This window comes from Actinoplanes sp. NPDC026623 (assembly GCF_040638275.1).
In the GTDB taxonomy this organism is placed as follows: domain Bacteria; phylum Actinomycetota; class Actinomycetes; order Mycobacteriales; family Micromonosporaceae; genus Actinoplanes.
Window position 1 is genome coordinate 1 of record NZ_JBEZXZ010000068.1, and the last position, 40,694, is coordinate 40,694.

The 40,694-nt window shown below is 72.7% G+C and carries 33 protein-coding genes, 2 tRNA genes and 1 pseudogene; 22 read left to right on the top strand and 14 right to left on the bottom strand.

The features are described from left to right. The first annotated feature begins 135 nt into the window (after positions 1 to 135). The 8 genes from AB0F10_RS21020 to AB0F10_RS21055 all read left to right on the top strand — a co-directional run bounded on the left by AB0F10_RS21020 (position 136) and on the right by AB0F10_RS21055 (position 10,288). A complete protein-coding gene (locus AB0F10_RS21020) occupies positions 136 to 2,049 on the top strand; it encodes a cellulose binding domain-containing protein (protein WP_360627362.1) in 1,914 nt (637 codons plus the stop codon). Positions 2,050 to 2,285: 236 nt separating this feature from the next. Next, complete coding sequence (locus AB0F10_RS21025; protein ID WP_360627365.1) at positions 2,286 to 3,719, top strand: gamma-aminobutyraldehyde dehydrogenase; 1,434 nt, start codon at positions 2,286 to 2,288, stop codon at positions 3,717 to 3,719. Between the two features lie 38 nt (positions 3,720 to 3,757). Then, complete coding sequence (locus AB0F10_RS21030) at positions 3,758 to 4,891, top strand: ABC transporter ATP-binding protein (RefSeq protein ID WP_360627368.1); 1,134 nt, start codon at positions 3,758 to 3,760, stop codon at positions 4,889 to 4,891. Beyond that, positions 4,891 to 6,144, top strand: a complete 1,254-nt coding sequence (locus tag AB0F10_RS21035; protein WP_360627370.1) for a spermidine/putrescine ABC transporter substrate-binding protein — start codon at positions 4,891 to 4,893, stop codon at positions 6,142 to 6,144. The genes AB0F10_RS21030 and AB0F10_RS21035 overlap by 1 nt, the downstream gene beginning before the upstream one ends. Before the next feature lie 4 nt (positions 6,145 to 6,148). Beyond that, positions 6,149 to 7,012, top strand: a complete 864-nt coding sequence (locus tag AB0F10_RS21040; RefSeq protein WP_360627373.1) for an ABC transporter permease — start codon at positions 6,149 to 6,151, stop codon at positions 7,010 to 7,012. Then, entirely contained in the window at positions 7,009 to 7,845 is an 837-nt protein-coding gene (locus AB0F10_RS21045) for an ABC transporter permease (protein WP_360627376.1), read from the top strand. The genes AB0F10_RS21040 and AB0F10_RS21045 overlap by 4 nt, the downstream gene beginning before the upstream one ends. 2 nt (positions 7,846 to 7,847) lie before the next feature. Continuing rightward, entirely contained in the window at positions 7,848 to 9,239 is a 1,392-nt protein-coding gene (locus tag AB0F10_RS21050) for an FAD-dependent oxidoreductase (protein WP_360627379.1), read from the top strand. Between the two features lie 128 nt (positions 9,240 to 9,367). Further along, positions 9,368 to 10,288 (top strand): MHYT domain-containing protein, encoded by a 921-nt coding sequence (locus AB0F10_RS21055; RefSeq protein WP_360627382.1) that lies wholly within the window; start codon positions 9,368 to 9,370, stop codon positions 10,286 to 10,288. 9 nt (positions 10,289 to 10,297) lie between these two features. On the opposite strand, the gene AB0F10_RS21060 is transcribed toward AB0F10_RS21055, so the two are convergent. From AB0F10_RS21060 to AB0F10_RS21090, 7 genes and pseudogenes are all read right to left on the bottom strand, one after another. Then, the gene (locus AB0F10_RS21060) at positions 10,298 to 10,882 is read right to left on the bottom strand and encodes a TetR family transcriptional regulator (protein WP_360627385.1); all 585 of its coding nucleotides are present in this window, start codon (positions 10,880 to 10,882) and stop codon (positions 10,298 to 10,300) included. A 5-nt stretch (positions 10,883 to 10,887) separates the two neighbouring features. After that, positions 10,888 to 12,183, bottom strand: a pseudogene (locus AB0F10_RS21065) (methyltransferase); the annotation flags it as partial. Continuing rightward, positions 12,180 to 13,064 carry a hypothetical protein gene (locus AB0F10_RS21070; protein ID WP_360627388.1) on the bottom strand — a complete coding sequence of 295 codons (885 nt, stop codon included), beginning with the start codon at positions 13,062 to 13,064 and terminating at the stop codon, positions 12,180 to 12,182. The gene AB0F10_RS21070 and the pseudogene AB0F10_RS21065, both read right to left, overlap by 4 nt. Before the next feature lie 322 nt (positions 13,065 to 13,386). Then, positions 13,387 to 13,462 (bottom strand) — tRNA-His (locus AB0F10_RS21075). A 110-nt stretch (positions 13,463 to 13,572) separates the two neighbouring features. Next, positions 13,573 to 14,163: an oligoribonuclease gene (gene orn / locus AB0F10_RS21080; RefSeq protein ID WP_360627391.1), complete on the bottom strand. Its 591-nt coding sequence runs from the start codon at positions 14,161 to 14,163 to the stop codon at positions 13,573 to 13,575. A 357-nt stretch (positions 14,164 to 14,520) separates the two neighbouring features. After that, positions 14,521 to 18,360, bottom strand: coding sequence for a hypothetical protein (locus AB0F10_RS21085; RefSeq protein ID WP_360627394.1), 3,840 nt, complete (start codon positions 18,358 to 18,360; stop codon positions 14,521 to 14,523). Positions 18,361 to 18,503: 143 nt separating this feature from the next. Continuing rightward, positions 18,504 to 20,246: a copper resistance protein CopC gene (locus tag AB0F10_RS21090; protein ID WP_360627397.1), complete on the bottom strand. Its 1,743-nt coding sequence runs from the start codon at positions 20,244 to 20,246 to the stop codon at positions 18,504 to 18,506. A gap of 145 nt (positions 20,247 to 20,391) precedes the next feature. Between AB0F10_RS21090 and AB0F10_RS21095 the strand changes: the two genes are divergently transcribed. The 5 genes from AB0F10_RS21095 to AB0F10_RS21115 all read left to right on the top strand — a co-directional run bounded on the left by AB0F10_RS21095 (position 20,392) and on the right by AB0F10_RS21115 (position 25,403). Continuing rightward, on the top strand, positions 20,392 to 20,931 hold the full coding sequence (locus AB0F10_RS21095; protein WP_360627401.1) for a sigma-70 family RNA polymerase sigma factor: 540 nt from the start codon (positions 20,392 to 20,394) through the stop codon (positions 20,929 to 20,931). A 100-nt stretch (positions 20,932 to 21,031) separates the two neighbouring features. Further along, a complete protein-coding gene (locus AB0F10_RS21100) occupies positions 21,032 to 21,499 on the top strand; it encodes a MauE/DoxX family redox-associated membrane protein (RefSeq protein ID WP_360627404.1) in 468 nt (155 codons plus the stop codon). Beyond that, positions 21,496 to 22,227, top strand: a complete 732-nt coding sequence (locus AB0F10_RS21105) for a thioredoxin domain-containing protein (RefSeq protein WP_360627406.1) — start codon at positions 21,496 to 21,498, stop codon at positions 22,225 to 22,227. Before AB0F10_RS21100 ends, AB0F10_RS21105 begins: the two co-directional genes overlap by 4 nt. A gap of 977 nt (positions 22,228 to 23,204) precedes the next feature. Next, positions 23,205 to 23,675 (top strand): thioredoxin-dependent thiol peroxidase, encoded by a 471-nt coding sequence (gene bcp, locus AB0F10_RS21110; RefSeq protein WP_360627454.1) that lies wholly within the window; start codon positions 23,205 to 23,207, stop codon positions 23,673 to 23,675. A gap of 78 nt (positions 23,676 to 23,753) precedes the next feature. Further along, positions 23,754 to 25,403, top strand: a complete 1,650-nt coding sequence (locus AB0F10_RS21115; protein WP_360627409.1) for a methyl-accepting chemotaxis protein — start codon at positions 23,754 to 23,756, stop codon at positions 25,401 to 25,403. Between the two features lie 144 nt (positions 25,404 to 25,547). On the opposite strand, the gene AB0F10_RS21120 is transcribed toward AB0F10_RS21115, so the two are convergent. Next, positions 25,548 to 25,922, bottom strand: coding sequence for a nuclear transport factor 2 family protein (locus AB0F10_RS21120; protein ID WP_360627412.1), 375 nt, complete (start codon positions 25,920 to 25,922; stop codon positions 25,548 to 25,550). A gap of 171 nt (positions 25,923 to 26,093) precedes the next feature. On the opposite strand from AB0F10_RS21120, the gene AB0F10_RS21125 reads away from it, so the two are divergent. Continuing rightward, positions 26,094 to 26,177 (top strand) — tRNA-Leu (locus tag AB0F10_RS21125). A 72-nt stretch (positions 26,178 to 26,249) separates the two neighbouring features. Continuing rightward, positions 26,250 to 26,768, top strand: a complete 519-nt coding sequence (locus AB0F10_RS21130; RefSeq protein WP_360627415.1) for a GNAT family N-acetyltransferase — start codon at positions 26,250 to 26,252, stop codon at positions 26,766 to 26,768. 3 nt (positions 26,769 to 26,771) lie between these two features. On the opposite strand, the gene AB0F10_RS21135 is transcribed toward AB0F10_RS21130, so the two are convergent. Both AB0F10_RS21135 and AB0F10_RS21140 read right to left on the bottom strand, forming a co-directional pair. Further along, positions 26,772 to 27,683, bottom strand: a complete 912-nt coding sequence (locus AB0F10_RS21135; protein WP_360627418.1) for an expansin EXLX1 family cellulose-binding protein — start codon at positions 27,681 to 27,683, stop codon at positions 26,772 to 26,774. A 43-nt stretch (positions 27,684 to 27,726) separates the two neighbouring features. Further along, positions 27,727 to 28,530: an MOSC domain-containing protein gene (locus AB0F10_RS21140; RefSeq protein WP_360627421.1), complete on the bottom strand. Its 804-nt coding sequence runs from the start codon at positions 28,528 to 28,530 to the stop codon at positions 27,727 to 27,729. 149 nt (positions 28,531 to 28,679) lie between these two features. Here AB0F10_RS21140 and AB0F10_RS21145 point away from each other — a divergent pair, with 149 nt between their 5' ends. Genes AB0F10_RS21145 through hutH form a run of 6 tightly spaced genes read left to right on the top strand, consistent with a single transcriptional unit; the run spans position 28,680 to position 36,365 of the window. Next, positions 28,680 to 29,528, top strand: a complete 849-nt coding sequence (locus AB0F10_RS21145; protein ID WP_360627424.1) for a MurR/RpiR family transcriptional regulator — start codon at positions 28,680 to 28,682, stop codon at positions 29,526 to 29,528. 11 nt (positions 29,529 to 29,539) lie between these two features. After that, a complete protein-coding gene (gene hutU / locus AB0F10_RS21150) occupies positions 29,540 to 31,171 on the top strand; it encodes a urocanate hydratase (protein ID WP_360627427.1) in 1,632 nt (543 codons plus the stop codon). Beyond that, entirely contained in the window at positions 31,168 to 32,343 is a 1,176-nt protein-coding gene (locus AB0F10_RS21155) for an allantoate amidohydrolase (RefSeq protein WP_360627430.1), read from the top strand. Before hutU ends, AB0F10_RS21155 begins: the two co-directional genes overlap by 4 nt. Further along, positions 32,340 to 33,629, top strand: a complete 1,290-nt coding sequence (locus AB0F10_RS21160; protein WP_360627433.1) for a formimidoylglutamate deiminase — start codon at positions 32,340 to 32,342, stop codon at positions 33,627 to 33,629. The genes AB0F10_RS21155 and AB0F10_RS21160 overlap by 4 nt, the downstream gene beginning before the upstream one ends. Before the next feature lie 55 nt (positions 33,630 to 33,684). After that, positions 33,685 to 34,833: an imidazolonepropionase gene (gene hutI, locus AB0F10_RS21165; RefSeq protein WP_360627436.1), complete on the top strand. Its 1,149-nt coding sequence runs from the start codon at positions 33,685 to 33,687 to the stop codon at positions 34,831 to 34,833. After that, positions 34,830 to 36,365: a histidine ammonia-lyase gene (gene hutH / locus AB0F10_RS21170; protein WP_360627439.1), complete on the top strand. Its 1,536-nt coding sequence runs from the start codon at positions 34,830 to 34,832 to the stop codon at positions 36,363 to 36,365. Before hutI ends, hutH begins: the two co-directional genes overlap by 4 nt. A gap of 36 nt (positions 36,366 to 36,401) precedes the next feature. Here hutH and rdgB read toward each other — a convergent pair whose 3' ends face one another. The 4 genes from rdgB to AB0F10_RS21190 all read right to left on the bottom strand — a co-directional run bounded on the left by rdgB (position 36,402) and on the right by AB0F10_RS21190 (position 39,929). Then, positions 36,402 to 37,013, bottom strand: coding sequence for an RdgB/HAM1 family non-canonical purine NTP pyrophosphatase (gene rdgB, locus AB0F10_RS21175; RefSeq protein WP_360627442.1), 612 nt, complete (start codon positions 37,011 to 37,013; stop codon positions 36,402 to 36,404). Then, positions 37,010 to 37,738 carry a ribonuclease PH gene (gene rph / locus AB0F10_RS21180; protein ID WP_360627445.1) on the bottom strand — a complete coding sequence of 243 codons (729 nt, stop codon included), beginning with the start codon at positions 37,736 to 37,738 and terminating at the stop codon, positions 37,010 to 37,012. The genes rdgB and rph overlap by 4 nt, the downstream gene beginning before the upstream one ends. Before the next feature lie 25 nt (positions 37,739 to 37,763). Continuing rightward, positions 37,764 to 39,002 carry a glycosyltransferase gene (locus tag AB0F10_RS21185; RefSeq protein ID WP_360627457.1) on the bottom strand — a complete coding sequence of 413 codons (1,239 nt, stop codon included), beginning with the start codon at positions 39,000 to 39,002 and terminating at the stop codon, positions 37,764 to 37,766. A gap of 180 nt (positions 39,003 to 39,182) precedes the next feature. Next, entirely contained in the window at positions 39,183 to 39,929 is a 747-nt protein-coding gene (locus tag AB0F10_RS21190) for an MBL fold metallo-hydrolase (protein WP_360627448.1), read from the bottom strand. A 289-nt stretch (positions 39,930 to 40,218) separates the two neighbouring features. On the opposite strand from AB0F10_RS21190, the gene AB0F10_RS21195 reads away from it, so the two are divergent. Next, the coding region (locus AB0F10_RS21195) for a hypothetical protein (RefSeq protein ID WP_360627451.1) at positions 40,219 to 40,694 on the top strand (476 nt) is incomplete at its 3' end.

Below are 40,694 nucleotides of genomic sequence, written 5' to 3' on the forward strand. Positions count from 1 at the left end.
CGGCTGGCACTCCCTCCCCCGCCCCCCGGCCCCCCCCCCCCCCCGCCCGCCCGCCCCCGCCCGGCGGGCGGGGCGCCCGCCCCCCCCCCCCCCGACACCACCGTCGACGTCGACGTCCGGGCCGGCCTCGCCACCGTGCCGGACACCGCCATCGGCGTGAACCACGCCATCTGGGACGCCGAACTCGGCACCACCGCCGTCTCCGGCCTGCTCAAGGACGCCGGCGTCCAGATGCTGCGCTACCCGGGCGGCTCCTACGCCGACATCTACCACTGGCGCGACCACACCGCGCCCGGCGGCTACGTCGCGCCGGGCACCGACTTCGACACCTTCATGGCCGGGGCGAAGCGGACCGGCGCCCAGCCGATGATCATCGCCAACTACGGGACCGGCACCGCGCAGGAGGCCGCCGACTGGGTGCGATACGCCAACGTCACCAAGGGCTACGACGCCAACTACTGGACGATCGGCAACGAGAACTACGGCAACGGGCACTACGGCTCGGCCTGGGAGGCCGACGACCACGCGGACAAGAGCCCCAAGGAGTACGCGGCGAACGTGGTCGCGTACTCGGCGGCCATGAAGGCCGTCGACCCGGACATCAAGGTGGGCGCGGTACTCACCATGCCCGGCAACTGGCCCGACGGCATCGTCGGCGGCGGCGACACGGGCACCTGGAACGCCGAGGTGCTCGCCCGCGCCGGCGCGGCGATCGACTTCGTGGACGTCCACTGGTATCCCGGCGGCGGCACCGCCGCCGAGTCGCTGGCCAGGACCGAGCACATCGTGGACGCGGTCTACCTGCTGCGGCGGCAGATCAACCAGTACGCGGGGGCGAACGCCGGCCGCATCGGCATCAGCATGACCGAGAGCAACGTCGGCGTCGGCCAGAACACCCAGCCGGGCGCCCTGTTCCTCGCGGACGTGTACAGCGGCCTGCTGGAGCAGGGCGTCTTCACCGTGCAGTGGTGGAACGTCCACAACGGCATCGGCACCGTCTCGACCGTCGCCGGGCAGCGGGACTACGGCGACTTCGGCCTGCTGTCGAGCGGCGGCTGCACCTCCGACGGCTCGGTCTGCGAGCCGCCGATGAACACGCCGTTCGCGCCGTATCACGCCCTCTCGCTGATGGGCTCGTTCGCCCGCACGGGCGACCAACTGGTCCGCGCCGCGACGAGCAATCCGCTGGTCAGCGCGCACGCGTCGCGGAAGCCCAACGGTGACCTGGCCGTCCTTCTGGTCAACAAGGACCCCGACAACGCGCACACCGTCGGCCTCGGTTACCAGGGCTGGGCGCCGGCCGGCGCGGTTCCCACGGTGGCGACGTACACCAACGGCGCCACCGCGGTGCAGTCCGCGCCCGCCGGCACGGCCACCAGCCAGACGCTCCCGGCGTACTCGCTCACGCTGGTGACCCTGCACCCGGCCCGCACCGACGCGGCGGCGCCGCACGCCCCGGGCCGCCCGGCGGCCGGCGCGGTCACCGACCGGACCGCGACGATCTCCTGGCCCGCGGCGCCGGCCGGCGCCCGGCCGATCGCCAAGTACGAGCTCTACCGGCAAAACGGCGGCGTCAGCGAGCAACTCGGCGAGACGACCGGCACGTCGTTCACCGTGCGCAACCTGGAACCGGGACGCCGGTACACGGTGAACGTGCTGGCCCGCGACACCGCGGGCGGCATCTCGTGGTCGTCGCTCCCGCTGACGTTCACCACCACGAGCCCGGCCGCGGCGGGCTGCACGGTGCGGCTGGCGGACACCAACGACTGGGGCAACGGGTTCGTCGGGTCGATCGACATCACCAACAACTCGGCCGGCGCCGTCGGCGGCTGGACGCTCTCCTTCACCTGGCCGACCACGTGGCAGACCGTGTCCAGCGGGTGGAGCGCCACCTGGGAGCAGACCGGCACCAAGGTCCGGGTGACGAGCGACGGCGTGCTCGCCGCGGGCGGCGGCACCACCTCCATCGGGTTCGTCGGCGCCTACAGCGGGCCGAACGTGCTGCCGAGCACGTTCACCCTCAACGGCACCGTCTGCGCGACGGCCTGACCGCACCGGCGCCGCCGTCACCACCGTCGTCGGTGGCGGCGGCGCCACCGGTACGGAAACCGGGCGATCCCGGCCTCTCGACGTCGGAATACGTGGCTGATGCGAGTGCCCACGTCTGATTCCGTTTCATCTTTGCAAAATCCTTCGGATTCCCTTGTTTTTAGTCCTTTGACTATGTCAAGGTCCACCTCTTCGTGTGGGGGCTGTCACAGCCCCGAGGCGGGAGGCCCATCTCCGTGAGCACTGACCTACCGGTCCTCCGCAACTTCGTCGGCGGGTCCTATGTCGACCCGGCCGAGCCGACCTCGCGGGTGGTCGACCCGTGCTCCGGCGAGGCAAACGCCCGCGCCCCGGTCTCCGGCGCCGAGACCGTCGCCACCTCGATGGCCGCGGCCGAGGCCGGATTCGAGGCCTGGCGCGACACCACGCCGGCCGAGCGGCAGCGCGCCCTGCTGCGGATCGCCGACGCGGTCGAGGCCCGGGCCGACGAGATCATCGCCGCCGAATGCCGCAACACCGGCAAACCGGTCGAGCTCACGCGCAGCGAGGAGATGGCGCCGCTCCTCGACGAACTGCGCTTCTTCGCGGGTGCGGCGCGGGTGCTCGAGGGCAGGTCCGCCGGCGAGTACCTGCGCGATCACACCTCGTGGGTCCGGCGCGAGCCGATCGGCGTCTGCGCGCAGGTCACGCCCTGGAACTATCCGATGGTCATGGCGGTGTGGAAGTTCGCGCCCGCCATCGCGGCCGGGAACTCCGTGGTGCTCAAGCCCTCCGACACCACCCCGGTCAGCACGCTGCTGCTCGCCGAGATCGCCGCCGAGTTTCTGCCGCCGGGCGTGCTCAACGTCGTCTGCGGCGACCGGGACACCGGCCGTGCCCTGGTCGTGCACCCCACGCCGCAACTCGTGTCCATCACCGGCTCCACCCGGGCCGGGATGGAGGTCGCCGCCGCGGCCGCCGCCGACCTCAAGAAGGTGCACCTCGAACTCGGCGGGAAGGCACCCGTGGTGGTCTTCGACGACGTCGACGTCGAGTCTGCCGCGGTAGCCATCGCCGGCGCCGGATACTTCAACGCCGGGCAGGACTGCACCGCGGCCACCCGGGTCCTCGTGCACGGCCGGATCGCCGCCGACTTCACCGCGGCGCTGGCCACCGCGGCCCTCAAGACGCGGGTCGGCGGGCCCGCCGACCCGGACGCGTACTTCGGGCCGGTCAACAACGCCGCCCAGCTCGACCGGATCCGCGGCTTCCTGGACCGGGCCCCCGACCACGCCCGGATCGTCACCGGCGGCCGGCGGATCGGCGACCGCGGCTACTTCTTCGAGCCGACCGTCGTCGCCGGCCTGCACCAGCGGGACGAGATGATCCAGGACGAGGTCTTCGGCCCCGTCATCACCATCCAGGAGTTCACCGACGAGGACGCCGCCGTCCGGTGGGCCAACGACGTGCGTTTCGGTCTCAGCGCGAGCGTGTGGACGCGCGACCACGGCCGGGCCATGCGGGTCTCCCGCCGGCTGAACTTCGGCGCCGTGTGGATCAACACCCATCTGCCCTTCGTGTCCGAGATGCCGCACGGCGGCTTCGGCCACTCGGGGTACGGCAAGGACCTCTCGATGTACGGCTTCGAGGAATACACCCGGATCAAACACGTGATGAGCCATCTGGGCTGAGCCCGTCGCCCCCCTCCCAGCCCGCGAAGAGGTACGAAATGTCCATCGTGAACGAAGACCCCGGCGACGACTCCGCCCGGCCCGCGATCGAGCTTGCCGGCGTACACAAGGAATATCTGTCGCACGGCGACAGGGTGCAGGCCGTGCGCCGCCTGGACCTGGCCATCGCGCCGGGCGAGTTCTTCTCCCTGCTCGGCCCGTCCGGCTGCGGCAAGACCACCACGATGCGCATGATCGCCGGCTTCGAGGAGCCCACCGGCGGCACGGTGTTCCTGGACGGCAGGGACGTCACCCGGGTCACGCCGAACAAGCGCGACGTCAACATGGTCTTCCAGTCCTACGCCCTCTTCCCGCACCTGACCGCGTACCAGAATGTGGCCTTCGGGCTGGAGCGCAAGAAGGTCGAGAAGAGCGAGGTCCGCCGCCGGGTCGGCGAGATCATGGAGATCGTCTCGCTGACCGGCATGGAGAAGCGGGCGCCGCGGGAGATGTCCGGCGGGCAGCAGCAGCGGGTCGCCCTGGCCCGGGCGCTGGTCAACCGGCCACGGGCGCTGCTGCTCGACGAGCCGCTCGGCGCGCTCGACCTCAAGCTGCGCCAGCAGATGCAGGTCGAGCTCAAGCGCATCCAGCGCGAGGTGGGCATCACGTTCGTCTACGTGACGCACGACCAGGGCGAGGCGCTGACCATGTCCGACCGGATCGCGGTCATGGACGCCGGGCGCATCGACCAGCTCGGCTCGCCGCGGGAGATCTACGAGAAGCCGGCCACCCGGTTCGTGGCCGGCTTCATCGGCACCTCGAACCTGCTCGACGGCAGCATCGACAGCGTCGCGGACGGCGTGGCCGCGCTGACCTACGGCGAGGGCGAGCGGGTGCTGGTGCCGATGTCCGGCGCGATGAAGGCCGGCGACGACATCGAGGTGTCGGTCCGGCCGGAGAAGATCGGCCTGTGCCAGACAGCACCGACCGGCACGGGCGACAGCGTGCTCACCGGCATCGTGACCGAGGTCGTCTACCACGGCACCTCGACCAACTACACGGTGAAGACCTCCGCCGGCCCCGACCTCGTGGTCTTCGACCAGAACGCGTTCTCCGCCGAGGACCTGGCCGGTCCCGGCGACCGGGTGTTCCTCACCTGGAGCCCCCAGCACTCGTACCCGATCGGAGTCTGATGAGTCAGCCGTTCTCCCCCGACCCCGCCCTGATCCGCGGGATGACCCAGCGGCGGCTCGGCCGGCGTGACGCGCTGCGCGGCGCCGGCCTGACTGCCTTCGCGATGGCGCTGTCCGCCTGCGGTGTCAAGGGCACCGGCTCGAACACGCCGAGCGCCCCCGCGCCGGACGCCGTCGCGAAGTACTGGGCCGGCAAGACCAGCAACGGCAAGGTGGACTTCGCCAACTGGCCGCTGTACATGGACCCGAAGAAGCCCGAGCTCGCGAAGTTCACGGCGGCCACCGGCGTCAAGGTGAGCTACCAGGAGGTCATCCAGGAGATGGGCCCCTGGTTCGCCAAGGTCCAGCCGCAGCTCGCCGCCGGCCAGTCCATCGGCTACGACCTGATGGTCATCACCAACGGCATCCAGTTCAAGCAGTTCGTCGACTCGGGCTTCCTCGCCCCGCTGGACCACTCGAAGCTGCCGAACTACGTGGCCAACGCCGGCAAGGCGTACGCCAACGAGGCCTTCGACCCCGGCAACGTGCACACCATCCCGTGGACCTCCGGGATGACCGGCATCGCGTACGACCCGAAGAAGGTCAGCCGGCCGATCACGAAGCTCGCCGACCTCTGGGACCCCGCCTTCAAGGGCAAGGTCGGCATGTTCTCCGACACCCAGGAGCTGGGCAACTTCGGCATGATGGCGTCCGGCATCAACCCCGACACGTCGACGCCGGACGACTGGCGCAAGGCCGCAACCAAGCTCAAGGAGCAGAAGAGCGCGGGCATGGTCCGCAACTACTACGACCAGAGCTACGTCGACGCGCTCGGCAAGGGCGAGGTCTGGATCACCCAGGCCTGGTCCGGCGACATCTTCCAGAAGAACGTCTCCGACGGCACGAACTTCAAGTTCGTCATCCCGCAGGAGGGCGGCACCATCTGGACCGACAACTTCGCGATCCCCGTGACGGCGCAGAACCCGCTCGACGCGATCAAGCTGATGGACTTCTTCTACGAGGTCGAGAACGCGGCGACGCTGGCCGAGTACATCAACTACGTGTGCCCGGTGCCGGCCGCGCAGGAGCAGATCAAGAAGGACGCGGCGAAGCTCTCCGGCGACGACCGGGCCGCGATGGAGGCGGTCGCCGTCAGCCCGCTGGTCTTCCCCGCGCCGGAGGACTACGCGAAGCTGCACTACTACCGCGACTTCAAGACGGTCGCCGAGCAGCAGGAGTACCAGAGCATCTTCGAACCGATCGTGCTGGCCTGACGCCGTGTCCCGGACCCGGCGCGTGCTGGCGCCCTACCTGCTGATCCTGCCGGGCGGCCTGTGGCTGCTGCTCTTCTTCGTCATACCGATGGTGACGATGCTGTCGCTGTCGCTGCAGGAGGGCGACATCGTCTCCGGGTACGTCTTCACCGGCCACTGGCAGACCTATGTGGACGCGATCACGAACTACCGCACCCAGCTGGTGCGCTCGCTGGCCTACGGGGCGATCACCACCATCGTGCTGATCGTGCTGGCGTTCCCGGTCGCGTACTGGATCGCGTTCTACGGCGGGAGGCGCAAGCCGACCTATCTCTTCCTGCTGCTGCTGCCGTTCTTCGTCTCCTTCGTGCTGCGGACCATCTCCTGGCGGCAGATCCTCACCGACGAGGGCATGCTGCTCGGCCCGCTCAAGCAGGTCGGCGTCCTGCCCGCCGACTTCCACATCCTCGGTACGCCGGCAGCCGTGATCGGCGGCCTCGTGTACAACTTCCTGCCGTTCATGGTGCTGCCGGTCTACGTGGCGCTGGAGCGCATCGACCCGCGGGTCGTCGAGGCCGCCCGGGACCTGTACGCGGACCCGGCCACCACCTTCCGCAAGGTGATCTTCCCGCTGGCGCTGCCCGGCGTCTTCGCCGGCGTGCTGATGACCTTCGTGCCGGCCAGCTCCGACTACGTCAACTCGGCGGTGCTGGGCAGTTCGTCGACCACGATGATCGGGCAGGTCATCCAGTCGCAGTACCTGGTCAGCTCCAACTACCCGACCGCCTCCGCCCTGTCCTTCACCCTGATGGCGGTGCTGCTGGTCGGCGTCTTCGCCTATGCCAAGGCCCTGGGCACGGAGGATGTCATGAAGGTGGCGGCGCGATGACCCAGGTTGCCGACGAGACCGCCGCCGCGCCGGCCGCGCCCCGCAGGCCGCGGCTGACCGGCGGCCGGGCGCTGTACATATACACCTGGGTGATCATCGCGTGGCTGACGCTGCCGGTGCTCATCATGATTCTCTTCGGCTTCAACGACACCCAGGGCCGCTACAACCAGACCTGGGAGGGCTTCACGCTCAAGTGGTACGGCCAGGTCTTCGCCCTGGACGAGCTGACCAAGGCGCTGGTGATCTCCCTGGTGGTGGCGGTGCTGACCGCGGTGATCGCCGGCGCCCTCGGCACCGGCGTCGGCTACGCGCTCGGCCGCTACCGGTTCCGCGGCTCGGGCTCGGTCAACCTGATCATGTTCGCCACGATGTCCTCGCCGGAGCTCGTGATGGGCGCCTCGCTGCTGACCCTGTTCGTCTCGCTCGGCGTCGGGCTCGGCGTCACGACGATCACCATCGCGCACATCATGTTCTCGATCTCGTTCGTCGCCGTCGTGGTGCGGGCCCGGGTGCTGACGCTGGACCGCTCGATCGAGGAGGCCGCCGCCGACCTGGGCGCGAGCCCGTGGACGACCTTCTGGCGGATCACCTTCCCGATCATCCTGCCGGCCGTCGCCTCCGGCATGATGCTGGCCTTCGCCCTGTCGATCGACGACTTCGTGGTCTCCAACTTCACCGCGGGCACCGTCACCACGTTCCCGCTGTGGATCTGGGGCGCCACCCGGGTCGGCCTGCCGCCGCAGGTCAACGTCATGGGCACGCTGATCTTCATGAGTGGCGTGCTCATCGCGGTGGTGACCACCATCCGGTCGCGGCCGGGGAAGCGTTCCTGATCATGGCGAACCGCTCGCTGGCCGACGCGGTGCCCGAGCCGTACTGGCTGGGCCAGGCCGGCGCGCCGGACGCCGCGGAGCCCCTGCACGGCGTGGAATCCGCGGACCTGGCGGTGGTCGGCGCCGGCTACAGCGGGCTGTGGACGGCGCTGCTCGCCAAGGAACGCGACCCCGGGCGCGACGTGGTGATCGTGGAGGCGGGCACGGCCGGCTGGGCCGCCTCCGGGCGCAACGGCGGCTTCTGCGCGGCGAGCCTCACCCACGGACTCGACAACGGGCTGAGCCGGTTCCCCGGCGAGATGGACACCCTCGAACGGCTGGGGCGCGGCAACCTCGACGAGATCGAGGACACCATCCGGCGGTACGGGATCGAGTGCGACTTCGCCCGTACCGGGGAGTTGCTGGTCGCGACGGCCGAGTGGCAGCTGCGGGAGCTGACCGCCTATCACGGCGAGGCGGAGTCCCGCGGCCTGGACGTGCGGCTGCTGGACCGGGAACAGACCCGGGCGGAGATCGGCTCCCCCACCTACCTCGGCGGGGTCTGGGACCGCACCGGCTGCGCGATGATCGACCCGGCCCGGCTGGTCTGGGGCCTGCGCCGGGTGTGCCTCGAGCTCGGCGTGCGGATCTACGAGAACTCGCCGGTCGAGCGGATCACCACGGTGCCGGGCGGGCTGCGCCTGCACACCTGGCGGGGCATCGTCGACGCGGCGCACGTCGCGCTGGCCACCGGGGCGCACGGTGGGCTCCTGCGCCGGCTGCACCACTACGTCGTGCCGATCTACGACTACGCGCTCATGACCGAGCCGCTGACCGCCGGGCAACTGGCGGCGATCGGGTGGCGGCACCGGCAGGGCGTCGGCGACGGCGGCAACCAGTTCCACTACTACCGGCTCACCGCGGACAACCGGATCCTTTGGGGCGGATACGACGCCATCTACTACTCCGGCGGGCGGATCAGCCCGGAACGCGATCAGCGCGAGGCCACCTTCGCCGTGCTCGCCGACCACTTCGCGGAGACCTTTCCGCAGCTCGCGGACGTGCGTTTCACCCACAAATGGGGCGGCGTCATCGACACCTGCAGCCGGTTCAGCAGCTTTTTCGGTACGGCGTACCGCGGGCGGCTGGCGTATGCGGCCGGATACACGGGGCTCGGCGTCGGGGCCACCCGCTTCGGCGCGAACGTGATGCTGGACCTGCTCACGGACCGGCCGACCGCGCTGACCGCGCTGAAGATGGTGCGCCGCAAGCCGATCCCGTTCCCGCCCGAGCCGGTCCGCTCCGGCGTGATCGAGCTGACCCGCTGGTCGATCGCCCGGGCGGACCGCCACGAGGGCCGCCGCAACGTCTGGCTGCGCGCCCTCGACAAGGCGGGTCTCGGCTTCGACTCCTGATCGCAGGCGCACCCTAACAGCCGACGGGACACCCGCCCAACGGGCGCAAGCTGGCTCACATTCCCCTGCCGAAATCACCCGGACCAGGCACGATGCCTGTCGTAGGCCGATCAAGGAGGTAACCGGGGATGGCACAGATCCATCATTTCGAGCACGGCTGGATCACGCCGGCGGTGAGCTACACGCTGTCGGTGCTCGGGTCGCTGCTCGGGCTGATCTGCGCCTCGCGGGTGCGTACGGCGCACAGCGCCGGCTGGCGTACCTGGTGGCTGGCGCTCGCCGCGGTGGCGATCGGCGGCACCGGCATCTGGTCCATGCACTTCGTCGCGATGCTCGGCTTCAGCGTCAGCGGCATGCAGATCCGTTACGACGTGGGAGTGACCGCCCTGAGCGCGGTCCTCGCCATCGCGGCCGTCGGCGTCGGGCTGTTCATCGTCGCCCGCGGCACCAAGGCGGTCGGCGTCCGCTTCGTCGTCGGCGGCCTCTTCGCCGGCCTGGGCGTGGCCGCGATGCACTTCACCGGCATGTTCGCGATGCGCCTCGACGGCAAGATCGACTATCTGACCAGCCGGGTCGTGGCCGCGGTGATCATCGCCGTGGTGGCGGCGACGGTGGCGCTGTGGCTCGCCATGACCGTGCGGAAGCCGTCGGCCATCGCGGCGTCGGCGCTGGTCATGGGCATCGCGGTCAACGGCATGCACTTCACCGGCATGTCCGCCATGTCCGTGCGCCCGGACGCCGGCGCCGGAATCGGCATCGGCGCGGACGCGCCGTCCGGCACGAGCGCCGGCACCCTGCTCATCCCGATCGGCCTCGCGGTCCTCTTCGGCGTCATCGGCCTCGTGTACGCCCTGATGGCCGCCCCGACCGACGAGGACCGGGCGGCCGCGGCCTACCTGGCCTCGCGGCTGGAGCAGAACGGCACCGTCGCCGCCCCCGCCGCCCCGGTGTTCGGCCAGGCGCCCCAGGTGCCGGTCCAGCGGGCGAACGGCCAGCGCCTGCCGTCGGCCGGCGCGGCCTGGACCTTCCGCGACCGCGCCGACCAGTAGCGGCGTCGATCACCGCGCGACGCGCTTGAGGCGGGCCCTCAGGGCGCGTCGCGCGATCGGCCCCAGCTCGTCCATCACCTCGATCAGCACCGCCAGCTGGTCGATGGCCTCCACCGCCCGGGCGGCGCCCGCCTCGTCGACGCCCTCGTACAGCTCCAGCCCGATGAACGCCGCCGAGACGGCCCGGGACAGGCCGGGCACGTCGGCGATCTCCGCCACGGGCGACCCGGCCAGCAGCCGGTGCAGCACCTTCTCGATCTCCACGACCCACAACCGCAGCGCCGCCGCCGTGGTCTCGGCGATCCGCTCGCTGCGCTGACCGGCCGCGAGCAGCTGCGCCAGCACCGAGACGTTGCCCTGTCGCAGCTCCTCGGCGTGCAGCTCGCGCCCCACGGCGAGCAGCTCGCGCAGCGAGGTCACCGCGTCGAAGCGCTGGGCGTACGCGCCGACCCGGGCCGCCGTGGCCTCCCGGCAGGCGGCGGAGAGCAGCTCGTCCACCGAGCCGAAGTGGTAGAACACCAGGGCCTGGTTGGCGCCGGCCGCCGCCGCGATGGTGCGCGCCGAGACGCCGGTGATGCCCTGCTCCCGCAGCACGGTCAGGGTGCCGTCGATGAGCCGTTGCTTGGTGTCGGTCATCCCTCTCCTCGGCCGGTCGCCACCGGCCGCGCCAGGTGCGGCGGGGCGATCAGCGCGTCGGTGACAAGTTGTGCGAGCCGGTCGACGACGGGCAGTTGCAGAAACCACCCGGCGTACGCCCACCCGAGCGTGACATGTCCCATTCCGCGCGCCACCGCCGCCACCCCTTCCGCGGGCACGCCGTCGGGGCCCGCGTAACGGGCCCGCCACAGCGGCACCGGGCTCTCCCCCGCCGGGAGGATGCGCAGCCGCGAGCCCCGGCTGCGAAACAGCCCGGCGACCGCCGCGCACGGTCCACAGTCGTCGTCGAGCCACAGCCGCGCCGCCGGCCCCGACCCGTACGGCCGCAGCCTCGGCCACCAGTCCCGCACGTGCCGGCGGTAGGCCTCCCATTCGGCGCCATACCGGGTGCGCAGGTCGTGGCGTTCGTGCGGCGCCGCAACAGCCGCGGAGAAGACGACAGCGACGAGCGAACCCGCGGCCAGCGTCGCGCTGCGCGTCGCGGCCGCCAGCAGCAGCATCATCAGGGCGGCGCCGAGCTGCATCGGGTTGGCGAGATAGGCGTACGGCCCGGTGGTGACCAGCCGCCGCGGCGGGTCCCACGGGAACGGCGTGCCGCCGCCGTGCGTCACGAACTCCCGCACCGCCGCCAGCGCCGGCACGGCCAGCGCGACGCCGGCCTGGGCCAGCACGAACAGCCACCGGGAGGACAACCGGTCCCAGCCACCGTCGCCGAGCGTGAACGCCGCCGTCGGCAGCAGCCAGAAGACCAGCCCGGTGAAGACGGCGACCTGCAGCAGCGCCCGCGCCACCAGCCGCCGGCCGTCCGCCGTCCAGCGCCCGAGCAGCTGCGCCGGCAGCGCCACCACGGTCAGCCCGACCAGCTCGCAGACCAGCCAGCGCGGCCCGAGCCGGACGAGCGGATCCAGCGCGGGCATCGCCGCCGCGTCGATCCAGAGCAGCAGGCCCAGCGCCACCGGAAGCGGGACGACGCGGCGCAGCAGAACGGGCAGCGGTCCCCACAGCGCCGCCCACCCGAGCCACAGGTCGATCGGCATGCCTCGGTAGGAGCCGTCGACCGGGGCGAAGGCGTACCAGTCGGCGGCCGCGGCGACCTCGTGCAGCGCGGCGATCCCGGCCAGCGCGGCGAGGAACGCGAGGGACGCGCCCGCGTACCCCCGCCGATCGCGCTCCGCCCGGGCCGCCGCCAGCACCGCGAGCGCCGGCACGGCCAGGCAGAGGTAGCGGGCCGCCGTCACGGCAGCGCCAGCATGTCGAGCAGGTGCTCGCCGCCCGCGTGCATCAGCCGATCCTGGATCGGCCCGAAATACCACGACGGATCGAGCCGCCGCTGGTACCCCAGCACGACCGTCACCTCGGTCCGCCCGGCGCCGACGGCGTGCCAGCGCACCGAGGCGCCGCGCCACCGCAGCCAGCGGGCGGTGATCGAGTCGTCCGACAGCACGTCGAAGTCCACCTCGTCCGGCCCGGCGGCGCGCACCTCCGTGATGATCGCCCCGCCCGCGCCGTGCGAACTCCCGTCGTAACCGAACATCCATCGATCACCCGGCTCGAGCCCGTCGCCCATCACGTGCGTCGGCGCCGGCGCGCCCAGCAGCCGCAGCGGAAGCCGGCCGAGGGCGACCGGCCGCGGCCCCGCCGCCAGCCGGTCCCGCACCGCGGCCGGTTCGAGCGCCACCACCCGGCTGACCTCGACGGATTGATCCGGCTGGATCCGCAGGTCCTGGCTCGTCCCCTCGATCCCGCCGACCAGCAGCAACGGGAGCGGCAGGACGGCGAGCATCCGCGACCGCCGGGCGAGCCGGATCAGGGCCGCGGTGCCGTGCGCAACCGCGTAGACCAGCGGCGACGCGATCAGCACGCAGATGGCACCCTCGTGCAGCGCGACGGCGGCCAGCAGCAGCACGATGGTGGTCAACCGGAAGACCCGGCCGTGCGTGGTCTTTCCCGGTGTCAGGGCGAGGGCGGCAGCCAGGAGCGCCGGCAGCACCACGAAGAGCAGGGCGCTGTCGGCCCGGCCGCTCCGCACCGTGTAGCCGAAGACCGCCAACCCGAACGCGGCAATCAGGCATGCCAAGCCCCAGTTTGCTCTGGTCCGGCGCTGTTCCTGCGCTGCCATCCCTCACCCTCCCCCGTTTTGAGCGATCGCTCAATACTCGGGATAGTAACCACTCTTTGAGCGATCGCTCAAGTTTCGGTGGACCTGGATACGGGCTTCGGCGGACCAGGGCCGGCAGCGCGACGGTTCCGATCCGCATCCACGGGTTCCCCGGATCCTGCGGGTCGGCACCGACGGATATGCCAAGATCGATCGCCACACAATGGGGTCCGGTGCCGAATGCGGCCCTCCCCAGTCCGGTCGCCGGCTCCCAAGATCGGACACCTGAACGGCAAAGCGCCCGACCGCGTACGCGGTCAGGCGCTTTGACCTGGACTTGCTCTGGGGTGACCGACGGGACTTGAACCCGCGACCCCCGGGACCACAACCCGGTGCTCTACCAGCTGAGCTACGACCACCATGCCGCCTTGCCGCGGAAGCTCCCGTGGCGCGTGCCGGACAAGCATAGCGGCAACACCCGCCCGGCCGTCGACCGGGTTACCGCGCGGCGCGCTCCGGCATTTTCGCCCTACAGCTCGGCGGCGATGGCGCGGGCCTGGTCGACGTCCGGGCCGGGCAGCGGGACGAAAACGGTGCGGCGGTAATACTCCAGTTCGCGGATGCTCTCGCGGATGTCGGCGAGGGCACGGTGGGCGAGGCCCTTCTGCGGCTGGCCGAAGTACACGCGGGGATACCAGCGGCGGGCCAGCTCCTTGATCGACGAAACGTCGATCATGCGGTAGTGCAGGAAGTCGTCCAGCGCCGGCATGTCCCGGGCGATGAACCCCCGGTCGGTGGCGATCGAGTTGCCGCACAGCGGCGCGGTGCGCGGGTTCGGCACGAACTCCCGGACGTACGTCAGCACGGCGTCCTCGGCCTCGGCCATGGTGACCGTGGACCTGCGAACCTCGTCGGTGAGGCCCGACTTGGCGTGCATGTCGCGCACCACCTCGGGCATCGCGTCGAGGGCCGCGTCATCGGCGTGAATGACGAGGTCGATGCCCTCGCCGAGAATTTCGAGATCGGGTCCGGTCACCAGCGCGGCCACCTCGATCAGGGCATCCTTGCCCAGGTCGAGACCCGTCATCTCACAGTCAATCCACACCAGAAGATCCGCCACAGGGCCAGCCTACGCGTAGCGCGGATGGCGCGTCGCCGCGTCCGGGCCACCCACTCGGGGGGCGTAACACCCACACGGGGCCAGTTTCACCCTAGAAAGCCCGTATTCGACATATGGCTACCCAGTTCCCCCTAGCAGGGTTTAAACTGGTTTTAACGGACGAAACCCCCTTTCGGTTACTCCGTTCCCCCGGTAAAGGGCCCTCCACGTCGGCAGCGCGGAGGGCCCTTTCGGTTTGCCTCTCATTGGGCGGCTCGATTGCTTCCCGTGGGCGGCCGCGGCCGGTCCCCGCCGACCGTGAGCCGGCTGCCCACGGGACCGGCGGGCAGGCCGCGGCCGCCCCTGCTTCTCCGCCGGCTACTCCTCGGTGGGCTGCTGGCGCGGACCGCCCTTGCGGGGCGGACGGGTGAGCCTGATCGGCGGCTCCTGAGTCGCCGGATCGGGCGTGGGCAGGCCGGAGGCGGTGGTGTTCCGACGGCGCCGGCGGGCGGCGGAATCGCCGCCGAGCAGTTCGGCGACCTCCGCCTTGTAGTCCGCCAGGCGGTTCAGCGAGCCCGAGGCTCCGCGCTTCGCCGGCCGGTCGTCGTCCGCCTTGGCCTTCGCCGCCCGGGCGTTCCCCGCCTGGGCTGCGGGCTGCGCCGCCTGCTGCTCGGCCGCCGGGCGAAGGCCCGCGACGCGCTGCCCGGCGATGCGCTGCTCCGCCTTGGGCGCGGGGCGGGTGGCATCGGCGCTCGCACCGGTCGCGCCGGTCGCGGTCGCCGGGTGGGTCGGGAGGTCGCGCTGCCGTTCGGCCGCCGGGCCGGGCCGCGAGGCGGCCGGAGCCGAGGCGGCAGGGCTCGAGGAGCGGATCACGGCGGCGCCGTGGCCGGCCTGGGACGGCTCACGGTCCGGATCCGCCGGACGGGACGGGCCGGGCACCGAGGGCCGGGGCACGGGCGGGCTGGTCGGCGGCGTCGGGCTCGGCTCGGTCGGCGCCGGGCGGGTCGGCGTCGGCGCCGTATTCCGCGCACCGGCCGCGGCCGGCACAGCGGCCCTCGCAACTACCGAGGCCGAAGCCGAAACAGCGGCCTGCGGGGCAGCGGCGGCCCGCGAGGCAGCGGCGGCCCGCGGGACAGCGGCGGCCCGCGAGGCAGCGGCTGCCGGCGGGGCAGCGGCGGGCCTTGCGCCGGCCGGAGCCGAGACAGGCGCCTTGGCACCGGACGGCGGTGCGGCGGGCGCCTTGGCACCGGCCGGAGCCGGGGTCGCCGCCTGCCCGCCGGCCTTCGGCGCGTTGGTCGCGCTTCCGCCCGGCGTGACAGGCGCGCCACCCGCGGGAGTGCCGGACGCGCCGGCGGCCCGCGGAACAGACGCGCCACCCGCCGAAGTGCCAGACGCGCCGCCGGCCCGCTTGGCGGATACACCGCCCGCCGGTGTGGCAGGGCCGCCACCGGCCCCGGTGTCAGACGCGCCACCCGCCGGAGTGCCGGACGCGCTGGCGGCTCGCGTGGCGGACGCGCCAGCCGGGGTGGGCTTCGGCGTCGTTGCCGCCGGAACCTGCGGCGTGCGGGGGGCCGGTCCGGCCTGGTTGCCCGGCCCGGACGTCGATCGGGTTTCCGGCGCGGCCGGACCGGTCCGCGGCCGGGCGGTCACGGCGCCGGACGAACCGGACACCGCCGGTGCGACGTGGTGATGCGTGGTCTGGGTGCCCGGCACGCCCGACCGGTTCGGACCGGTCGACTGTGCCGGAGCCGACGGCGCGGCGGGGCTCGAGGCCTGCGCCGGCGGCCGCGCCGCCGAGGCGGGCCGGGCCGGGGGCGAGGTCTCGGGCGGCGTGGGTGCCGCCTCGCGGTTCGCCGGCTTGTCGTCGGCCGCGGGGTCCTTCGCCGGCGGCTTCGGCAGGCCGACGCGAACGGAGTCCGCGCGGGTCAGGCCCGTGGCCGCCCAGTCCGGCGTGGAGGAACCACCGAACAGGGCATTCCGCGGGGTCGCGGCGGCGGGCCGGGCGGCCTTCGCCGGCACGGTGGTTCCGGCACCGGCCGCGTCGCCGGAGACCGCGGGAACGCCGTCACCGCCGGACGATGCGGGGGCGGGGGCGGCCTTCGGCTTGGCGGCTACGACGGCCGCGAGCGCGGCGGCCGCACGGGCTGCCGCTTCCCCGGCGCCCGCCGCGCGGGCCGCCACCCCCTCGGCACCGGCCGGTGCCCCGGCGGCAGGCACCCGAGGCTTCTCCGGCGCAGCCTTGACCATGTCATTCGGCGCGACCGGCCCGGAATCCTTGGCCCCGATCGACCCAGCCTCGACGGCCTCCTTCGGCGCGCCCGGACCAGACTTGGCGGCCTCCTTGACCGCAGTCGACCCAGCCTCGACGGCCTCCCTCGGCGCGCCCGGACCAGACTTGGCGGCCTCCCTGGCTGCAATCGACCCAGCCTCAGCGGCCTCCCTCGGCGCGATCGGGCCAGACTTCCCGGTCTCCTTCGGCTCGACCGACTCAGCCTTCGCGGCCTCCTTCGGCGGGACCGGCGCAGCCTTCGCGGCCTCCTTCGGTGGGACCGGCGCAGACTTGGCGGCCTCCTTCGGCGGGACCGGCGCAGACTTGGCGGCCTCCTTCGGCGGGACCGGCGCAGACTTGGCGGCCTCCTTCGGCGGGACCGGCGCAGCCTTCGCGGCCTCCCGAGATGCGGCAGGCTCGGCGGCGTCGATCCGGGGCGTGGTCTGCTCGCCGGCCGGCGCATCGGTGCCGGAGACCGGCTGCAGGCGCGCGGCCACGGCCGCGATGACGTTCGGCTCCTCGGACTTCGCGGCCGCGGCGTCCGGCCCCGGGCGCCCCACCGTCGCGGCTCCCGCCACGAGATCCCGAGCAGCGGAGGCCGCCGGTCCGTCCTTGGCGGCGCCGTCCGGCGCCGGCGCATTCCCGGCGGTGCTCATCGCCGATGGACCGGCCGATGCCGGCTTGCGGGAGGCGTTGAGCGCCGCCTCCGCGCGGGCCTCGGTTTCCCGGGCGCGGACGGCCGCCGTCTCCGCCACCCACGCACCCACTGCGGACGCCTGGAAGATCGGCAGGTCGGTCGGCTGCGGCGCCGAGCGGCGCCGCCCCGGACGATCGGCCACCCGGCCGAACAGCGGGTCCGTCGGCGAGATCGGCAGCGACGGGTCGCTCATGGACTCCGGCGCGGCGTCGACCGCGATCAGGCCGAGCGGCTCTCCCGGCGCCGGCGGGACGAAGACGCCGGACGCCCCGGGCGCGGAAGCGACCGCCGGCGACCTGGACGGCACGCCGGTGGCGGGCCCGGACGTGGTCGCCGCCCCGGAGACCGGCACGGCCGGCATCGGGATGGCCGCGCCACGACCGGACCTCGGCGCCGACGGCTGCGAGAACGAGGGCGAGGAAGAGGAGGAGGTGGACGGCGGCCAGGACGGCGGCCGGGAGCGCGGCTGCGAATCGGCGAGGGTGCGCGGCCGGTGCGTGCCCGCGTGCCGGCCGCCGCCCGTGCGGCTCAGCGGCAGCGGCGCGCCGATCGCCTGCATCAGGTCGGGTACCTGGCTCGGCTCCACGATGTAGACCACCTCGCGGCGCCGGGACGGCCAGCCGAGGACGATCATGCCGACCATCACGAGCATGCTTCCCAGGATCAGCAGGGCCCAGGTCACCTGGTTCAGCCATGCCGGCAGGACCGCCGCCGTGCTCTCCAGGCGGACGCCGGGCTGGGCCGCGGTGTTCATCAGCACCAGGCTGTACTCGGTGTCGCGCAGGCCCGCCGGGTTCCAGTCCAGTGCGCCCTCGCCCGACCTCAGCCAGAAGCTCTGGCGGCCGGGAAGCTGTTCCGGGGCGACGGTGCCGGATCGCACCTTGCTGGTCACCGGCAGCGCGCCCGTGCCGAGGTCGATCGAGGTGACCGCGATCTGCGGGACGTCAGCCAGGTAGCGGCTCACGTCGGCCGCCGGGCCGATGCCGATGAACGCCGGGGCGCCACCGGATTCCGCGGTCAGGCGCAGCCGGGTGTCGTTGAGGCGGGCGAACGGCGCGTCGTTTTCGAGCAGGCCGTCGAAGTCGTCCACCACTACCGCATAGCCGGACGTGGCCACGCGCTGCATGTCGCCCGTGAAGGCGCCGTTCGGATCCCGGTGCTGCATGGCGGCCCAGAATGCGCCGCCCGCCAGCAGAGTCGGTAGTCCGACGGTCAGCAACAGCATGCCGAGGATCGTGCGGAACACCCGCATCTCGATCTCCCTCTTCTCGGTGGTACTGCGCAGACCATACAGACCGAAATAACACCAAAATGGATAAACGGTTACTTAGGCCCCGAGAGAGAACAATGGCCCGGTCTGCGTACGCAGACCGGGCCATTGGGAAGGCGCGCGAGTCAGGAGATTTTGACCGTCATCGTCAGCGTGGACTGGTCGATTTCGCTCGTACGCAGGGTGAACTTGAGCGTCCAGTCCCCCGCCGCCGGCAGCGCGACGTCCCCGATCGCGTGGAAGTCGGTGATCCGCAGCAGCGGCACCTCGATCGGCTCGATGCCCTTGGACGGCAGCGCCGCGGTCGCCGTCCACTCCACGACCGGCAGCGGCTTGTTGTCCAGCGTGTAGGCGTACAGGTGCAGGGAGTTGTTGCCAACGGTCGCCGGGAACACGTCCACCTGAAGCGACGCCGAATCGTTCGCGACCGTCTGCGAGATCGTCGTGGACGCGGCACCGCCGTCGGCCGCGGTGGCCGTACGCGGGGGCGCGATCTGCACCAGCGCGGCGGTCACGCCCAGCACGACCGCGGTGACGGCCAACTCGGCGATCACCACGCGGCGCAGCCTCCCGGGCCCGGACTCGGCGCGACGGTCGCGGACGAGCCTGCGCGAATAGGACGCCATCGCCATCACCACGGCGGCCAGCGCGATCTTCGCCAGGATGAGCCGGCCGTACGTGCTGCCGAAGAGGCCCTCGAACGAGGCGACCTCGATCAGCGCCTGCACCGAGCCGGCGATGAGCAGCGCGGCGACCGCGGTCGCCGCCCAGCGCGACCAGATCGGCAGGATCGCGCCCAGCTCGCGCTCGTCGGCCAGGCGCAGCAGGAATCCGGCGAGCATGACGAGGCCGCCCAGCCAGACCGCCATGGAGCCCAGGTGGATCGTGTCCACGACGACCGAGACACCGGCGACCGGGGACGCGGTCGGGTGGCCGGTGAGCGGCCAGGTGGCCAGCGCCGCCACCCCCAGCACGCCGAGCAGCGCCAGGTCGGCCTTCGACCCGCCGCCCTCGCCGCTGAGCAGCGGGCGCAACAGCAGGGCCGCCGCGACCACGACGCCGAGCCGGACGAGCATGACCGCGCCGAACGTGCTGCCGAGCACGTCGCGCAGGTCCGCGCCGGTGACGTCGAACAGCCCGGATCCGGTCGTGTAGGGCGCCTGCAGCCAGATGGCGAGCACCGTGCTGCCGAGCACCAGCCCGACGCCGCTCCAGACCAGCCGGGCCGGGCCGCTGCGCGAGAGCCGGTGCGGCCAGAGCAGGGCGAGCACCAGCACGGGGCCGATCAGGAGCACCAGGCCGGTGTACCCGAGGTATTTGCCGACCGGGATCAGGGCGCGGACGACCGGGTCGACCGATTCCGCGGCGCCGTTTTCGGTCGGCGGGGTGGAGGTCGCGCCGACCGAGTAGGTCAGGCTGCCGGCGACCGGGTGGCTGTCGGCCGAGACGACCCGGTAGCTGACCAGGTAGGTGCCGCGCCCGCCGCCGGTGCGCAGCGGGATCACGACTGTGTTTCCGTTCGCCTGCGGCTCGCCCTGGTCCGCTCGGCTGCCGTCGGGGGCCAGCACCTGGATCTTGCCGGAGATCAGCTGCACCGACTCGCTGAAGGTCAGCGTGACCTTGTTGGGCGCGTCCGGGACGATCGTGTCGCTCGCCGGGTCGCTGGCGACCAGGGCGGCGTGCGCGGACGCCGGCGCGGCGGGCCCGAGCAGGACACAGAACAGCCCCACCAGGAGCCCGAAGCCGGCGGCGAGCAACCGCCGGGCGCCGGGGCGGAACCGCGCCGGGGCCGGCCGGCGACGGCCGGCCGCGGGCCGGGCCGCGGACGGTCCGAGTCGGTCGATGGCCCCGGGCAGATCAACGTTCATGCGCGCAATGCTCCCCGATGGCTCGCCGGGCTCCGCAGCATAGTCGCACGCGGGGCGGAAAGTGAGGACTAGAGATTGTCGTCGACATGGTGACGATAGTTCCCAGAACCTCTGACAAATCTGGCCGGGCGTAGCATCTCCGGTTGTGACGGCGCCTGATCCACTCGACTCGCTCGCCCTGCGGGCCCGGGCCGGCGACGCGAGCGCGCAGGTCGCGTTCGTCCGCGGCACCCAGGCCGAGGTGTGGCGATTCACCGCCGCGCTGGTCGACCCCGGCGCCGCCGACGACCTCACCCAGGAGACCTACCTGCGCGCCTTCAAGGCGCTGCCCGCCTTCGAGGGGCGCTCGGCGGTGCGCACGTGGCTGCTCGGCATCGCCCGGCGCACCTGCGCCGACCACCTGCGTGCCGTCGTGCGCAGGCGCCGCCTCGACGCCCGGCTCGCCGAGCAGGCCTGGACCGAGGTCCCCCGGCAGAGTGACTCCGCGCATCGGCTCGGCGCCGCCGACCTGCTGAGCCGCCTCGGCGAGGAGCGCCGCACCGCGTTCGTGCTCACCCAGGTGCTCGGCATGTCATACGCGGAGGCCGCCGAGGTCGAGGAGGTTCCGGTGGGGACGATCCGTTCGCGGGTGGCCCGGGCCCGCGAGGAGCTCGTGACCGCGGTCGCCGCGGCACAGGCGAGCTGATCGGCACACACACAGCCGATACTCAGGCGCGCGACGGAACCCGACGGCGGCGGGCGCCGACTAAGGGGGCGTGAGCATGGAGACGAGGCAGTCTGCCCGGATGACGGCCGACTGGCGGTGGATCTCGACGGGAGTCCGCCTGGGCCTGGCCACGGTGTGGCTGGTCGCGGGGGCCCTGAAGATCCAGGACCTGGCCGGTTCCGGGCGCGCGGTGAACGCGTACGAGATCTTTCCGTATGAGGTCGCCAAGGTGATCGGTGCGGCCCAGCCGTTCCTGGAGATCGCCCTTGGCCTGCTGCTGCTGGCCGGTCTCGCGGTGCGGCTCAGCGCCGGCATCTCGGCCGTGCTGCTGCTGATCTTCATCGCGGGAATCGCCTGGGCCTGGGCCCGCGGCCTGCAGATCGACTGCGGCTGCTTCAGCGCGGGCGGGACACTGGGCGCGGGCCAGACCCCGAAGTACGCGCTCGACATCGCCCGCGACATCGGCTTCCTCGTGCTCGCCGGGTTCCTGCTGTGGCGGCCGCAGACCCGTTACTCGATCGACGGCGCCCTGATGGGAGAGAAGTGAGCGGGAAGAAGAATCTAGACCGGAGCAAGGCCAAGCGCGTCGTCCAGGAGCAGCTGGCCCGCGAACGCCGCCGGAGGGTCACGCTCTGGACCAGCCTCGGCGTCGTCGCCGTGCTGGTCATCGCCGGCCTGATCGGCTGGAGCGTCGCCGCCGGCCAGGAGAACGAGAAGACCGCCGGCCTCACGACGCCGAGCGTCGCGGTGGACGAGGGCACGGCGTTCGCTGTCGGCACCGGGCCGGTGAAGGTCGACATCTACGAGGACTTCATGTGCCCGGTCTGCGGGCGGTTCGAGGCCTCGGTGCAGACGACGATCGACCAGCTCGTCGCCGACAACAAGGTGACGGTGCAGTACCACCCGATCGCGATCCTGGACCACGCCTCGAGCACCGAGTATTCGACCCGGTCCGCCGGCGCCTCGGCCGCGGCCGCGCAGGGCGGCAAGTTCGCCGAGTACCACCGGGTGCTCTTCGCCAATCAGCCGCAGGAGGGCGGCCCGGGCCTCGACGACGCCAAGCTGATCGAGCTGGGCCGGTCGGTCGGCCTGACCGACTCCGCGTTCGCCGGCGCGGTCGACGACGGCACCTACCACGCCTGGGCCACCAAGGTCACCGGCACGGCGGCCTCGCGGGGCGTGAACAGCACGCCGACCGTACGGGTCGCCGGCACGGACCTGGAGCAGCGCACGCCGCAGGGGCTGATCGCCGCGGTGGAGGCGGCCGGCGCGTGAGGCGTGCCGCCCTGTTCGTCGCCGTGCTGGCCGGCGCGTTGCTCGTGCCGGCCGGCCCGGCTCAGGCTCACGGCGGGGACGCCCCCGACGCCACGGCGTACCGCACCCAGGTCAGCGGGATCGATCCCGCCGAGCCCGGGCTGACGGTCCGGGTCGTCGAGGCGGGCGCGCGGCTCGAACTCGTCAACCGGACCGGCCGGACCGTCGAGGTGCTCGGCTACGACGGCGAGCCCTACCTCGAGGTGCGGCCGGACGGCGCGTTCGAGAACGTCAACTCGCCGTCCACGTACCGCAATCGGACCCTCACCGGCGACACGCCGGTGCCGCCGGGTGCCTCGCCGGCCGCGGCCCCGCAGTGGCGCCGCGTCTCCACGGACCCGAGCGTGCGCTGGCACGACCAGCGCACCCGCTGGCTCGGGGAGGACCCGCCGCCGCAGGCGCGGGCCGACGGGTCGCACAGCCACAAGCTGCGCGACTGGGTGGTCCCGCTGCGCGAGGGTGTGCGCACGTTCCAGGTCAACGGGACTCTGACCTGGGAGCCGCCCCCGCCGGCCTGGCTGTGGTGGCTGGGTGCGCTCGCGCTCGCCGCAGGCGTTACGGCCCTCGGCCGGCGCCGCCCGCGCTGGATCGGCCCGGTCGCGGCCGCCGCCGGCACGATCACCCTCGGGTACGCGGCCGCGCGCACGAGCGTCGGCGTGAGCGGTCAGGCTCCGGCCTACGTGGCCGCGGTGCTCGCCGTCGTCGCGGGCGTGCTGACCTGGCTCGGCCGGGCGCCGTTCGTGCTCGCCCTGGCCGGCGCCGTGCTCACGGTCTTCGGCGGGCTGGCCGACGTGGGCGTCTTCGGCCAGGCGGTGGTCTCGTTTCCGGGTCCGTCCTGGCTCGCGCGGACGGCGGTGCTGATCGCCGTCGGCGCCGGGGTGGGCATGGCGGCGACGGGCGTGCTGCGGCTGCGGGCGGCACCGATATCTTCTTCAGTCATGACTGAGCGACTCACGCCGGGTGACCCGGCCCCCGAGTTCACCCTGCCCACCGACGCCGGCGACACCCTCTCGCTGAAGGATCTCCGCGGCCGCCGGGTCATCCTGTACGTCTACCCGGCCGCGATGACGCCGGGCTGCACGAAGCAGGCCTGCGACTTCCGCGACTCGCTCGGCTCCCTGCAGGCGGCCGGCTACGAGGTCGTCGGCATCTCGCCGGACACCCCGGCCAAGCTGGCGAAGTTCCGCGAACGCGACGCGATCACCTTCCCCCTGGTCAGCGACCAGGACAAGAGCGTGCTGACCGCGTACGGCGCGTTCGGCGAGAAGCAGTTGTACGGCAAGACGGTCACCGGGGTGATCCGCTCCACGTTCGTCATCGACCCCGACGGCGCGATCGAGCGGGCGCTCTACAACGTAAAGGCGACGGGTCACGTGGCCAAGCTGCGCCGGGATCTTGGTATCGACTGACTCGTGCCGCAAAATTCGCGGATCCTGAGGGGCGATGCCGATTAAAGCGGCAACCACCGTTCCGCTACGGAGACGCCGATGCCGAAGTTCAAGCTGCCCCGCCGCTCCCGCCAGGCGACACCCGCCGCCGAGACGGGCGCGCGCGGCGGCCTGCTGCGCAACCTGCGCGTGTCGCAGAAGTTGTTCGTGTCCTTCGGCGTGCTCAGCCTGCTGGTCGTGACCATCGGCGTGGCCGGTGGCATCGCGCTGAACGAGGTCAACAGCCGGCTCGAGGGCAACTACGCGAACCTGCAGTCCACCGCCCGGATCGGCCAGGTCCGCGCGGACGTACAGCAGGCCACCTCGCAGTCGATGAAGCTGATCCTGCGCTCGCCGCTCTCCGACGTCAGCAGCGTGCAGACGGCGATCAGGCGGCTGGACGCCAGCATCGACAGCAACTGGGCGGCGTACTCGAAGGACCCGTCGGCCGGCACCAAGGCCGACATGGCCGCGTTCGCCGCCGGCCTGGCCGAATACCGCAAGATCCGCGACGAGCAACTCGTGCCGGCGGCCAAGGACAACAGCCTGAGCGCCTACCTCGGGGTGCAGAACAACTACATCGACCCGCTCACCAACAAGATCACCGTGGCGCTGAACAACCTCGCCGGCATCGAGGACAAGGCCGCGCAGCAGCAGATGGCGGACGCACGCAGCAACGCCACGGCGGCGCGGCTGATCATCGTCGTGCTGATCGGCATCGCCCTGGCCTTCGCCGTGGTCATCGCCCTCGTGGTCAGCCGGGCCATCGCCGGCCCGCTCGGTGAGACCGTCAAGGTTCTGGAGGCGCTCGCCGAGGGCCGGCTGGACCAGCGCCTCAAGGTCAGGGGCCGCGACGAGGTCGGCCGCATGGCCGAGGCGCTTAACACGGCGCTCGACCGGCTCACCTCGGCGCTGCGTGACATCGGCGCGAACGTCACCACGCTCGCCTCCTCGTCCGAGGAGCTGACGGCGGTCGCCGGCCAGATGAACTCGTCCGCGAGCCGCTCGGCCAGCCGGGCGCAGGCGGTCTCCACCGCCTCCGGGGAGATCAGCAACAACATCGCCACGGTGTCCGCCGGCGCCGACGAGATCGGCACCTCGATCACCGAGATCGCGCGCAGCACGTCCAGCGCGGCCGACGTGGCCGGTCAGGCGGTGCGCATCTCCGGCGACGCGGGCGCGATCCTGCAGAAGCTGGGCGAGTCCTCCGCCGAGATCGTCTCCGTCATCAAGATCATCACCGGCATCGCGGAACAGACCAACCTGCTCGCCCTCAACGCGACCATCGAGGCCGCCCGCGCCGGCGACGCCGGCAAGGGCTTCGCGGTCGTCGCCGGTGAGGTCAAGGAGCTGGCACAGGAGACGGCCCGGGCGACCGAGGACATCCGGACCCGGGTCGGCGCGATCCAGACCGACTCGGCGGCGGCGGTCGCGGCGATCGCCGAGATCGGCGCGGTCATCGACAAGATCAACGCGACCCAGACCGCGATCGCGGCCGCGGTCGAGGAGCAGACGGCGACGACCAACGAGATGGGCCGCAACGTGGGCGAGGTCGCGGCCGGTTCCCGGGCGATCTCGTCGAACGTGGCCGAGGTCGCCGAGGCGGCGGAGGAGACGACGAACGCGGCCGCGAACACGGCCGAGGCCGCCGACGAACTGGCCCGCGTGGCCCACGAACTGCAACTGAGTCTGGCGATGTTCCGCTACTGATCCCTCCGGGGACCGCCGACCCACGGCGGCCGTCATGCGGCTCGATCCGCAAGGCGGCCGCCGTGCCGTATCCGCGGCGTCGCCGGCCCGCAGCCGGTCGGCGCAGGCGGCGGGCGGCGCAGGCGGCGGGCCCGCCGATCGTCGTCAGCGCCCCGCGGCCAGCTTCGCCTTCATCGCCTCGGCCAGGGCCAGGGCGCCGTTCAGCGGCCGGACCATCACCGTGAACTCGTCGATCGACCCGTCCTCGCCGCGATGCAGGAAGTCGCAGCCCTCGACCTGCCGCTCGCCGATCCTCGCCCGGAACACGAGCGCGTGATCCGCGGCGTCGGGCGCCCCGATCTCCCGCGTGTAGGTGAAGTCCTCGAAGACCTCGATCACCGCGCGCAGGACGACGGCCACGGCCGCGCGACCCTCGTACGGCGTGAAGGCGATCGGGCTGTGGAAGACGACCTTGTCGGCGAGGAGCGCGACGGCGGCGTCGATGTCGCGTGCTTCGACTGCGGCGCGGAACGGATGCACGGCCACTCCCTAGTACTCAACAAATTGAATAGGTGCGGATGACGCTAACCCCCGAGTCCGCGACTGTCCAGACACCAGCGCGGCCGCCGGACGCGGACGCGGCCGGGAAGGTCGATTACCGGACCACCGTCTAGACTCGTCTCCACACGATTCGCCGAGCAGGCGAATTAGGCGGAAGTGGCGTAATTGGCAGCCGCGCTGGGTTTAGGTCCCAGTACTCGAAAGGGTGTGCGGGTTCGAGTCCCGCCTTCCGCACCCCGTGGTGTCGCGCACCGTCCTTCGTGCCTGCCGCCGTCCCGAGGGGCAAAGGGCGCGAGGATTGCGGGCATGACGTTGTCGTTCGTGCTCGATCCGCCGCTGACCGCCACCCTGCGCGCCCGGATCGTCGACCTCTGGGCCGAGGTCACCAACGCGGGCGGCGCCGTCGGCTTCGTCGCGCCGGTCACCGTCGACGAGGTGCGGCCGGTCGCCGAGGCGGCCTTCGCCGGAGTCGGGTCCGGGCTCGACCGGCTGCTCGTCGGGCTGGACGGCGACCGCCCGGTGGCGCTGCTCTTCGTCACCGACAACAGGTTCGAGCTCAAGGCGCACTGGCGCGTCCTCAAGCGAGTCATGGTCGCGCCCGGCAGCCAGGGCCGCGGCCACGGCGTCGCGCTGATGCGGGAGGCCGCCGCGGTGGGCCGCAAGATGGGCCTGGACGGCCTGCAGGTGACGCTCCGGGACGGGCACGGCCTGGACGCCTTCTACCGCGGCCTCGGTTACCGGGAGGTGGGCCGGATTCCGGGCGCCCTGCGCGTGGCGCCGGGCGACCACCGCGACGAGGTCCTCATGTGGCTCGACCTGCGCTGAGTTTCAGCAGCGGGAGGCCTTCGGCTCGGCCGCGGCCAGCGCCACCTCCTCCGGCGCCGCGGCGGCCTCGGTCGATTCCGGCAGCGGCGCGGCCGGCGAGGAGGACGAGGCGCTGGGCGACGGCGAGGGCTTCGACGGCGCGGGCGAGGCCTTCTTCTTCTTCGGCACGACGGGCGGCACGGCGGAGGACGAGCCGGTGGCGAACCGTACGGAGGTCGTCTGCTTCTTCTGCGGCAGCAGCTTGATGTTCCTGGCGGTGATGGTCCTGCCGTAGATGTCGGTCATCCTGACCTGGAACGGGCCCCCGCCCGTCTGCCCGTCGATGATCCAGACGTTGTAGTCCTCGAGCGCGGCCTTCTTCCAGGCGCCGCCCGGGCCCTTGGCCTGCACCGACCTGATCGGGTTGGAGTGGTTGTCGATCGTCACGGCCCAGTAGTACTGCGAGGTGCCCTCGACGAAGGTGATGCTCAGCGGGCCCGGCGCCGGCGCGTTCGGCACCGCCCGGTAGGTGATCGGGATGATGCCGTCGATCTCCTTGCCGATCCTGTTGAACGCCGTGCGGCTCAGGTCGAGGTGGCCGACCGGGCATTCCGGGCAGGAGTCGAAGACCTTGACGCGGACCTTGCCCTTGGGCCCGGTCACGTCGAGGTAGGAGCCGCACGCCGTCGCGCCCGAGTACTCGGTCCGGCCGAGGGCGACGTACAGGTCGTCGGCGGGCGGCTCGGTCGAGCAGTTGCCCTGCGTGCCGGCCAGGTCGTAGAACGTCGCCTTGCCCTTGTGCTTGGCGCTGCTCGGCGGGGCCGCGCACGCGGAGCCGCTGTTCTGCAGCAGCATTGCCACGCCGAGGACTCCGGCGAGCAGCACGGCGCCGCCCGTGGCGAGCCAGCGGGGGGCGAGGAGGCGATGAGCGGTCACGCTGACGCATCCTTCGCGGCCGTGCCGCCCGCGGGCAACCCTCCTAAGGCAGAGCTAAGGAAGTCTCCCCCACCCGGATTACCCCGTCGTCGCCCGGAGCCAGGTCCGGGATCAGATTGACGCCGAAGCGCAGGCCGTCGGCGTACCGGCGGTGCCGGCCGAGTGCGCGCAGCGGCTGGCGCCCGATCTCGCCGGTCTCCTGATCGATTGTCGTCACCACGCAGCGCCTGCACGCGCTCGCGACGCGGAAGGTCACGTCGCCGACCCGCAGGCGGGCGCCGAGCCAGTCGTCCTCGGCCCAGGGCCGGGCTCCCGCGATGACGACGTTGGGCCGGAAGCGGGTCATCGGTACGGGTTCGTCGCCCTCCTCGAGCAGCCAGTCGTTGACCGCGTCGAGGGAGGCGGGGTTGGTGAGCAGCAGCGGGAAGCCGTCCGCGAGGCTGACCCGGTCGCTGGGCAGCGCGTCCGTCTCGATCGGCCGCACCGAGGTGTCGGCGAGCCAGGCCAGCCGGGCCGGGCGGCCCAGGAAGGCCGAGACGAACTCCGTGGCGGCCGTCGCGACGCGCGCCGACAGCGGCGGCTTCGAGCTGAAGACCCGGATTGTCTCCTTCGGGCCGTCGACCGGCTCGTCGACGCGGAAACCGTTCAGCTCCAGCCCGCCGGGGCGCGGCACCGGCTGCAGCCGGGTCAGCTCCGGAGCCATCCGCTGCGTGATGCCGACCCCGTCCGCGTCGATCATCATCCACCGGCGGTCGCCGGCGAGACCCCACGGCTCCACCCGAGCCTCGTCGTGGTCCAGGCGGTGACCACCCTTGACCGGGTACGTGTGCAGCGAGCTGATCCGCATCCGACCAGGGTAGGCGGCGCCCCGCGCACCTGCGGTCCGCCGTCCGGCCGGACGGCGGGGCCACCATCGCAGCGGGACAACCCTCAGGTTTCGCTGCAAATGCGGGCGGCCCACTAGGCAGTGAAAGTTTTTATGCATAGTCTGCAGTCGTGAATGAAGGAGCTGTCAGGACGGCCGAACGCGTGCTGGATCTATTCCAGGGCGCCCGGCTGACCCCGACACAGCGCCGCATCGCGCACAGCCTGGTCCAGCACGCCTCCTCCGCGGCGTTCCTCTCCGCGGCCGAGGTCGCGGAGCTGGCCGGGGTGAGCCAGCCGTCGGTCACCCGGTTCGCGATGGCGCTGGGCTACCCGGGATATCCCGCACTGCGCCGCAGGCTGCGCGCCCTGGTCGACGTGGACGCCGCGCCGGCCGACAACGGCGACAACGCCACCCAGCGGGCGCTGCGCGGGGAGACCCGGCACCTCGAGCAGATGGCCGACCAGCTGGGCAACCTCGACGCGGTGCACCGGGCCGCCGGGCTGCTGGCGGCCAGCCGCCCGCTGCCGGTGCTGGGCATGCGCGCCGCCGGCCCGCTCGCGGCGTATTTCGGCTACTTCGCCGCCAAGGTGTTCCCCGACGTCCGGGTCCTCGACGGCGGCGGCACGATGCTGCTCGACCGCCTGGACCAGGCCCGCGCGGCCGGCGCGACCGCGATGCTGGCAATCGTCCTGCCGCGCTATCCGCGAGAGACACTTGAGCTGATCCGCGAGGCCCGCCGCGCCGGCTTCGCCGTCGTGGCGCTCACCGACTCGGCCGTCAGCCCGGCCGCCGAGTACGCGGACGTCGTACTGCCCGCGCCGGTCGGAACCCAGCTGGTGTTCGACCTGCACACCGGGCCGATGGCCATGGCGATGGTGCTGTTGCAGGCGATGTGCGACGCCGCGCCGGAGCAGACCCAGGGCCGCCTGGAGGAGTTCGAGGCGACCGCCTCCCGCCGCCACATTTTCGAAGCGTGAAGGAGCATTCGATGTCGATCCGAGCGTCACGCGGCACCGCCCGTACCGCCAAGGGGTGGCCGCAGGAGGCCGCCAAGCGGATGCTGATGAACAACCTCGACCCCGACGTGGCCGAGCGCCCCGACGACCTGGTCGTCTACGGCGGCACCGGGCGCGCGGCCCGCGACTGGCCCTCGTTCCACGCGATCGTGCGTGAGCTGGACGTGCTCGCGGACGACGAGACGCTGCTGGTGCAGTCGGGCCGGCCGGTCGGCGTGTTCCGCACCCACGAGTGGGCGCCCCGGGTGCTGCTGGCGAACTCGAACCTGGTCGGCGACTGGGCCACCTGGCCGGAGTTCCGCCGCCTGGAGAAGCTCGGCCTGACCATGTACGGCCAGATGACCGCCGGCTCCTGGATCTACATCGGCACCCAGGGCATCCTTCAGGGCACCTACGAGACGTTCTCGGCCGTGGCGGCGAAGCGCTACGGGGGCGACCTGGCCGGGACGCTCACCCTGACCGCCGGCTGCGGCGGCATGGGCGGCGCCCAGCCGCTCGCGGTCACGATGAACGGTGGCGCCTGCCTGATCGTGGACGTGGACGAGTCGCGGCTGCGCCGCCGCGTCAAGGACCGCTACCTGGACACGGTGGCGGCGGACCTGGACGACGCCGTCGCGCAGGCCGAGGCCGCAAAGCGCGACCGCGTGGCGCGGAGCATCGGCGTGGTCGGCAACGCCGCCGAGATCTTCCCCGAGCTGCTGCGCCGGGGCGTGGCGATCGACATCGTCACCGACCAGACCAGCGCGCACGACCCGCTGAGCTACGTGCCGATCGGCGTCGACGTGGCCGACGCCGCCGACTACGCCGCGGCCAAGCCGGAGGAGTTCACCGACCGGGCCCGGGCAAGCATGGCGGCGCACGTCGAGGCCATGGTCGGCTTCCTGGACGGCGGCGCCGAGGTGTTCGACTACGGCAACTCGATCCGCGGCGAGGCCCAGCTCGGCGGCTACCAGCGGGCGTTCGACTTCCCCGGCTTCGTGCCGGCGTACATCCGGCCGCTGTTCGCCGAGGGCAAGGGCCCGTTCCGCTGGGCCGCGCTCTCCGGCGACCCGGCCGACATCGCCGCCACCGACCGCGCGGTGCTCGACCTGTTCCCCGAGAACGAGCCGCTGGCCCGGTGGATCCGGATGGCCGGCGAGCGGGTCGCTTTCCAGGGGCTGCCGGCGCGGATCTGCTGGCTCGGCTACGGCGAGCGCGACAAGGCCGGCGTGCGCTTCAACGACATGGTCGCCCGCGGCGAGGTCTCCGCGCCGCTGGTCATCGGCCGCGACCACCTCGACTCCGGCTCGGTCGCCTCGCCGTACCGCGAGACGGAGGCGATGCTGGACGGCTCGGACGCGATCGCCGACTGGCCGCTACTCAACGCCATGATCAACACCGCGAGCGGGGCCAGCTGGGTCTCGATTCACCACGGCGGCGGCGTCGGTATCGGCCGCTCGATCCACGCCGGCCAGGTCTGCGTCGCGGACGGCTCCGCGCTGGCCCGCCAGAAGATCGAGCGGGTGCTCACCAACGACCCCGGCATGGGCGTGATCCGGCACGTCGACGCGGGCTACGAGTCCGCCGCCGCGGCCGGCGTCCACATCCCGATGGCGGGCAAGTGACCGCGGCCTTCGCGCGGCTCTGGGCCGAGATCGCGCCCATCGGCCGCGAGCCCAAGGGCGGATATCTCCGGTACGCCCTCAGCGAGCCGGAGCTGATGCTGCGCGACTGGTTCCGTGATCAGGCCGGCCGCCGCGACATGGCGGTGACCGACGACGGCAACGGCAATCTGTTCGCCTGGTGGGGCACGCCGTGGGCGCCCGGCACCGTGCTCACCGGCTCGCACTTCGACTCGGTGCCGCACGGCGGCGGCTACGACGGCCCGCTCGGCATCGTCAGCGCCTTCCTCGCCGTCGACCGGCTGCGGGAGCTCGGGGTGACCCCGGCGCGGCCGATCGGCGTCGCCGCCTTCGTCGAGGAGGAGGGCGGCCGCTTCGGCGTGCCCTGCCTCGGCTCGCGGCTGCTGACCGGCGCGATCGACCCGGACCGGGCGGCGGCGCTGACCGACCGCGACGGCGTGACGTTCGGCGAGGCGCTCGGCGCCCGGCCGGCGGGCGCGATGACCCTTCTGCCGGCCCGGGTGAGCGCCGTGGTCGAGCTGCACATCGAGCAGGGCCGGGCGATGCGGGTGCCGGTCGGGGTCGCGAGCGCGATCTGGCCGCACGGCCGCTGGCGGCTGGACTTCACCGGCGACGGCGACCACGCCGGCACCACCCGGATGATCGACCGGCACGACCCGATGCTGACGTTCGCGCACACGGTGCTGGCCGCCGACACCGAGGCGCGGCTCGCCGGGGCGCACGCCACGATCGGCCGGGTCTCGGTCGAGCCGAACGCCACCAACGCGATCCCGTCGCTGGTCCGCGGCTGGCTGGACGCCCGCGCGGCGGACACGCCGACGATGGAACGCCTGGTCGAGGCCGTGGTGAAGCAGGCGGTCGACCGGGCCGGCCAGGACGGCACCCAGGTCTCGGTCGAGGCGGAGTCGGTCTCCCCCGAGGTCGCGTTCGACACCTCGCTCGCCGCGCGGCTGTCCGCCCTGCTCGACGACGCGCCGATCCTGCCGACCGGCGCGGGTCACGACGCGGGCGTGCTGTCGGCGCACGTGCCGACCGCGATGCTCTTCGTCCGCAACCCCACCGGGGTCTCGCACGCCCCCGCCGAGCACGCGTCCGACGAGGACTGCGCCGCCGGCGTCGAGGCCCTCGCCACGGTCCTTGCGGAGCTGACATGAGCGAGCGCGGCGAGACCTACTTCGCCGAGCACGCGTGGGTCGGCGGGGCCGCCGCGCGCAACGTGCGGATCGACGTGGCCGGCGGCCGGTTCACCGCGGTGACCCCGGACTCGGCGGCCTGCGGCACCCGGCTGCCCGGCCTGGTGCTGCCGGGCCTGGCCAACGCGCACTCGCACGCGTTCCACCGGGCGCTGCGCGGCCGCACGCACGGCGACCGCGGCAGCTTCTGGACCTGGCGCGAGCTGATGTACTCGGTGGCCGGGAGCCTCGACCCGGACGGCTACTTCGCCCTGGCCCGGGCCGTCTACGGCGAGATGGCCCTGGCCGGGATCACCTGCGTCGGCGAGTTCCACTACCTGCACCACGGCCCGGACGGCCGGCCCTACGACGAGCCGAACGCGATGGGTCACGCGCTCATCGAGGCGGCCCGCGAGGCCGGCATCCGGATCACGCTGCTCGACACGCTCTACCTGACGTCCAGTGTGGAGGGCGCGCCGCTGGAGGGCGTGCAGCGCCGCTTCGGCGACCGCGGCCTCGACGGCTGGGAGGACCGCGTCGCCGCGCTCCGGCCCGCGCCGCACGCGCTGATCGGCTCGGCGGTTCATTCGGTACGGGCCGTGCCCGCGCGGTTCCTCACCGGGCTGGCCGGGCGCGCCCCGCTGCACGTGCACCTGTCGGAGCAGCGCGCCGAGAACGACCAGTGCCGCGCCGTGCACGGCTGCACCCCGACCGAGTTGCTGCTGCGGCACGGCATCCTCGGCCCGGGCACCACCGCCGTGCACGCGACCCACCTCACCGACGCCGACGCCAAGGCGCTCGGCGGCAGCGGCACGAACGTCTGCCTGTGCCCGAGCACCGAACGCGACCTGGCCGACGGGATCGGCCGCGGCCGGGACCTCGCCGACGCGGGCGTCGCGCTGAGCCTCGGCAGCGACAGCCAGGCCGTCATCGACCTCTTCGAGGAGGCCCGCGGCGTCGAGCTGGACGAGCGGCTCGCCACCGAGCGGCGCGGCCACTTCTCGCCTGCCGAGTTGCTGGCGGCGGCGACCGCGCACGGCTCGCTGGGCTGGGCGGACGCCGGCCGCCTCGCCGTCGGCGACCGGGCCGACCTGGTCGCGGTCTCGCTGCAGAGCGTCCGCACGGCCGGGGTCGACCCGGCCGGCGCGGTCTTCGCGGCGACGGCCGCCGACGTCACCCACGTGATCGCCGACGGCCGCCTCATCGTGGACGGCGGCCGGCACACGGGCTTCGACGTGGCCACCGCCCTGAAAGAGGTGCTGGCATGAGTGACCGCACCGAGCGCAGCGAGGGCCAGGAACGCATGCCGAAGGCAGGCACAGCATGAGTCTGCTGATCACCAACATCGGTGAGCTGGTCACCAACGACCCGGAGGCCGGCGTGCTGCGCGACGCGGCCGTGGTGGTCGACGGCGACCGGATCGCCTGGGTCGGGCCGCGGGCGAGCGCGCCCGACGCCGACGAGCGCCACGACGCCGGCGGCGCCGCGGTCATCCCCGGCTTCGTGGACAGCCACGCCCACCTCGTCTTCGCGGGCGACCGGGCGGGCGAGTTCGCGGCCCGGATGAACGGCGAGCCGTACACCGGCGGAGGCATCCGCACGACCGTCGCCGCCACCCGGGCGGCCGGCGACGACGACCTCCTGGCGGGGGCGCGCCGGCTGGTGCTGGAGGCGCGGCGGCAGGGCACCACCACGGTCGAGATCAAGAGCGGCTACGGCCTGAGCGTCGAGGACGAGGCCCGCAGCCTGCGGATCGCCCGGCAGCTCACCGAGGAGACCACCTTCCTCGGCGCGCACGTCGTCCCGGCCGAGTACGCGGGCGACCCCGACGGCTACGTCGCGCTGGTCAGCGGGCCGATGCTCGAGGCCGTCACGCCGTACGCGAAATGGATCGACGTCTTCTGCGACCGGGGAGCCTTCGACGGCGACCAGGCCCGGGAGGTGCTGACCGCGGGCGCGCGGGCCGGGCTGCGCCTGCGGGTGCACGCCAACCAGCTCGTTGCCGGGCCGGGCGTGCGACTCGCGGTCGAGCTCGGCGCCGCCAGCGCCGACCACTGCACCCATCTCAGCGACGCCGACGTCTGCGCCCTGGCCGGCTCCGAGACCGTCGCGACGCTGCTGCCCGGCGCCGAGTTCTCGACCCGCTCGCCGTACCCGGAGGCCCGCCGGCTGATCGATGCCGGGGTGACCGTGGCGCTGGCGACGGATTGCAACCCGGGCTCGTCGTACACGTCTTCGATGCCGTTCTGTATCGCGCTCGCCGTCCGCGAGATGCGGATGACGCCGGCGGAGGCCCTCTGGGCCGCGACCGCGGGCGGCGCCCGGGCGCTGCGCCGCGACGACATCGGCGTCGTGCGCGCCGGGGCGCGCGCCGACCTCGTCGTCCTGGACGCCCCCTCCTACCTGCACCTGGCCTACCGGCCGGGTGTTCCCCTGATCACGACAGTTCTGCACGACGGAGTGCCCCTATGAGCGTTTTTGTGGAACCCACCGGCATCACGCCCGCCGATGTCATCGCCGTCGCCCGCCACGACGCGCGGGTCGAGCTTTCCGAGGCGGCGTGCGAGGCGATGGCCCGCAGCCGCGACATCGTCGACACCATCGAGGCCTCCGGCCGCCCGGTGTACGGCGTATCGACAGGCTTCGGCGCCCTGGCGAACACGTCCATCGCCCCGGAGCGCCGGGCCGAGCTGCAGCACGCGCTGATCCGCTCGCACGCGGCGGGCATCGGCGCGCCGATGCCGCGCGAGGTGGTCCGCGCGATGATGCTGCTGCGGGTGCGCTCGCTCGCCATGGGCCTGTCCGGGGTCCGGCCGGTGCTGGCGCAGGGCCTGGTCGACCTGCTCAACAACGACATCACGCCGTGGGTGCCGGAGCACGGCTCGCTGGGCGCCTCCGGCGACCTCGCGCCGCTCGCGCACTGCGCGCTGGTGCTGCTCGGCGAGGGCTGGGTGCAGGGCAAGGACGGCGCGCGGATCTCGGCGGCCGACGCCCTGCACGGCGCCGGGCTGGAGCCGCTGGAGCTGGCCGCCAAGGAGGGCCTGGCGCTGATCAACGGCACCGACGGCATGCTCGGCATGCTGCTGCTCGCGATCGAGGACGCCTCGCACCTGTTCGCGATGGCCGACGTGACCACGGCGCTGGCGATCGAGGCGATGCTCGGCTCGGAGCGGCCCTTCATGCCCGAGCTGCACGCCATCCGGCCGCACCCCGGGCAGGCCGACTCGGCGGCGAACATCCACCGGCTGCTGCAGGACTCGGCCATCATGGATTCGCACCGCCACGACCTGACGCACGCGGTGCAGGACGCGTACTCGATGCGCTGCGCCCCGCAGGTGGCCGGCGCGGCCCGCGACACCCTGGAATTCGTCCGGACCACCGCCGCGCGGGAGCTGCGCTCGGTGGTGGACAACCCGGTCGTGCTGGCCGACGGCCGGGTCGAGTCCACCGGAAACTTCCACGGCGCGCCGCTGGGCTTCGCCGCGGACTTCCTCGCCATCGCCGCCGCCGAGGTCGGCGCGATCGCCGAGCGCCGCGTCGACCGGCTGCTGGACGTGACCCGCTCCCGGTCCCTGCCGCCGTTCCTGGCCCCGGACGCGGGCGTCAACTCGGGCCTGATGATCGCCCAGTACACGGCCGCCGGGATCGTCGCGGAGAACCGGCGGCTGGCCAGCCCGGCCTCGGTCGACTCGCTGCCGACCAGCGGCATGCAGGAGGACCACGTCTCGATGGGCTGGGCCGCGACGAAGAAGCTGCGGACGGTCCTGGACAACCTGACCAGCGTGCTCGCCGTCGAGTTGCTCGCCGGGGTGCGCGGCATTCAGCTGCGTGTCCCGCTGACGCCGTCCCCGGCCGGGCGGGAGGCCGTCGCCGCGGTGTCCGGATTCGCCGGCGAGCCCGGCCCCGACGTGTTCCTCGCGCCGGTGCTGGAGCAGGCCCGCGATGTCGTCTCGGGCCACGCGCTGCGCGGCGCGATCGAGACCGCGGTCGGCCCGCTGCGTTAGGCGACGCCGGCCCGGCCTCGTGGGCCGGGCCGGCACCTACCTGGGCAGTTCCTTGGCGATGACCTTGGACAGGGCGCGGAACGCCTGACCGCGGTGGCTGATCGCGTCCTTCTCGGCCGGGCTCAGCTCCGCGTTGGTCCGGCTCTGCCCGTCGCCGAGGAAGACCGGGTCGTAGCCGAAGCCGCCGGTGCCGCGCCGGGCCCGCAGGATCTGGCCGCGCTGCCGGCCCTCGACCAGGTGCTCGCGGCCGTTGGGCAGCACGAGCGCGGCCGCGCAGGCGAAGGCGCCGCCGCGGTGCTCGTCCGGCACGTCGCCGATCTGGGCCAGGACCAGATCGAGGTTGGCGTTGTCGTCGCCGCCGCCGGACCAGCGGGCGCTGAAGACGCCGGGCATGCCGTTGAGCGCGTCCACGGTCAGCCCGGAGTCGTCGGCGACGGTCGGCAGGCCGGTGCGTGACACGCCCTCGCGCGCCTTGATCAGCGCGTTCTCGCCGAAGGTCAGCCCGGTCTCCGGCACGTCCGGGTAGCCCGGGAAGTCGCCGAGCCCGACCAGCTGGATGCCGCCCGCGCCCAGCGCGCTGTCGAGGATCCGCTGCAGCTCGACGAGCTTCTTCGGGTTCGCCGTGGCCAGCAGGAGGCGAGCGGTCACGAGGCCAGGGCCTTCTGCTGTGCGGCGGCCAGGTCGGCGCAGCCGAGGACGCCGAGGTCGAGCAGCGCGTCCAACTGGTCGCGGCGGAAGACGTTCGCCTCGCCGGTGCCCTGCACCTCGACGAAGTCGCCGTCGCCGGTGCAGACCACGTTCATGTCCACCTCGGCGGCGACGTCCTCGAGGTACATCAGGTCGAGGCGGGGCTCGCCGTCGACGATGCCGACGCTCACGGCCTGGATCGAGCGGCGCATGACCGCGGCCGGCTTGCCCGCGAGGGACTTACGCTCGGCGAGCCAGGTCACCGCGTCGTGCAGCGCCACGTAGGCGCCGGTGATCGCCGCCGTCCGGGTGCCGCCGTCGGCCTGCAGCACGTCGCAGTCCAGCACGATCGAGTTCTCGCCCAGCGCCTTCAGGTCGATGCAGGCCCGCAGGCTGCGGCCGATCAGCCGGGAGATCTCCTGGGTGCGGCCGCCGACCTTGCCCTTGACGCTCTCCCGGTCGCCGCGGGTGTTGGTCGCGCGCGGGAGCATCGCGTACTCCGCGGTGACCCAGCCCAGGCCGGAGCCCTTGCGCCAGCGCGGAACGCCCTCGGTGACGCTGGCGGTGCAGAGCACCCTGGTGTCGCCGAACTCGACGAGCACCGATCCCTCCGGATGGATGCTCCACCGGCGGGTAAGGGTCACGGGTCGGAGTTGGCCGGGCTCTCGGCCGTCAGGTCGCGCCATGGCCAAGAGCCTAGGCGGATCGCCGCTACAGCGCGTCGCCGGGTGCCGCGGCCCAGGGACTGGATGCCGCGGCGGTGACCGCGGGCACCGCCGGGCGCAGCGCCCGGTCGGGCACCGAGGCGGGCCCCTGCTGCCGGCCGATGACCGCTGACCTGCGGCCCGGCGGCACCGCATCGTGCGCGCGCAGGAAGCCGTCGACGGCCTGCGGCCAGCCGAACAGCTCGGCGCGGGCCCGGGCGGCGGCCCGCCGCTCCTCCTCGGGGCGCTCCATCAGCTTGCGTACGCCCTCGGCGAAGGCCTCCGGGGTGCCCGGCACCGCCATGCCCGCCTCGCCGACGACCTCGGGCAGGGCGCTGGCCGCATTGACCACCACCGGCGTGCCGCAGGCCAGGGCCTCGAGCGCGGCGAGCCCGAACGTCTCGACCGGTCCCGGCGCCACGGCGACGTCGGCGCTGGCCAGGAGCGCGGCCACGTCGTCACGGTCGCTGATGTGCCCGGCGAAGCGCACCGGCAGCCGGGCGGACCGGTAGGCCAGCGCGGCGCGGCGCGAGCCGTCGCCGGCCATGACCAGCACGGCCGGCGCCTTGGCGGCGCGCAGCGCGGCGATCGTGTCGACGGCGAGCTCGGGGCGCTTGTCCGCGGAGAGCCGGCTGCAGTAGACGACGAGCAGCTCGTCGGGGCGGGCGTAACGGGAGCGGACCGCGGCGTCGGCGCGGCTCGGGTGGAACTGGCCCAGGTCGACGCCGAGCGGCACCTCCACCAGGTTGGGCACGCCCAGGCGGCGGAACTCGGCGGCGGCGAACGCCGTCGTGCAGACGATCTGGTCGAAGGCCTCCGCCGTGCGCCGGTTGAGCCGATCGGCGAGCGAGACCCGGGCCGGCATGCCCCAGACGCCGAGCAGGCCCGCCAGGCTCTCGTGGGACACCATCATCGACCCGACGCCGTGGTCGCGGGCCCAGCGGCCGGTCCAGCGCAGCGTCGCCCGGTCGGAGACCTCCAGCCGGTCGGGCTGCAACTGCTCGAGCAGGCGGGTCAGCTCGCGGCGCGAGGCCAGCACGCGGTAGCCGCCCGTCCGGGGCACGCGGTGACCCGGCAGCGTGATGATGCGGCCCTGCGAGGTCATCTTGTCGGAGCGCTCGCGCCCGGGGACGATCAGGATGGGCTCGTGGCCGGCGCGAAGGTAGCCCTCGCCGAGGTTGCGCAGCGCGGTGCGCAGCCCGCCCGACCGGGGTGAGACGAAGTTGGCCAGCCGGACGATGCGCAGGCCGCGCTCACCCGTTGAGCCGTTTTCAGCCTGGCCCTGGGCCAGAGGTGCCCTGGCCGCCGACCCCTGCCGGTCGCCGTCGCGCGGGCCACGCTGAAAAAGACTCACTGATCGACCGCTCATGCAAGCCCACTCCAGAGTCACTTGTCGGTGGTCCGTCGTGCCGTCCCCTCGGCAGGCTCAGAGATCGTAGCGGGCACCCGGGCGGACGACCTCCACCGGACCCGCGTAAGCCGCCGTCGCGGCCTCCACAGTAGATGCCTCGCTGCCCCAGGCGGGAACGAGATGGGTGAGCAGGAGCTTGCCGACGTCGGCCTTGGTGGCCGCCTCGCCCGCCTCACCGCCGGTCAGGTGCAGGTCAGGCGGGTTGTCGACGCCGTCGAGGTAGCTGGCCTCGCAGAGGAAGAGGTCCGCGCCCTGCGCCAGGCGCAGCAGCGACTCACACGGAGCGGTGTCGGACGAATACGCCAGGACACCGCCGTTGTGCTCGACGCGGACTCCGTACGTTTCGATCGGATGGTTGACCCGGTCGGCGGTGACGGTGAACGGCCCGATCGGAAACGTGCCGGGCTGCAGGGCGTAGAACGTGTAGACGTCGTCGACCGGCTCGTTCTCCGCGCTGTACGCCGCCGAGATGCGCTCCGCGGCCCCCATCGGCGCATACACCGGCAGCGGGGGCAGCGGGCCGCCCGGCGCGTAACGGCGCACGACCACGTAGGTGCACGCGTCCAGCATGTGGTCGCAGTGCAGATGGGTCAGCAGGATCGCGTCGACGGCACCGATGCCCGCATAGCGCTGCAGAGCCGACAGCGATCCGGAGCCGAAGTCGATCAGCAGCCGGAAGCCGTCGGCCTCGACGAGGTAGGCGGAGCAAGCCGCCTCGGGGCCGGGAAAACTGCCGGCACAGCCGAGAACGGTCAGTCGCATATGGGTACCTCTGGTTCACGCTCGGTCGTCCACTCGCCCAAGTTCCCTGCTCCTTGAAAGACGCTTGCCCCCAAGAATCGGCCCTCGGTCGAGACGGCAGACCAGTCAATCACGCTGCGCAGCCTACGCCGGGACCAGCACGTCACATAAACGTCTGATCGATTTGTCGCTAAATCGACAACGTATGTCACACCTGTCGTGAGCTGGGTCATTTTCTCGTCCGTTACGCCACGTGAGTCAAATTCGTTGCACACGGTGAAGTAACAACACCGGTCAAATCGGAGGCAGTGTGGCGACGACGGGCGTGGAAGAACCGCGGCGGACCCGGATTCCGGTCCAGGATTCTCCCGCGCCGGACCTGGTCCCGTTCGGATGGGAATCCGATCCGGCCGACCGGCCGGAAGCGGCCGGCGAGGAAGAGGCCTTCTTCCGTTTCCCGGCCGCCGACGATCCCGCGCCGGGCGCCCGGCGGCTGCTGGCCATGTCCATCTACGCGTCGCTGCTCGGGCTCGGCGGCGTGGGCATCGGGATCCGCGGGATGGTGTCGCAGATCGGCGGCGGCGTGCCGGAGTGGTATGTGCCCGCGCTGGCCGTGCTCGGCATGGTCAGCGTCACGTTCTCGGTGGGCGCGTTCCTGTCCATCCACCGGCGGATGCTGCCCTGGCTGCTGCTGCTGGGAGGCGAGGCGGACGCTGACGACGGGCATGCCGGGGCCGGGCTCAGTCGGCCTGTTCGGAGAAGAACACGCCGATGTTGCGGTACACC

Excerpts from the sequence above, each read along its gene's own strand:
- hutU (WP_360627427.1), top strand. The coding sequence starts at position 29,540 with ATGTCGATCCGAGCGTCACGCGGCACCGCCCGTACCGCCAAGGGGTGG.
- AB0F10_RS21100 (WP_360627404.1), top strand. The coding sequence starts at position 21,032 with ATGACGGCCGACTGGCGGTGGATCTCGACGGGAGTCCGCCTGGGCCTG.
- AB0F10_RS21130 (WP_360627415.1), top strand. The coding sequence starts at position 26,250 with ATGACGTTGTCGTTCGTGCTCGATCCGCCGCTGACCGCCACCCTGCGC.
- AB0F10_RS21050 (WP_360627379.1), top strand. The coding sequence starts at position 7,848 with ATGGCGAACCGCTCGCTGGCCGACGCGGTGCCCGAGCCGTACTGGCTG.
- AB0F10_RS21190 (WP_360627448.1), bottom strand. The coding sequence starts at position 39,929 with ATGCGACTGACCGTTCTCGGCTGTGCCGGCAGTTTTCCCGGCCCCGAG.
- hutI (WP_360627436.1), top strand. The coding sequence starts at position 33,685 with ATGAGTCTGCTGATCACCAACATCGGTGAGCTGGTCACCAACGACCCG.
- AB0F10_RS21140 (WP_360627421.1), bottom strand. The coding sequence starts at position 28,530 with ATGCGGATCAGCTCGCTGCACACGTACCCGGTCAAGGGTGGTCACCGC.
- AB0F10_RS21115 (WP_360627409.1), top strand. The coding sequence starts at position 23,754 with ATGCCGAAGTTCAAGCTGCCCCGCCGCTCCCGCCAGGCGACACCCGCC.
- AB0F10_RS21055 (WP_360627382.1), top strand. The coding sequence starts at position 9,368 with ATGGCACAGATCCATCATTTCGAGCACGGCTGGATCACGCCGGCGGTG.
- AB0F10_RS21085 (WP_360627394.1), bottom strand. The coding sequence starts at position 18,360 with ATGCGGGTGTTCCGCACGATCCTCGGCATGCTGTTGCTGACCGTCGGA.
- rph (WP_360627445.1), bottom strand. The coding sequence starts at position 37,738 with ATGGCGCGACCTGACGGCCGAGAGCCCGGCCAACTCCGACCCGTGACC.
- hutH (WP_360627439.1), top strand. The coding sequence starts at position 34,830 with ATGAGCGTTTTTGTGGAACCCACCGGCATCACGCCCGCCGATGTCATC.
- AB0F10_RS21160 (WP_360627433.1), top strand. The coding sequence starts at position 32,340 with ATGAGCGAGCGCGGCGAGACCTACTTCGCCGAGCACGCGTGGGTCGGC.
- bcp (WP_360627454.1), top strand. The coding sequence starts at position 23,205 with ATGACTGAGCGACTCACGCCGGGTGACCCGGCCCCCGAGTTCACCCTG.
- AB0F10_RS21030 (WP_360627368.1), top strand. The coding sequence starts at position 3,758 with ATGTCCATCGTGAACGAAGACCCCGGCGACGACTCCGCCCGGCCCGCG.
- AB0F10_RS21035 (WP_360627370.1), top strand. The coding sequence starts at position 4,891 with ATGAGTCAGCCGTTCTCCCCCGACCCCGCCCTGATCCGCGGGATGACC.
- AB0F10_RS21090 (WP_360627397.1), bottom strand. The coding sequence starts at position 20,246 with ATGAACGTTGATCTGCCCGGGGCCATCGACCGACTCGGACCGTCCGCG.
- AB0F10_RS21045 (WP_360627376.1), top strand. The coding sequence starts at position 7,009 with ATGACCCAGGTTGCCGACGAGACCGCCGCCGCGCCGGCCGCGCCCCGC.
- AB0F10_RS21070 (WP_360627388.1), bottom strand. The coding sequence starts at position 13,064 with ATGGCAGCGCAGGAACAGCGCCGGACCAGAGCAAACTGGGGCTTGGCA.